Origin of the sequence: Streptococcus sp. HN38, assembly GCF_028335765.1 — a bacterium.
Taxonomy (GTDB): domain Bacteria; phylum Bacillota; class Bacilli; order Lactobacillales; family Streptococcaceae; genus Streptococcus; species Streptococcus suis_P.
Genome location: NZ_CP116604.1, coordinates 1,440,088 through 1,497,758, shown reverse-complemented (window position 1 = coordinate 1,497,758; position 57,671 = coordinate 1,440,088). Strand labels below are relative to the sequence as shown.

The following is a 57,671-nucleotide window of genomic DNA, read 5'->3' as shown; positions in this document are numbered from 1 at the left end:
TAATGCCCAAGGTGTCAATCTCGTACAGGTAAAAAAAGAAGCCTTGGAATTTTTAAAAACGCACAGAGATTATTCCCACATTCCTTTCAAGGTATTGGATAAGAATTGATTTTCATTTCTTTTCATTAAATATTGAAATCGTTTTCGGATTTGTGGTATAATAAAGTATGATTTACCAAAGGAGGAAGTCCTATGTCAGTTAAAGATTTTATGACCCGTAAAGTTATTTATATTTCACCAGATACAACCATTGCACACGCTGCAGATATTATGCGTGAACAGGATTTGCACCGTCTACCTGTTATTGAAAATGATAAGTTGGTTGGTTTGGTCACTGAGGGAACGATCGCAGAAGCTAGTCCATCGAAGGCAACTAGCCTATCTATTTACGAGATGAACTACCTTTTGAATAAGACTAAGGTCAAGGATGTGATGATTAAGAACGTCATTACCGTTTCTGGCTATGCCAGTCTAGAAGATGCAGTCTATCTCATGTACAAAAACAAGGTCGGTATCTTACCAGTCGTGGATAATGGTCAACTCTATGGAGTTATTACTGATCGTGATATTTTTGCAGCTTTTCTTCATGTCTCAGGTTATGGAGAAGAAGGAGTACGCGCTCGGTTCCTTGTTGAAAATAAGGCAGGGGAGTTAGAAAAAATTATTCGATTGGTGGCAGATAAGGATTATAATATTGTATCTACTGTGCAACTTGCTACCAAGTCTGGAAAAGTTGTCATCGAAGTGCAGATTGACGGAAAAGTTGATGTTGAAGAAGTTCGAACTCTTTTCGAGGGTGCAGGTATCCAAGTGGATAGCTTGGTTCCGACTGTTGCTAAAAACATTTAAAAACCGAGATTTCTCGGTTGTTTTCTTTAGCTATCATTCTAGTATTTTAGGGGAATGGGAGTGGGAAAGAACTCAACCATTCATAGAAGAGTTCGTCAACAAGTCTTTATTTCTAGTTGTTGAGCTGAAACAGTCTATTCCCAGACTGTTTCACTCCCACCCCCGCATAGTTCCAACTGTCTGGGGGACAGTTGGAAGTTGGAAATAGAGCGAACAAAGTTCGCTACAAAACTGTCTGGGGGACAGTTGGAAGTTGGAAATAGAGCGAACAAAGTTCGCTACAAAACTGTCTGGGGGACAGTTGGAAGTTGGAAATAGAGCGAACAAAGTTCGCTACAAAACTGTCTGGGAGACAGTTTGAGGTTGGAGATAAGGCGAACTCTGTTCGCATCAGTCGTAGTGGTTAGATTTGGAGTGTAAAACACGAATTGCTGAGATTTGCTTCGCAAATCCTATCTCCAACCTTTAACAGTCCACTGGACTGTTAAACCCAATCAACCACTGCGCTGAGATGTTGACACTAACTTTGAGAAGCGGTGCTGGGCTTTTTGCCCAGCCTCGTATGAGGAGGCTCTATGGGGCACAAATATAAAAAGTATAAGAAATATGGTAAAAATAATTCAGGACTTGTGGCCCTTCTTGTTTTATTAGCAATTGGTTTTGTCATGAGTTTCTGGTATATCTTATTGCCCATTGGGCTCTTAATTGGCTATTTTTACAAGAGAGAGGCTATCCAGCGTTTTTTGAATAGAGATTCTATAAAACGCTTGCAGGTATTAGCGCTATCTATTCGTTCGGGCTATGAAAAGCATCAAGAGCTCTTGGTGGAAAAGGGTGAGGATAAGGTTGTGTTACAGTTGCGAAACAGACTGTTAGGACAATTATTTGAATTAGATCAGCTCTATCAAAAAGTTGGAAAATATCTGAATGGATATGAAAGTAAAGAAGTTGTAGATACCTTGCAACTAAAATATCATTTAAATCTGCCAGAAGCTAAAACAGAAAAAAATACTGACACACAGTTTTCTACTGGTGGTAATGCTGTGATGGATGAACAAGGCATGATAGCGGATTTAGCTCCTGAAATTCTAGAAACCTATTGTAATATTCAAAGAGACAATCTTGTTATTCTTGAAAAGCTGGAAAAGGCGACAGATAAGCGGGAAGAATTGGCAGCTATACATGAGGCCAATATGAATCGGTTTAACGATATTTTACAGGGGTATTTGAAAATCAAAAAATCACCGAAAGATTATTTTAACGCAGAAGAACGATTGGTGCAGGCAAAATCAGCCATGGAAATGTTTGATAAGGATTTGGATGATACCATCAAACAATTTAACGAAGCGGATATGAAAGATTTTGAAGTCAGTCTGCGTATGATGAAAAGAGAAGAGGAATAGAGAAGATGTCAGGATTTAATTTCGATATTGATCAGATTGCTAATAATAGTTTATCAACCAAAGATAAGACAACAGAGCTTATTCAAGCGACTCCGACTGGAGATAATTCAAAAGTGTCTTTCTTGGCACAGTTGACACCGGAACAACAAACAGGTATTCGTGCCAAGGCTCCCCAATTGGTGGATAATTTCTTAGCTAATCAAAATGCCCTCTTGGATTTTGGTAAGGAAGCGGTAGAAGAAGTCAATGCCACGGTCAATCATATTTTGTCAGAACAGAAGAAGATTGAAATTCCACAGGTGGATGAGCTTTTGGCCAATACCAACCGTGAATTGAATGGTTTTGTGGCTAAGTATAAGGACATTTCTACAACTGCTGAATTAGAAAAGAAACCAGGTTTCTTCCAGCGCTTGTTTAAGCAGACCAAAAATGATTTGCAGGAATTTTATTTCGATTCGCAGACCATTGAAAAGAAAATGGATAGTATGGCAGCCAGCGTGGTCAAGCAAGAGGAAGTCTTGTCCCGCAATATTGTATCAGCGGAGCTCTTGATTGAGAACAATACCAAGTCTATTGAAAATCTAGTTGGCGTGATTGCCTTTATCGAGGCGACTGGTCAAGAGGCTGCCCAGCGAGCAAAAGCAGAGCAAGAACGCTTGGCAGGTCTGCAACCAACTACGGTAGATTATCAAGTAGCTTCTGAGAAGTTGGCACGTGTAACAGAGGTTGCTAATATCCTCGAACAACAACATTCTGAGTATATGAGTCGCTTGTATGTCGCGTGGACAACGACACCGCAGATGCGTAATCTGGTCAAGGTTTCTTCGGATATGAAACAGCGCCTTGGGATGTTACGTCGCAATACTATTCCAACAATGAAATTGTCCATTGCACAGTTGGGCATCTTACAACAATCTATCAAGTCTAGCCAGACGGCAGATGCGATTGTCAATGCTAATAATGCTGCCCTTCAAATGCTTGCGGATACATCAAAAGAAGCCATCCCGATGATGGAACGTACAGCTCAGAATCCGACCCTTTCAGTAGCATCTGTTACCAAATTGGCAGAAAGTTTGGTTGCCCAAAATAATGGCATTATTGCAGCTATAGATGAAGGGCGTCAGAAACGTCGGGAGTTGGAAGCAGCTATTGTACGGTCAGCAGAGACTATCAACGATTCTGTTAAGCTACGTGACCAAAAAATCATTGCTGCTTTGCTGGAGCAAGGCAAAGAAGCACAGTCTGAGGCAGAGCAACCACTTGAAACCAATCAATAATATAAAACCTGCAGTTCAGCGAAACTGCAGGTTTTATTTAATGGCGTTCTAGTGGTTTTTTATCTCGATCTAAAGTAAATCCCTCACCGAGTACTTCATGTGCGTCTGTAATGGTGATAAATGCGTGGGGGTCAATGCGGTGAATAAGCTCCTTCATCTCTTGGAGTTGGCTCTTATATATGACCGAGTAAATCATGTTGACATCGGCTTTGCTGTAGAAACCTTGTGCTTTGATAAAGGTGACACCACGCTCGATTTCACAATCAATAGCCTGAGCCAATTGGTCAGATTTTTGAGAAACAATCATAACACCCTTGCTACCATATCCGCCCTCTGTAACAAAATCAATCATTCTAGAAGCAATTGTCAGCATCATTAAGGTATAGAGTACGGTACGAAGGTCTTTAAAAACAATAACAATCAGAGTTAGGATGAGGATGTCAACTGCAAGAATGATTTGTCCAATGGAGTAAGGTAGGAATTTATGACCTATACGAGCAATAATATCGCTTCCCCCAGTCGTTCCGCCAGCACGGAAGATGGTTCCTAAACCTAGTCCCATAAGAATCCCACCAAGGATACTAACGAGTATCAAATCTTGTTGTAGATTGATTGAAAAATGGATTTTTTCAAAAATGGCCAACCAAAAGGTAACGCTAAAGGTTCCTAAGATACTGAGATAGAGAGTCTTCTTACCGAGTATTTTCCACCCGAGGATGAACAATGGAATATTAATCACAATGTTCATTATCCAAGGTTGAATATGAAAAAGGTAGTAAATAATCAGCGTCAATCCAGTTGCGCCACCCTCGAATAGACGATTGGGCATGATTAAATAATTTAGCCCAAAGGCAAATAGCCCTGCACCAAGCAAAATAAGTAAAATATTTTTCAAACGAACCATAAGCACCTCCGAATATGTGTATATATCAATTTTAAAAGATTTTCTCCTTAAAAACAAGTCAATTTTCAAGTGATTTTTTGGCTAATTTTTGGTAAAATGGAATGAATATCTAAGAACCAGTCTTCATAAGTGAAGTGCTGAACTGTGCATACTGGTACTAAGAGCGAGGGAAAGATGAGAAACGGTTTTTTTATTACATTTGAAGGTCCAGATGGGGCAGGGAAAACAACGGTATTGCAACAGTTATTGCCAGCCTTGCAGGAATTGGGGCCAGAAGTAGTCACAACTAGAGAGCCAGGTGGGGTGGCGATTGCAGAAGAAATTCGCAATATTATTCTGAATCCTGAAAATACAGCGATGGATGATAAGACGGAGCTGTTATTGTTCATTGCAGCACGACGTCAGCATTTGAAAGAAAAGATTCTTCCACCCTTGGCACAGGGGAAATTGCTCTTGATTGATCGTTTTATCGATTCCTCTATTGCCTATCAAGGATTTGGACGGGGTTTGGATATAGATGACATTCATTGGCTCAACCAGTTTGCAACAGATGGTTTAAAGCCAGATTTAACCCTCTATTTTGATATTGATACAGAAGAGGGGCTGGCTCGAATTGCCCGCAATGCTGACCGTGATGTGGATCGCTTGGATATGGAAAAAGCAGATATGCATAGACGGGTGCGTCAAGGCTATCTTAGTATTTTAGAGCAGGAACCAGAGCGGTTTGTAAAGATTGATGCCAGCCAGCCACTAGAGGCTGTTGTTGTAGATGCTCTGGCGGTCATTAAGAAACGGTTTGCAGAAAGAACATGAAGATTGAAGAACTTAGAAACTTACAACCCAATGTATTTCAACGCTTTGTGACAATTTTAGAGCAGAGACGTTTGGCGCATGCCTATCTATTTTCAGGTGACTTTGCTAGTTTTGATATGGCAATTTTTCTCAGTCAATCGTTATTTTGTCAGGAGAAAGAAGGCGTCCTTCCTTGTCAGAAGTGTCGGTCTTGTCGTCTAATTGAAGCAAATGAGTTTTCAGATCTTACTGTTATTGCACCGCAGGGAAATGTTATCAAAACAGATACGATACGTGAATTAGTTAAGAATTTTTCACAATCTGGATTTGAATCCAATAAGCAGGTTTTCATTATTCGTGATGCTGAGAAAATGCATGCTAACGCAGCCAACTCTTTGCTAAAAGTAATTGAAGAACCTCAGTCAGCCATTCACATCTTCTTATTGACCAATCAGGAAGAAGCTGTCCTTCCTACTATCAAGAGTCGGACACAGATTATAGGTTTTCCTAAAAATATTCCGGCCATGGAGCGAATGTTAGAAGAGGAGGGCTTGTTAAAAACACAAGCGAATCTCTTAGCTCAACTGGTTTCAAGTCAAGAAGAAGCGAAAAAGTTAGCAGAAAATAAAAACTTTTTAGATTTAATGGGACAGGCAAAGAAATTTACGGACTTGCTCTTGGTGGAGCCTACACGTGCATATTTGCAAGTTGGAATCCTAGTGTCTTTAGCTGTGGAAAAAGCTGAGCAGGGGCGTTTGTTTGACCTTCTGAGTCTGATATTATCTGAGAAAATGATGGAATCGGCAAATGTACGTGAAAAAATGGATGCTGTTCTTAAGGCTAAGAAGATGTGGCAGGCAAACGTAAGTCTACAAAATAGTCTAGAGTATATAACTCTGTAAAATAAAAGAAAGGGAGATAATGGATAAAAAAGAAATTTTTGATGCCCTAGATGATTTTTCGCAGAATCTTCTAACCACGTTGGCAGAAGTGGATGCTATCAAAAAGCATTTACAGGGAGTTATTGATGAAAATACGACCCTCCGTTTGGAAAATTCCAAGTTGCGCGAACGTTTGGAAAAAGATGATAAGACAGGCCATAAATCTTCCAACTTTGGTAAGGAGAATTTGGAGAATATTTACGAAGATGGTTTCCATATTTGTACCTTCTCTTATGGTCAACGTAGGGATAATGATGAACCTTGTATGTTCTGTGTAGAATTATTGAATCGAGATTAGGATGAAAGTACAAAAATCATTTAAGGGACAGACGAGTTTTGGGACGTTATATCTGGTGCCAACGCCTATTGGAAACTTACAGGATATGACATTTCGAGCTGTTCAGATTTTGAAAGAAGTGGATATAATTGCAGCGGAAGATACGAGAAACACAGGACTCCTACTCAAACATTTTGAAGTAGAAACCAAGCAAATATCCTTTCATGAACACAATGCCCATGAAAAAATTCCAGTTTTGATTGATTGGCTCAAATCTGGTCAGTCCATTGCGCAAGTTTCTGATGCAGGCCTGCCTTCCATTTCGGATCCTGGTCATGATCTGGTAGGGGCAGCGATTGCGGAAGATATTCCTGTTGTAGCACTTCCAGGAGCATCGGCGGGAATTACAGCCTTGATTGCATCTGGTTTGGCACCCCAGCCACATATTTTTTATGGATTTTTACCGAGAAAAGCGGGGCAGCAAAAAGAATTTTTCCAAGAAAAAAAGACCTATCCTGAGACGCAAATTTTCTATGAATCTCCATATCGTGTGGCAGATACCTTAGAAAATATGTTGACAGTTTATGGTGATCGTCAGGTAACGGTTGTTCGAGAATTGACCAAGTTATACGAAGAATACCAGAGAGGAAGCATTTCAGAAATAGTAGCCTATTTAGAAGATCATGCTCTCAAGGGGGAATGTCTGATTATTGTGGCAGGTGCTTCTGAAGAAGACTTGGTTGAGTCAGTGAAAGAAGTGGACCTGATTGCCCAAGTAGAAGAGCGAATTGCAGCAGGCCTCAAGCCTAATCAGGCTATCAAAGAAGTGGCCAAACGCTACCAACTCAAAAAACAAGAAGTATACGATATATATCATGGACTAGGCTAATGCTTGGTCTTTTTGGTTTTTAGGTATTTTCCGTACCTTTTCTGAGAACTCAGCATATTTTATGGAATTGTCTGAATATTTGTGATATAATGAACAGACTAACTTAATGGAGGGATTTTATGACAATCTACAACTTCTCTGCAGGTCCTGCAGTATTGCCAAAACCAGTGCTTGAACGTGCTCAAGCTGAATTCTTGGACTACAATGGTTCGGGAATGAGTGTTTTGGAGATGTCCCATCGCTCCAAGGACTTCGATGATATTATTAAAGGTGCTGAAGCGACGCTTCGTGAATTGATGGCTATTCCTGATAACTACAAGGTGTTGTTCTTACAAGGTGGAGCATCTTTGGAATTTACCATGATTCCTCTCAACTTTGCCCAAGGTAAAAAAGCCTACTATCTTGTCGGTGGCTCATGGGGTAAAAAAGCCTATACTGAGGCTGTGAAGCTGTCTAAAACAATTGACTTTGAACCAATCTTGCTTGGCTCTACAGAAGATATCACCTATGCAGAATTGCCAACCTTCGATAAAAATGATATCGATCCAAACGCTGCCTATGTACATTTGACAACCAACAATACCATTGAAGGTACAGCTGTTTACGATATTCCAGATACCAACGGTGTTCCAGTTATTGGTGATATGTCTTCAAACATCTTGGCGGCTCGCTACAATGTGGAAGACTTTGCCATGATTTATGCAGGTGCTCAGAAGAACATTGGTCCAGCTGGAGTAACAGTTGTCATTGTGCGTGAGGATTTCCTCAACGACCAACCAATGCTTTCAAGCATGTTGGATTACCGCATTCAAGCAGAAAATGACTCTCTTTATAATACACCGCCAGCTTACTCTATCTACATTTCTAAACTTGTCTTTGAATGGGTCAAGGAAATCGGTGGTGTGGACGAAATGGAAAAAATCAACCGTGAAAAATCTGGTTTGCTTTACGATTACATTGACGCGTCAGCTTTTTACAGCAACCCTGTTCGTAAAAAAGAAGAGCGTTCAGTAGCGAACATTCCTTTTGTCTCACCAAGTGAAGAATTAGATGCTAAATTTGTCAAAGAAGCAACAGCAGCAGGTTTTAAAAACATCAAAGGTCACCGTTCAGTAGGCGGTATGCGGGCATCCCTCTACAATGCCTTCCCACGTCAAGGTGTGGTTGAATTGATTGAATTCATGAAAAAATTTGCAGCGGAGAATGTTTAATGGAAATTAGATTAGCACATCCAAATGAGATGGAGGCTATTGTCGATATTCTTGAAGATGCTCGTGCATTTCTAGCAACCTCCGGTATCAATCAATGGCAGGGAGAGTATCCAAATAAAGAGGATATCTTTGATGACATTCTTTCTGGCAGAGGTTACGTTGGTCTAGTTGACGGTAAGGTGGCAGCTTATGCCGCCGTTCATCGTGGTCAAGAAGCAGAATATGAGGCCATATATGAAGGAAAATGGCAGCACAATCATCCTGTATATACAACATTTCATAGAATTGCAGCAGCTGACGAATTTCGTGGTCAAGGAATCATACAAACTTTTTTGCAAGGTTTAATTGAAGGTCAAAAAGGACCGGATTTCCGCTGTGATACCCACGAGCAGAATAAGACAATGCAGCACATTCTAAAAAAATTAGGCTATGTCTATTGTGGTAAGGTCCCAATAGATGGAGAACGTCTAGCCTATCAAAAAATCAAGCACAAGAGCGAGCGAAGTCTTTACCAGGAAATCAGTGAAGACGACCGTTGGCTACTCGGAAATAATTAATGAAATAAAGAAAGTCAGGCGGCAGCTATTCCGCCTTTTTAGGTAAAAATAAATGGTATATAGCGTACGTACTTTTAACAATATTAACCAAGTTGGTCTTAAGGAATTAGGCAATAAATTCCAGATTGACGGAGATCATGCAGCAAATCCAGATGCCTTTATCATCCGTTCTGAAAACTTGCATGGCTTTGATTTTCCCGAAAATCTGAAAGCCATTGCCCGTGCAGGAGCAGGGACTAATAACATTCCTATTGAGGAAGCTACTGAGAAAGGGATCGTGGTCTTCAATACTCCAGGAGCCAATGCCAATGCCGTAAAAGAAGCGGTTATTGCCTCTATCCTTTTGTCTGCCCGTGACTATATCGGAGCGACTGCATGGGCAAATACATTGTCAGGAGATGATGTACCTAAGCAGGTTGAAGCAGGTAAGAAGCAGTTTGCTGGGACAGAAATTTCAGGTAAGACTCTTGGTGTTATCGGACTTGGTGCTATCGGTGCCCGCATTGCTAACGATGCCCGCCGTCTGGGAATGAATGTTCTCGGTTACGATCCTTATGTATCGATTGAAACGGCTTGGAGCATTTCCAGCCATGTCAAACGTGTGGATGATTTGAAAGAAATCTTTAGCAACGCGGATTACATTACTGTCCATGTTCCTTTGACAGATAAGACACGAGGACTCTTCAATGCAGATAGCTTTGGTCAAATGAAGAAAGGAACGACTTTGATTAACTTCGCCCGCGGTGAGTTGGTCAATAACGCTGACCTGTTTGAAGCTATCGAAGCAGGAGTTATCAAGAACTACATCACTGACTTTGGAACAGAAGAAGTGCTCAACAAGGACAACATTATCGTCTTCCCGCACGTTGGTGGGTCAACAGAAGAAGCGGAGCTCAACTGTGCCATTGCGGCTGGTCAGACCATTCGCCGTTTTATGGAGACTGGTGAAATCATCAACTCAGTCAATTTCCCAAATGTCAAACAGTTCTTGGATGCTCCCTATCGGATTACTCTCATCAACAAAAACATTCCAAACATGGTGGCAAAAATCACCACAGCCGTGTCTGAATTGGGCATCAACATTGACAATATTATCAACAAGTCAAAAGGTGACTATGCTTACACCTTGTTAGACTTGGATGAAGCAGATAAGGCAAAGATTGATCAGTTAGTTGCTAACTTTGAAGCGACCGATGCAATTGTCAAAGTGCGTGTCATTCAGAATAAAAACTAATCATGCTGTATAAACAAATCTATCACAGTCCACTTGGGCCTATGTCCCTTGTTGCTAGTGATAGGGGCATGCGCGGAGCCTGGTTTGAGGACCAGAAGTTTTTTGAACGAGGCTTGAATGAGAAAGCTATTTTAGCCCCCCATCCCATTTTAGACCAGACCAGTCTCTTGCTGGATGCTTATTTTTCAGGTGAGGAGGTGGATTTTACTAGCCTGCCTCTTGAAGCTATTGGGACTGAATTTCAGGAAAAAGTCTGGGCTTTATTGAAAGAAATCCCTTATGGTCAGACGACTAGCTATGGGCAACTTGCCCAGCAACTGGGCCTTCGTTCTGGTCAGGCAGTTGGTGGAGCGGTTGGGCGCAATCCTTATTCTATTATTGTTCCTTGTCACCGAGTTCTCAATCAGAAAGGACAGTTGACAGGTTATGCAGGTGGACTGGATAAGAAAATCTGGCTCTTGCAACATGAAAATCCGAGATTTGAGGTGAAGAAATGATCTTATTTTATGAATATCCTAAATGTTCGACTTGTCGGGCAGCAAAAGCAGAGCTGAATAGTTTGGGCTTGGAATTTGAAGCTATTGACATTAAGTCAACACCGCCTAGTGCTGAAGAGCTAAAAGCTTGGATGGAAGCAACAGGTCTTGAATTGAAAAAGTATTTTAATACTTCAGGAAATAGTTACCGCGAACTTGGTCTGAAGGATAAATTTGACAGTTTGACGGTGGATCAAGCATTAGACTTATTAGCTAATGATGGTATGCTGATTAAACGTCCTCTCTTGATTCAAGATGGAAAAATCTTACAGATTGGCTATCGCACAAAATATGAAAATCTCGGCTTATAAGGTCGGGATTTTTTTATTGACTATAAAAGTCTAAATAAAAGGCAATAGTTACCAATCATGAAATGAGTATAAATAGACATAATAAATATATATGAAAACTATATATATTTGTATGATTGGAACCAAGAAAATTTCAAAGACTTTTTCAGAAATCTCTGCAAAACTGCTGAAAAAATTGTATTTGCATATATATATATATATATATATCAGTGGAATTTGTTTGTTTTTTTGCTGTAAACTACTTTTATTTTTTGAAAAATTTGGTATAATTTAGCTGAAATGACAATGTGATAAATAATAATTATGCATATAAGTAAATGAAATGGAGAAAAGTTATGAAAAAGGTAAGATACTTTTTTAGTTCTTTCTTATTACTTGTTCTATGTCTGGATATTATTCGGCTACCGATAACAATTTTTTCGGAATCAGTTAGTGCTACAACGCCACTAACCATTCGGACTAAGTATCTAGAACATCTGAAGGAAGATGGTCAAAAGCTGGCCATTAAGCTAGATACCAGTCAAAAGCAGCTCGATAGGCTAGATGTGATTGTCCAGATTGAAGAGGGAGTAGACATCAGCAAGGGGCTTTCCTTGGTGCTCCAGAATGAGTTGGAGCTGGAAAGTCAGCTGGATGAGCAAGGGTTTCCAAAGGAAAAACTTCCATCAGGTTTTGTCAAGGACGAAGATTATCGTGAAGAAGATGTGCCCAAGGAATTTCCTGAACAGGAAGTTGCCCCAACTGTTGCAACACAGGATTCTCTAGAATCTTCCTTGCCTGTATATGGTCTAGGCTATTACTCCATCAAAATCAAGCCAGAGCCTGAACGCCATATAGAGTGGAAGGTAGATGAAGAGAAGCCTGAGCGGAGATACGAGGAAATTCTGCTACGCTTTAAGATAAAAAAGCCGCTACAAACTGGTCAATTTATGGCTGTTCTGTCATCAGATTATAAGACTATCTTAACAGAAGACTGGAAAACATTTGAAGAATTGGTCAAAAGGAATAGTATAGAGATGGTGACTGATTCTGTAGCCTTAGATACCTCACAACCAGTTTCGGAAAAATCGGTTGCTGAGACCGATCAGCCAATTTCAGAAACTTCTGAATTGATTTCTGACAACACGCAGTCTAATCCAGTACCTGAAGGCGAAGAGGTGATACAAGAAGAACAAGCTTTAGCCATTCAAACAGCTAATCTACGCTTGGTATTACGAGAGTATGAAGAAGGTGTCTTGCAGCCTAGCAAGCCAATTGCAGGTGCAGAGTTTACTATTACGTCTATAGAAAATCCAGAAATAAGTTATAACGGCCGCACTGATGAGCAGGGGATTTTAGACTGGAAAGACTTACCTTTGGGTGAGTACCAAATCAGTCAATTGTCAACAGCTCAAGGTTACGAAGTAGAGAAACAGCTGACAGCCATTCAGTTGCAAGAAAGTGGAGCCGAAAAAATAATCCATGTCACCAATGCTAAAAAGAATGGGTTGGAAGGACGGATTGGTAGTATGTTGCGCTCTGCTCGGACTAGGAGGGCTGTTACAGAAACGACCACGGATAGAGCAACGACCATTATCAATAATCCGAATGGAACAACCACTACTGTTACACGAGAAGAGGAAATCACCAAGGATATTTTTGACCCGATTCGGTTGGTTATACCAGGAATTTCTACGAATTATAACCAAAATGGGCAACTTAGAAAAAAAGAAATAAGAACAGACAGTACAGGACAAGCAACTTCGATTATATGGGAATATGTTACTACTATCAGTGGAGCTGATTCACAATTTATTAGAAGTATGCAACATCATTTTTCTACAACGACAGATTCTGGATTAGGGGAGCCTAGAATATTATCATTATCAAAAGATAATCAAAATATTTCTCAAAATTTTTTTAATATAGCAGATGAGAGATTTAAATCTACCTATTCAAATTTACCGATAGAAAATGGTGTATATACATATACGATAGAAACACCTATTATAGCACCTAGAGATTACTATACTTTAGATTATCACTCTACAACAAAAGTTCAACCTTCACAAACGAGTAGATTAACTCAAAATGGAGTTACAACAGAAATAGCAGGAGGAGAAACAAAAAATATTACTACTACCGGCACGTTGAGTATACCGGCAGAAGATTGGGGTGGACCACTTAGTAAGGTAAGTGCAGATACTGTTAATGTATCTAATGCAGCAAATGTAGCAGGTGATTATAAGTCAGAAAGTGTTATAAAATGGACACAATCTAATGTTAATAAAGGAACTACGCCAGAAAACTTTGATTTTAGTATATCGCATGACAACTCTCAGAGCTTACATAATGTAAAAGTGTACATTTATGTTCCGAGGGAAAATGGATATGAAAAAATTAGTGAGCAAACATATACTAGTGTAGCAAATGGAAAAGTTACAGCTACTAATGTTCCTCCAGGTGGAATAGCTGTAGTAGAGACTCTGACAAACGTTACGAATCATAAAGTAAATCATACCTTTGTTGGAGCAGAATTAGCTGCTCTGAGAAAAGATTTGGTCATTCGTAAAGAGTGGTTAAATAACGCAACACCGGTAGCAATTGGGTTTACAGTAAAAGGTGGTAATATCAATGAAACATTAACCATTCCGGCTGGGCAAAATGAAGTAAGAAAAGCTAACGTCTTAAAATACGCTTGGGATTCTACGACCAATAAAGCAGGACGTAAAATTTTCTATGATATTAACGAAGTAGAACCAACAGGGTATCGTCTTGTGTCTGCAGAACAAGATACGGACGAACTGATTTACGTTTATAAAAACCAAAAAGCACCTGGCGCACCGGCAAAACCGCCAGCGGGTTCATGTGCTAGCTTCGGACTTACCAGAATTCTTGATACAGAAATCGCTTATTTTCGTTTAAATGACGGTTGGGAAGGATTTGGAGCTCCCTTATCTATGGAGTTCAAAGTACCTCCTTATGCTCAAGCGGGGGATTATTTTGAACTTGTCATTCCTAACGAACTTTATTTAAAAAATGTTTCTAACCCCAATAAGGTCTTTAAAGAAATTGTGCATAATGGTCGCACCATTATCAATGTTTACCATGTAGAGCCAAATCGCTTGCGTTTTGTATTGACTGAAAATGCGTATTCAGAAAGAGAATATAATGGATTCTTCAGTATTGGGGATACAATTAAAGGGGTTACACATGTTAATGGTAATCCTATACAACAGGGGATTCATTACTATGATGGTGTAAATCCAAGGATAGATCAGTTTTTTGATCCAAAAAATCCACTTGGAACCAAAATTGTGAGAAAGACGCTTACTTTTGAAACCTCATATAAGGGTAATGATTTGTCTTGTGCTAAAAGGTTGGAAAATACAACAACAGCAAACTATAGCGATCCAAACATTATGAAACTATCCGGCGCCGTAAACAAATGGATAAGCGCACAAGACCCAGAAAAACAAGTTTGGGATATTGTGTATAACGCTGCAGGTGCTGACATCTGGGGTAGTAGTGGTTTTTATGGAGATAGACGTAAATTTCATGATTATTTATCAGAAACAATCCAATTGTTACATGGGAACTCTCCTTCAAGTTTTCGTGAAGATATTGAACTTTATATTGTAGACGGTACGGCAGGGGGCGGTTATCGTTATGATACGATGCGGCAAATGACGCCTGATACTTCTTTGAAAGATGGCAGAACGCTTGTTTATCGTCTGAATGGAACAGATGCGGAAGTGCACGTGACAGGGTTTAATGAAACGAGAGGGTTTGGTGATAAATTCAAAGGGGCTCAAAAGACCTATCAGTCTAATTATAGAATAGAATTTTATTATCAAGGAAATAATTCTACGGGGTTAACGAGAAAAGCGATTTTGGCAAAAATTAAGACCAAGCGAATGATAGATCCTAGAAGTGATTATTTCTTTAATACCGTACATGCCAATCGATATATTTATTTAAATAGTGGCTCTACACTAGAATATTATCGAAGGGAAGCAGATACCTTGGCTCATGGCGGTGCCTATCCTGAGCCTGCAACGAGTTTGACATTGAAAAAAGTTGCTATAGAAAACGGGCGAAAGATAGCTTTGAGCGGAGCAGTTTTCCAACTCATACGTGATGGAAAAGTCATACAAAGTGTTACTTCAAACCAAAATGGTGAGCTTGTTATTGATAAAATTTTCAAAGGTACCTATAAATTAAAAGAAGTGACACCGCCTGCGGGCTACGTACTTGATTCTACGGAAAAAGAAATTGTTGTAAGAGGCCTCAATGATATCCTTGTGAACGGTATAGCCTACAATGCAAGTAGTCCACCTGAAATTGTAAACACGAAAGCAGTTAATTTACAAATTGATAAATTTAATCAAGGTGAAAGTGTACGATTAAGGGGAGCGGTATTTAAGCTAAAAAATAAAGATGATGAGAGCCAATATAGTGTCACCTTGGGTGAGAGCGTGTCATCGCAAAGTTTCCTTTTTTCTAATTTACAAAAAGGTCGTTATATTCTGGAAGAGATTACAGCACCATCAGGATATAAAAAAATAACGCCGATAGAAATCGAAGTGTATGAACAAAATAGCATTTTGAAAGTTAGAAAAGTAACAGATACACAAAATATCCAATCAGGGACTGTGTACGAATCTAACGGTATTTTCAAAATACATGTTGTCAATGAAGACATTAACCAAGAATTTACTAAAATTAATACAGAGCGCCAACCATTAGCTGATGCTGTCTTTGAATTGAGAAAGATGAAACAGGGTGGCTATGACGTCATAAGGCAAGGTATCGCAACCAATACAGCTGGTAAGTTTAGGTTGAACAACCTACAACCAAATAGCCAGTATGAAGTTTGGGAGACCGTGGCACCTGAAGGCTATGAAAAACCGACAAGTGCCGTTGCCAAATTCCGAGTGACAGCAGACGGTCAGATTGAATTTACCGAGAACAGTTCAACCCTCATCAATAGACGACCAGATAATAAAAAGTTCCAGTTTAGAGTGGTGAAGGTTGATGCCGTAACCAATCAGCCCATTACAAGGCAGTCACGCATCGGTATTACTGACGCAAATGGCTCAGTTATTGGTGGGCAAGTAGCTAATTTCACAAGCGGAGGAACCTATACCTTCCATAACCAAAACCAGAATTTTGTTGCTGGAACCTATTATATCAAGGAATTTGCGGCACCAAATGGTTACAATATTCTGCCAGAACCGATTCCATTTACTGTCAACAACGATGGAACTTTCGATACAACAAACCCGAATTTGATTATCAGTAATCAAGGTGGCAATCAGCCGATTACACTGGAAATTCGAGTGAAAAACTATAAGAAAGCTACTCTACGTTTCACCAAGCGTATCAAGGGGATTGAAAATGTTCAGGGTGCTATCTCAGGCGATGTCACCTTCCGCCTGACCAAAGACAATGATAGTAGCTTTACTGCTGTGGAAAAAACGCAGAGCGGTAATAGCGACTTTGTCATTGAAAATCTTGCTCCAGGTACCTATACCTTAGAAGAGGTAACCCCGCCATCTGGCTATGTGAAAGAAAAAGCTACTTATAAGGTGGAAGTGAGCAATGACGGTTCAATCAAATACTATAAGAACATTAGTCAGGTATCCGTCATTAAATCTGAACACTTCAATCGCTATATTAACAACACTACGGATGCCAACATGATTGATGGAAGTGATACGAGCGAGCTTATTTTTGACACCAACGTCAACGGTCGTAGCAATATCCAAGTCGGAAGTTATGTGGGTGTTGATTTAGGCAGTACCCAACGTGTGACACATATTCGTGTCTTGCAAGGTCGGGCGGGTAATCCAAATGACCGTATGGCAAAGGCTATCTTGGAGTATTCAGAAAATGGCGAAAGATATACAAGTATTCCAAATGGCTCTAGCCCTCATTTTACGGATCGATTGATTAATGTAGATGTTTCTATCAATGCACGGTACGTTCGTATTCGAAATGCAGAGCTTGTTTCCAATAAATGGATGGCTGTCCAAGATTTTCAAATCCAATCGGATGCCCAAACTATTTTATACAATCAAGCAGGAGAGAATGGAAAAATTCTAGTCGGGAACATCCAAAATCCATCTATCGCTATTGTCAAAGTAAATCCTCAGGATGAAGTAATGACAGGTGCAAACTTGACTGCTCGTTTCAAGCTCTATAAAGTAGCCAATGATACTACTAATCAAAACGTTTCAGAACGTATTCAAGACAGTGGACTGGTTCAAGAGTTCACATGGAGAAGTGGTTCGAGTTCATCAGAATTATTACGTGCCAAGGAACTTGGTCGCTATGCCTTGGTAGAAAACCAAGCTCCAACAGGCTATAGACGATTAAATAATCCGATTCTCCTAGATTTGTTTGAAACAGGTCAATCGCATGATGGCAATCGAAACAAAGCTGTTACACGATTTAGACTGGTCTATGATACAGATACAGACCTTGTTGTTGACACCAGTAACACAGTCAATGACAACATTATCAAATTAAAGGTGAAGAACTATCCCGAACACTATCAACTCAAACTTTTAAAACGTGCCCTCAATGGTACAACAGGATTGCTTGCTCGTTTTGAGCTATATGATAGTCAGAACCGAAAAGTTGGTGAGGGACAAACTAATCAAGAAAATAACAGTTATCTTTTCACCAATCTCAGCCCTGGTATCTATCGTTTGCGTGAGACTGAAGCACCTAGAGGATATTATTTACATAATGATATTCAAGTAACGATTGGTGAAAGGGGTGAGGCAAGTATTGATGCGGCTAGTGAAGAACTTGTAACAATTGCGGCTGCTAATCAGCAAAATACCATAGAGCTGATGGTGAAAAATAAACCATACACAGCCTTCAGTATTGAGAAAGTAAGCAAACTTACCCCAACATCCACTTTGATGAATGTTAAGTTGGAAATTAAGGCTAAGGATGGTGCTCTTTCGCCAATTTTCAGTGACGAGGATTGGCATCGGAGATATTACAATGCTGAAATTGATAGAGAAAACCGTGCTCTTCGTTGGTGGACAAGTGCAAAAGGAAATGCGGTCTTTAGTCTGCCAGCAGGTACCTATACGGTAACGGAATTGGAAGCTCCGGCAGGCTATGAACGAATGGAACCGTTCGACATTACCATGACGGAAGATGGGCAGGTGGTTATCCCGACAAACAATGCACAAGTTGAAGCAGGGGAAAAAGACAATCGTGTTCATATCAAACTCACCAACGTCTTCAAGCCTAAGATAAAGATTACCAAAGTCGACAGCCGTGATGCCAACCGCAAGCTAGTAGGTGCACGCTTCAAGCTATTTGGACCAGACGAGAACACGCAGATAGGTCAGGAAGTGACGACGGAAAGCAATGGTGAAATCACGCTACCAGGCTTGGAACCAGGTACCTACTATCTACAAGAAAGCCAGCCACCGACAGATTATCAGGCCAATAGTCTGAAATACCGAATTGTCATTGCTGACAATGGTTCGGCTCAGATTACTAATGCTGATGGTAAGATTGAGGTTGGAACTAGCCAAAATCAGGGTGCGGATAAGATTATCCCAATCACCGTTAAAAATGAGAGAGAAACCTATGACCTCAAGATTTTGAAACGGGATGCCCAGAATGCTCAACAAGGATTGATAGCGACATTTGGACTGTATAATGCAGATGGGATAAGTAAGATTACTGAAGGTCAGACCAACGAAAGTGACCATTCACATACCTTTAGCCAGTTGCTCCCTGGCACTTATGTCCTCAAAGAAGTAACACCGCCATCAGGTTATATTCAAGTAGATCCAGTTCGACTTGAAATCACGCAGGCAGGTCAATTACGAATCCTGTCAGGAGATACGGAGCTTCTACAAGTTGGTGCATCAAGTGGCAATACGCTTCAACTGACGGTGAAAAACGACAGTAAGAAAACCCTGCGCATTTCCAAACGCATCAAGGGATTGGAAGACTTGCCGAGTCTTATCACAGGTGAGATGACCTTTACATTGACCAAGGACAATGACGCAACCGCAGTATCAGCCGTTCAGACACATGCTGCTACAGAAGACTTCGTGTTTACTAACCTGACCTACGGTTCTTATACCCTAGTCGAAACAACACCACCAGCAGGCTATATGGTCGAGCCGATTACCTATAAGGTATCCGTGAGTCGCTCAGGAGTTTCTCTCTATAAAGTAGCGAACGCAGCTCCGAGCGAACGTGTCACAGGTGCAACTCTCATCAAGTCCCCTGACTTATCCAATATCCAGTCAGGACAAGATAGAGACGCAATTGATGGAAGTGAAACAACTTCTGTGACCTATCAGAATTTCAATGGTCAAGGAGATAATATTCCTGCTGGAGCCTATCTAGGGGTTGACCTACAAGGCGTCAAACGTGTTCGTCACATTCACTACTTGCAAGGCACTCAGCGCAATGCGTATGATAGATTCAACCGCTTCACACTTGAGTACTCAATAGATGGACGCACCTATTTCCCACTGTCTACTTATACAGAGTCTGGATTGGTCAATCTGAACACGGACATAGTGGCTCGCTACATTCGTGTGAGAAATGAAGACCGAGTAGAGCAGAGATGGTATGGGGTTCGTGAGCTACGTATCTCAGCCCAAGAAGCGGTGTCCGTAAGTCTTCAAGGTGGGCAGACATTCCCAATCGGGAATATTCAACATCCTGAGATTCAAATCGAGAAGCAGGATATGAATAACGCTCGGATTAACCAGTCTGTGACCTTCAAACTCTATAAGGTGGATGATGCGACGACAACTGCGAACGCTGCAGCAGCCATTCAAGAAAGTAATCTCGTCCAAACCTTTACATTGACAAATGGGCAAGTTCGTCAGACCTTAGAAGCCAAGGTACTGGGACGCTATGCCCTTGTCGAAGTCGCACCGCCAACTGGTTATCGTGCTTTAGCTGGTCCAGTCTTACTAGACTTGCAGACACTACAGCAACCCCATAGCGGAAGGCAGATGAAGACAGTGAGCCGCTTCACCCTCGTTGGAACAAATGATAAGGTTAGGATTGATACCAACACAGCCAATGTGCTGAAGTTCATCGTAAAAAATGAACCTCTGACCTATCATCTCAAGATACTCAAACGCGATGTCAATAATGCGGCGACAGGTCTCGACGCTCGCTTCGAACTCTATGATGCAACGGGTACGAATGTTATCGAACGTGGAAATACCAGTCAGGACGGATTTAGCTTGACGTTTCCAAACCTGAGCCCGAATCGCTATGTTCTGAAAGAGACAGAGGCTCCTGCCAATTACAATTCGATAGCGCCGATTCATTTGACTATTGACCAAGCAGGGCAGCTGACTATCCAGTCAGGACCAAGTGACTTAATCGCTATTCAATCAGCAGATGACAGTCATCTTATCCAACTAACCATCAAGAACAGACCGTTTACAGATTTCAGTATCGAAAAGGTTAGCAATCTAGATCCGACGATCAATTTGGCAGGAGTTCAGCTGCAAATCAAGGCAAAAAATAATGGACCAGCTCCGCTATTTAGCGATGATGATTTGCATAGACAACGGTATCGTGCAACGATTGATACCGCAAACAAATCCTTGACCTGGTGGACCCAATCCAATGACGTTGGCAACGCTGTCTTTAAACTTCCTCAGGGAACGTATACGATTAGTGAGTTAGCTGCACCAGCTGGTTACGAATTGCTTCAACCGTTTGATATTATCGTTGGAGAAGATGGTCAAGTTCGCTTGGCAGACGGTGCTCCAACCAATGCGGAGATTAATACCAAAGATAACAGGCTCAACCTCAAATTGACCAACATCTTCAAACCGAAACTGAAGATTATCAAGGTTGATAGCAGGAATGAGACTCGCAGACTTGCAAATGCAACCTTCAAACTCTTTGGTGGGGATGGACGCACGCAGGTTGGAAGTGACTTGGTGACAGGCGCTACTGGAGAGATAGAAACTCCAGCCTTGACACCGGGTACCTACTATCTACAAGAAACCCAGTCCCCAGCAGGCTTCCAGACAAATGGAACCAAGTACAAATTGATCATTGCTGCGGATGGCACAACAACTGTAGAGAATGGCAACGACCTTATTGCTGTCGCGCCACTTTCGGATGACAAAGTCATTCAAATCACGGTGAAAAACAAGGTGAAGACCTATCTCTTGAAGATTAAGAAGCGCGACTATGATAATCCAACTAACGGAGTATCTGGTGCTCGATTTGCTCTCTATCCATCTGAAGGTCCAAACGCAGATGGTAGCAATATGGTGCAAGTGCTCATCAACGGTCGTATGACAGACCTTGTGGGTAATAGCTATTCTCATGTAGATAATAATACGATTAATTTTCCAAATATTCCACCTGGAGAATACGTCCTTAGAGAGATACAAGCTCCGTCAGGCTACACAAAAATCAGAGATACGCGCCTTCAGATTGGGGAGGACGGACGCTTGACGCTCCTTGATGCAGATCAGGCTTTTGTATCCGTTGAGACAGGGCAGGGGGATACGCTTGTCATGGTTGCTAAAAACATTCGTACTTTTAACTTCCAAATCAAAAAAGTGGATAGTACAAATGAGGCGACCCTCCTCGATAATGCTCGCTTCTCTATCTACAAGACAGATGTTAACTGGACAAAAGGAGACACAGCCTTAGCTCAGGGTCTGACAAGTGCGGGTATCTACCAGACTAATCTTGAGCCTGGCTATTATATCCTAAAAGAAGATCAGGCTCCATCCGGTTATCTCCTCAATCGGAATGAATACCGCTTCCAGATTAACCACGATGGTTCTATCTATCTTCATAATCCAGATGCCACCGTCTCGTTGGCTCCTGCAGACACGAATCGTCTTGTCGTCTTTACTATGAAAAATACCCGAACAACCTCTCAGTTCAAGTTGGCAAAACGCTCGTATCGTGATTCAGCTCAGCGTCTAGAAGCGACATTTGAATTGAAAGAAAGAGGGAATGCACAAGCGACAGCAGTTGTTAAGAGAACAACGACAACAGGAGATGAAGTTCTCTTTGACAATTTGCCAGTAGGGAAATCGTACATTTTGAAAGAGACGGTAGCACCAGAGGGCTATCAAAAGATTGAAAAAGAAATCCATATTGATATAGGCGCAGCTGGAGCCATCACTATCCAAGATGGAGGTGACCTCGTTAGTCTAGACAATACGGATCCTCACCTGATTATCGTGAAAAACCTCCGCAAAGGAGAATATCCGAAAACGGGTGGTCTAGGAATTATTCCTTATATTGCATTAGGGGGGGTGATGATGTTACTGGCTCTTGCCGTCGAGCTAGGAAAAGAAAAACGTTGGAAACATATACGTAAATAAGCTACATATCATTTTATCTTTTATTACTTGGTTAACTGGTTTTGACGAGGCTGGGCAAAAAGTCTAGCACCGCTTCTCAAAGTTAGTGTCAACATCTCAGCGCAGTGGTTGATTGGCAGATTTGTTCGTGTTTTACACTCCAAATCTAGCCTAATCAACTGTGCGGGGGTGGGAAGACGAACTCTTTTTATCTTGGTCGAGTTCTTTCCCACTCCCAGTCTGCAGATTTTGACACGAACTGCGTTCGTTCGATTTCCACCCACCAACTATCTCCCAGATAGTTGGTGCTAGTAATAAAAGCAAACTGAAAGATTAAAAAAGAAAAGGAGAAAATAATGAAGAAGTTAACAAAATTATTCTCCCTCTTGACCGTTCTTCTGACGATGTTCGGTCCATTGGGAAATCTTCGACATTTAGTACATGCGAATGATGCGCAGCCGCATCAAACTAAGGTTGTGGTGCATAAGGTCTTGATGAGTAAAAATGATTTTGATACATTTGCATTAAAAACGGATGACGAGAAAACAAGAAACGGAAGTGAATTACCTAAAGATCAGTTTGCTGGTTACTTTGGACAATCTGCGACAGAGATTTCAGGGGTAACATTTAAGGTTTATAAGAAAATAACACAAGAAAATGCTCAGGCTGTTACGGGTGAATCGCTTGGGATTTCAGGTGATAATGACAAGTATGTACCGTTAGAGGGTGAGTACGGAAGTAAAACTACTAGCGAATCTGGAGCAGAGTTCCAGCTTGATAATGGAGTGTATATTTTTGTAGAAGATAAGGTTAATTCTCCTTATTACAATAAAACTAACGGGGCCGATGCAGGTAAAGAGTTGACGGAAGCTCAAGCTGTACCATTCAGAATCGAACTGCCAATCACTCGTCCAGATGGTCAAGGCTACTTTGATACTAGTAGAGATCATAAACTTCATATCTATCCCAAAAATACAGAGAATAAACCTACTGTAACAAAGACATTTAAAGATGGCAGTACGGAAAACAAAAACGTTGCGATTGGCGAAGAGATTGAGTATAAGATTTCTACTACGATTCCAAAAGGTTCTTCTTATAAAACTCTTGTTTGGGAAGATACCATGCTTGAGGGATTGGACTTTGTAGTTAACTCAATAACTATCTCTTCTACTGAACTTGTTTCAATTTCGAAAGATACTCACTTCTCACAAGTTGAACAAGATAAACGCGGCTTTGTATTAAAGGCTAACGAAGAAGGATTGAGAGCTATTGAAGAGGCTGCTAAGCAACGTGATATTACTATCACTGTTACTTATAAAGGTATGCTTAATGATTCTGCTCAAGTCGAAACATTAATCCCTAACCAAGTAACTTTCCATTATGGTAACCGTCCTCGGACATTTACTGATGAAAAACCAAAACCAGTTACACCAGACCCAAATGGAAACAAAATTGTTGTAAATAAAACTTGGGGAAATGCAGTTGGTCCACATCCAGAAGTTAAGTTCGATATCTACGAACAAGAGACAGGAAAGAAAGTCGGGACTGTCACTCTTCCAGCGAATCAAAACAGTGCTGAATATTCTACTGATTTGAAAGCAGGCGTACAATATATTGTTATTGAACAACCAGTTTCAGGTTTCTTACCATCTTATACAGTTAATGGTAATGGAGTTGTAACTGTGACCAATAATCCATCAGATAACCCACCACCGCTAGTGCCGGAAAAACCACAAGTCATCACTCATGGAAAACGCTTCATCAAGACAGACAATGTAGAAGGACTGGACGCTTCTGAAAAACTTACAGGTGCAGAGTTTGTCGTGATGAATGGTCAAAATCAATATTTGGCTTTGAAATCAGCAACAGAACAAACTGAAGCATTGCGTAAATATAACCAAGCAGAACAAGATTACCTTGCGGCAGTGAAAGCAGCTAATGGTCAAGCAGAGGAGAAAAAAGCACTTCGTGATACAGCCTATGAAGCGTTGAATATGCAGTGGAAGTGGGTAGCAGATGAGTCTCAAGCTTTCAAGTTCATTTCATCTACAGAAGGTAAATTCGAAGTTAAAGGTTTGAAAGCTGGAACCTACTACTTGAAAGAAACCAAGGCTCCAGAAGGCTACGCTTTACCAAGTGATAAGATTCAATTTACAGTGAATAGAGGTAGCTGGGGTTCAGGTGAAGAGGTAAATACTACTAACTTCCAACAAGTGAAAAACAAAAAGATTACCATTCCACAAACTGGTGGCATTGGTACCCTTGTCTTCACAGTTGTAGGTTTGAGTACAATGGTATTTGCATTCATCGCTATGAAAAAACGTCAGGCAGAAGAAGCCTAGGATAGAGTAGAAAAGGAGGGTCTGATGAGGATTATTAAACAGCTAGTCTGTTGCATAATTGCACTGGTCTGTTCGTTGTCTCTGCCCTCTCTTTTGGTTCAAGCAGAGGATACCTATTCTATTCAGGTCGGCATTTCCTTGCCAGAGCATGTGGATGCGGGCAAGCTAGATTTGAGTCTTGAAGCCTGGTATCTGCCGGAGGGGAATCGAGAGACTCCCGAGCAACTGGCAGAGAAACTCTATGCCCTGAGTCGAGCGGAGCTAAGTCAGCTGTATGGACAAGCCCAGCTTTCTGACCCCATGACTCCTCAAGGATTTGTAGGTTTTTCTGGTCTGAAAAAGGGCTGGTACTACATTCGACAGCAGGGGTCAGCAACTACCATTGAGGTCATTCCCCTTGTCCTCCAGGTAGACGGACGCCTACAGACCATACAGGCTAAGGTTGGACTACCGGGGGAAAAAGTGGGTTATAGGAATTTTCTCAAGGTTTCTACCAGTACAGCCCCCTTGGCAGGAGCGGTTTTCCAAGTCTTGGAAGAGGTGGACGGTCAACTGAGGCAAGTGATGATTGACGGCAAACCCTATCATCTGACCTCGGAAAATGGAGGTCACCTCAAAGTAGGACCGCTTCCCTATGGTAGTTACTATCTCCAGGAAATCAAGGCTCCCAAGGGCTATCTTCTCAGTCAGGATACCATTCCCTTTGAGATTAGTCTGGATTCGCATGTTTCGGATGTCATCCGCATAAAGAACAAACCCGTCACACCTCCCGGTATTGAAATCCCATATACCGGAAATGCGGTGGTCATAGCGGTTTTATCGCTAGGCATTATTCTCTTCTTGCTAGGCTACCGCTTGGTCACATACAAGAAAGGGGAAAAGACTTAGTCTACCTTTGGTCATATTGTTGACAGAATACACCTGCTGGAATCAAGTATCAGCAGGTGTATTTTTTCTTGAAAACATTAAGTGTTTCTGGAAAAAAATTCTCTCAAGTGCTATAATATTACTAGGAACTTCGAATTAATAGATAGAGATTATTCTTAAATTCTATTTATCGGAGGAACACAATTGACAAAATTTCGACATAGCATCAGCCCTATGGCTGACATCGCAGCTAAGAAAATTTTCAGTGACCATGAAATTACCATTGATTTCATCGATACCTTTCTGGGCTTTCGTCCCAAGTCCGTCCAGATTTTAAATGGCACCCTTGCCGATTTGAAGAAAGAACGGGAGGGTTATTTTAGCACCACGGTGGATGTTTTAGCGAGATTGGACGACGGGACTCAGGTTATCATTGAAATTCAGGTGGTCCATCAACACAGCTTTATCAAACGTCTCTGGACATACTCTTGTCAGCACTTGGTCAAGGATTTGCCCAATGTTCGGGACAAGGTCAAACGAACCCATGACATGTATGATAAGATTTCGCCTGTTTATTCCATAGCCTTGGTCGCCACTCAGTATTTTGATGACAAGCACCCCATTCATTCCTTTGTCTTGACGGCTGAGGAAAATGGACAGGTGTTGGAAATTCCGTTTGGAGAGCAAGGGGAGATGAAGAAACCATTTGAAATGGTTATTATTGAATTGAACAAGCTGAGTGAGGGAAAATTGGCTAAGAACCAACGCTTGTGGATGGAATTTTTTGCCAATCGTGAATTTAGCCAGCAACAAACAGACGCTATCAGCAGGGCCGAACACCTGCTGGATAGAAATACATGGACAGAGGAGGAAAGGAAGATGATTGATCAACTAGCCTATAGTGCCGCCAATCATTTTGGTGAATTGGAGACTTCTTTCATACTAGGTAGAAAGCGTGGTCAGGAAGAAGGCCGGTTAGAAGGACGGGCAGAAGGTCGGTTAGAAGGACGGGCAGAAGGTCGATTAGAAGGACGGGCAGAAGGCCGATTAGAAGGTCAGCTCAAGATTGCTCGGCAAATGTTGGTGAAGAATTTCACGGATGAGCTGATAAAGGAACTGACAGGACTAAGCCAGGAAGATTTGGATGGTTTGAAAGGTGAACATAAATGATTGATCAACTAGCCTACAGTGCGGCCAATCATTTTGGTGAATTGGAAACATCGTTCATACTAGGAAGAAGACGTGGTCAGGAAGAAGGCCGGTTAGAAGGTCAGCTCAAGATTGCTCGGCAGATGTTAGCAAAGCATTTTGCGGATGAGCTGATAAAGGAACTGACAGGACTAAGTCAGGAAGACTTGGATGGTTTGAAAGGTGAACATAAATGATTGATCAACTAGCCTATAGTGCCGCCAATCATTTTGGTGAATTGGAAACATCGTTCATACTAGGAAGAAAGCGTGGTCAGGAAGAAGGCCGGTTAGAAGGTCGGTTAGAAGGCCGGGCAGAAGGCAGATTAGAAGGTCAGCTCAAGGTTGCTCGGCAGATGTTAGTAGAAGGTTTCGCTGATGAAATGATAGCGAGACTGACAGGACTAAGCCAGGAAGACTTGGATGGTTTGAAAGGTGAGCGAAAATGATTGATCAACTAGCCTATAGTGCCGCCAATCATTTTGGTGAATTGGAGACTTCTTTCATACTAGGTAGAAAGCGTGGTCAGGAAGAGGGTCGGTTAGAAGGACGGTTAGAAGGCAGATTAGAAGGTCAACTCAAGATTGCTCGGCAGATGTTAGTAGAAGGTTTCGCTGATGAAATGATAGCGAGACTGACAGGACTAAGCCAGGAAGACTTGGATGGTTTGAAAGGTGAGCGAAAATGATTGATCAACTAGCCTATAGTGCCGCCAATCATTTTGGTGAATTGGAAACATCGTTCATACTAGGAAGAAGACGTGGTCAGGAAGAAGGCCGGTTAGAAGGACGGGCAGAAGGTCAGCTCAAGATTGCTCGTCAGATGTTGGTGAAGAATTTCACGGATGAGCTGATAAAGGAACTGACAGGACTAAGCCAGGAAGACTTGGATGGTTTGAAGACTGGAGGATTGGATGCGACAAAAGCTGATTTCTAGAATTGAATGTTGAGCATCCAAAGAGCAACTGAGTGAGACGGTCATGAGGTTGAAAATTGTTGGCTATCTATTGATGATAGTGGGATTATTGTTGCCCTTATTATTGTTCAGCAATATGACAGTTCATGAGGTGCGGGATTTTTTTGCTTACCAGAGTTATAAAAAGTCGGAGTCAGGCTTTTCAAAGAAAGAGGAAGAGGTCATTGAACACTATCAAGAAGCGGTGCGGAGTGGTCAACTGGCAACAGTTGATCCCTTTGCTGAGACTAGGAAAGATGAGCAGTCCGTATCCGATTTTGGAGATAGGATTATCGGCTATTTGAGCATTCCTAGTCTTGAAATTCGCCAGCCTATTCGGGTGGGAGCCAGTGATTCCCATCTTGATCAGGGGGTAGCGGTGGTGTCAGGAACGGACTTGCCTTTCGGAGGTCTGGATCGTCGTAGTGTGCTGGCTGGTCACAGAAGTTGGTATAGTGATTTGCGCTTTTTCCGATTAAATGAAATGCGTGAGGGCGATGATATTTTTGTTGAAATTGGTGAAAAAGTAGTCACCTATCGGGTCAAAAATACAGAAATCATCAAGGCAACTGATTGGCAAAAATTGCTTCCGATTGAAAAACAAGATGTCCTGACCCTGTTGACCTGTGATCCACTGGTTCCCCCCTTTGATTATCGTCTTTTGGTCAATGCCTATCGCCATCATGATAGTAGCGAGCAGGCAGTATCAGCTTCAGAAGAAAAAAGACAGTCTAGTCAAGCAGTGCTGGAATCCTATCGCAAGAAAGGTGTAAGTTTCATCGCCTATCTGACCCTTTTTGGCTGGTTCTTGTTTGTCTATCTTGCCTACAAGTTGGGCAAGCTTGTGAGAGTATGTCGAGTTACTAAAGTACGATAGGTAGAGTGTAACAGGAATAAAAGGAAAAAGACTTAGATAACCGTTTCTGATGGCTGTTCTAAGTCTTTTTGTTTGGAGAACTGTATTATTTATAGCTCAATTTCCATAACAATCGGTGTATGGTCTTGGCGGGCACCAGAATCAATCATGTCTGACTTGGTTACCTTATCAGCGATGCGGTCGCTGACAAGCCAGTAATCAATTCTCCAGCCTGTGTTGTTGATTTTACTGGTGCGGCTACGTTGTGCCCACCAGGTATAGGCGTTGAGAACATCACCGTGCAAGTGGCGGAAGGTATCTGTAAAACCTTTTGCTAGAAGATTTGTAAAACCTTGACGTTCTTCATCTGTAAATCCTGGAGATTGACGGTTACTTGCGGGATTAGCAAGGTCGATTTCCTTGTGAGCAACGTTGTAGTCACCTGTGGCTAGGACTGGTTTTTGGCTGTCAAGCTGTGATAGGTATTCGGCATACTGAACGTCCCAAATTTGGCGGTCGGCCAATCGCTTCAAGCCATCGCCAGCGTTTGGCGTATAAACCTGGGTAACATAGAAATCGTCAAACTCAAGCGTGATGATGCGTCCCTCAGAATCCATGGTTGTTGGAGCACCAATCTCAGGGAAGGTAATGGTTGGAGTTAGATGGTTTTTGTAGAGGAAGAGTGTACCAGCATAGCCTTTGCGAGCTGGTTCTACAGATGAACGCCAGGTATTGGCATATCCAGGGAAGTAGCTTTCCAAAATTTCTAGATGCTTTTTAGTCGGTCCCTTATCTGACAATTTTGTTTCCTGAATGGCGATAATATCAGCGTCTTCTGTCACAAGTGTATCGATGACTGCGCGTGATAATAGGGCGCGAGGAGACTCTGCAGTCAATGCAGCGTTAAGAGAATCAATGTTCCAAGAAATGAGTTTCATAATTTTCCTTTTCTAGTCTGTTACTGTTTTACATTATACCAAAAATCAAACTTGCAGGCGAACAAGGGACCTTGAAAAAATTTTTTCATTTTTTGTGTTACAGTACTAAAAGTATGGTACAATAGTAGCAAATAAATCTTTGGTTTCGGAGGTTGTTATGAAAAGAAAATTGATTGGCTTTGCTTGGCTGGCTCTCATTCTAGAAATGCTAGTCTACTACTGGTACCAGTTGCCTGCTTTAAATATTTTGAGTGTGGACTTCTGGATATTTTTCCTTCAATCTGTCGGATTGGTTTGGCTCATACTTTCCATGTTCAGCTCCAAAGGTGCTTTTCAAAAGGTGACTAAGATTTCCGGTCGCCAGAGACAAGTAGATACCTATCAGATTAAAACCTCGCAACTATCAGCTTACTTAAAATGGTTGGGACGAATTTGGGTATTGGTTGTCCTGGGTTTGCTGGGGCTGGGGCTTATCAACTCACATGTATTTCGTGCTAAGGATTACGCTGCTGTCATAAGCGTCAAGGATGCGGATTTTAAAGCAGATTTTCCTGAAACAGACATATCCAAATTGGCCCTCCTAGATCGTGCCTCAGCCGAAAAAATCGGTGATACTTATCTAGGTACCATTGACAAGGTCTCCCAGTTTGGCATTTCGGATGATTATCGCCAGATTACTATCGGTCAGCAACCGTTCCGTGTATCGCCTTTGGAATATAAGAATTTTTGGAAATGGCTGAGCAACCATCAAGATGGGATTGGTTACTACGTGAAGGTTAATCAGACAACAGGGAAGGCAGAACTTGCCAAGTTGAGCAAAGCCATGCACTACTCCGATTCCGAGTATTTGCTCAATGATACCATGCGTCATCTCCGTCTGCAATACCCAACAACCATTTTTGGAAAACCGTCCTTTGAAGTGGATGACGAGGGCAATCCTTACTATATTGCAACGATTTACGAGCCAAAATTTGGACTTTCATCAAATGATCCGATTGGTGCTATTGTATTGGATGCAGTAACAGGCGAAAGTAAGAAGTATGGTCTGGAAGATATTCCAGAGTGGGTAGACCGTGTTTATTCGGCAAACAATGTTATCAGCCGTGTAGATGACCACTATACTTATCAAAATGGTTTCTGGAATACTATTTTCAGTCAAACTGGTGTGAAAAATACAACAGACAGCTATAATTATATTTCTATCGGCTCAGATATTTATCTCTACACAGGTATCACCTCAGCAACTGCTGATTCATCCAACCTTGGATTCATTCTTGTCAATATGAGAACTCGTGAAATTACCAACTACAAATTGGCTTCGGCGACTGAAACAGCAGCGCAAGAGTCCGCAGAAGGTGAAGTGCAGGAAAAAGGCTATAAAGCCACTGCTCCAAGCCTGGTTAAGTTGGCAGATACAGCCTACTATTTAGTATCCTTGAAAGATGATGCCGGCTTGGTCAAATCCTATGCATTGGTCGATGCGGAAGATTACCAGCAAGTGACAGTCAACAATGACGTGGCGTCCCTTATTTCTCAAGTCACAGGAACGGATGCTTCTAGCCTTTCAGGATTGACGGTGACTGAAAATGGAGAAGTTGGTGAACAGACTGAGGTTATCAGTGGAAAAGTAGAAGCTTTAGCGAGTCAAATAATTGGCGGTGCGACAATCTACTATATTGAGTCTGAGGGCAAGATTTATAAAGTCAAAGCAACGGAAGATAGTACAGATCGATTACCATTTATCAAAGTAGGAGATCACTTTAGCGGTCAGTTAGATAAGAAAAATTATCTTAAAAACTTTAAGGTTAATCCAGAATAATAAGAAGAAAGAGTGAGGTAGAAAAGCCTTGCTCTTTTGCTTGTCGTCACCCATGCGAGATATTTCAACTTATGGTATAATGGGGCGTTGTGGTTCTTTGACAGGAATCCGTAGATTGTTCTGTCGAGTATCCATATTCTTATTCTGAAGGAGTATTTTGTGAGTTTATTTAGAAAAAAACAAGCAGTGGCTCGCCATAGTCAAATGCGTCGGCATTTAGGCTTAGTTGATTTGATATTTTTAGGTATCGGTTCGATGGTTGGAACAGGTATCTTTACGGTAACTGGTTTGGCAGCAGCCCAGTATGCAGGGCCAGCTCTGATCATCTCAATTGTTATTGCAGCAATTTCAGTTGGACTAACAGCCTTGTTTTACGCAGAATTTGCCTCGCGTATACCGACTAACGGTGGTGCCTATGGTTATCTCTATTCGGTTTTTGGTGAATTTCCTGCCTGGATTGCTGGCTGGCTGACAATCATGGAATTCTTGACTGCTGTATCGAGTGTTGCATCTGGTTGGGGAGCTTATTTGAAAGGACTCCTGGCTAATTTTGGTATCGCTATGCCGACAGCTCTGAATGGAACTTTTAACCCCGCTGCAGGTACCTATGTAGACCTCTTACCAGTTCTCGTCTTGATTTTTGTGGTAGGAGTGGTCTTGCTTAATTCTAAGGCAGCTCTTCGTTTCAATTCAGCCTTGGTAGTTTTGAAATTTTCAGCGTTGGCTTTATTTATTTTAGTAGGGTTATTCTTTATCAAACCAGAAAACTGGTCGAACTTCTCTCCTTTTGGTTTTGGTGCCATTTATGGTGGACAGGCAGGAATTATGGCGGGAGCGTCTCTCATGTTCTTTGCCTTCCTGGGATTTGAGTCTATTTCATTAGCAATTGATGAGGTGAAAAAACCTGAGAAGAATGTACCAAAGGGAATCGTGTTGTCTTTATCCATTGTAACAATTCTTTATATTGTAGTGACATTAGTATTGACTGGTATGGTTCACTATACTAAGTTGAATGTGGCAGATGCGGTAGCCTTTGCACTTCGAGAAGTTGGATTGGATTGGGCAGCGAGTTATATTTCTATTGTAGCAATCCTAACATTGATTACAGTATGTATTTCCATGACCTACGCCTTGTCGAGAATGGTCTATTCCATCAGTCGTGATGGTTTGCTACCGAAATCATTGAGCCGATTGACACAAACAAGCAAGGTTCCTAAAAATGCGACCATTCTTGTGGGGATTTTTGCAGCCATTTGTGCAGGTATTTTCCCACTAGCAAGTATTGCTTCCTTCCTCAATATCTGTACCTTAGCTTATTTGATTATGCTGGCGTTGGGTATTATTCGTCTGCGTCAGGTTGAGGGCTTGCCAAAAGCAGGACAATTTAAAACGCCATTTGTACCGGTTTTGCCAATCCTTTCCATCATTATCTGTCTGTCCTTTATGTTTCAATACAGCTTTGATACTTGGCTAGCCTTTGGAGTGGCACTCATCGTAGGAAGTTTGATTTATCTATTCTATGGCTATCGTCATTCGGAAGCAAAATAATAGATTTCCCTTCTTTATTTGAAGGGATTTTTTGTACAATTTTATATATTTGTGGTGCATTTTTAAATAAAGTAGTATAATATATGTAACAAAAGAGAAAGGAATTTTCTTATGACTAATAGTGATATTCGTGCAAGGGCTACTCTTATTCGGGAGAATACAGAGGGAATGTTAGCCTTATTTATGGCTCCCGTCTTGATTTCATTTCTGTCAGGCATGCTTAACTATGGCTTGAAACAAATCTGGGGACGAACGGGTATCGTCTTTTGGGGAAGTACCATTGTAAAAGATGGGGTAACATGGAGTCACAATTATATATCGCTTGACCCGTCAATCATATTTGATTTTATTGCACAATGTTTGATTGTGACGGCGTGTTTTCAACTCATAAGAGTCGTAAGAAAGCAGCGAGACAAGGTCAGCTTTTCAGAGTGTTTTAGTCTACTGGATGGGAAGAATTTTTTACCTATTCTGGTCACGACCTTTTTGAAAATGCTCGTTATTTATATAGCTGGTTTCCCAGCTGTCATTGGGATGGCTTTACTTAGTATTTCATTTTTCAGTACAGTTTTCATTGTTGGGGCTCCGGTTGGCTATCAGCCTGATTTTTCTGGTTTTTTTGGCTCTTCCTATTTTCAAATAGGTGTAATATTGGTATTGATTGGCGTGATTTGTAGCCTATTCATAGATTATGGTCTCTGTCAGGTTCATTTTCTGCTCTACGATCATCTGGAAAATCACACCTATTCTTCCCCATTCAAATTGTTCAAGCAAAGCTGGCAATTGATGAAGGGTAACAAGTGGCGTCGTTTTATGCTTGACTTGTCATTTATTGGTTGGTTTATTGGTATTTTATTGACCTTTGGCTTGTTGGCCATCTATGTTTCTCCATATTATTGGACCTGTCAAGCCTTGTTTTATGAGGATTTGATTGCCAAAAATCCTTTGTTACTTTCGAGGGTAGATTCCGTTTGGTCTTCGGAACTAGGATAAGCATAGATTTTATACAGCTACATTGAAATAAAAATACAGACAGTTTCTGCTGGATTTAGTAATCAGCAAGATTTTGTCTGTATTTTTTATCATCACTGCGATACATTATTACTAAAGTTCAAGTTCGGTTGATGGTGATGTGAAATAGAGTTCATATACCAACCAAGTGATCATACCAGCTTGGATAAGGAGGCTAATGATCGAGCCCTCTACACCGAAAGCCCCACCGGATAACCAGTCTGGACCAGAGGTTTCTACTGCGATAAAGGCCTGGCCAGCCTGTGTCCCACTCACTGGAAAGGCAAAGACATTTCCTTGGAAACAATTCCAGGCAGCATGTAGACCACCTATTACCCAAAGATTACCGGTTTTTAACATGACTAAGCAGGCTAAAATGGCAAAGAGCGTTAGGTCGAGAAGGGGAATGAGGGAAATCCCGTCGTTACCAAGATGGAGAAAGGAAAAAAAGAGGGAGGAAATAAGGATACCGACAGGGATATTATACTTGGCAGCTAGGGATGAAAACATCCAGCCTCTAGTCAATAATTCCTCTGTTGTGCCTTGAATGGACCAAGCAAGTACGAGGATAAGAAATTCTCCTACTAAATTCGCTGAGAATTGAAAACTAGTCACTTGAATAGCCCCAAATCCCCACATAAGCAAGACACAGGTGGTTAACATAGCAGCACCTATCCCCCAACCAAGTAAGAAGTCTTTCAAAGCTCCTTTTTTTCGTATTCCAAGCCCAAGCCACGGACTTTTTTCTACAAATCTTGCCCAGAGTATGATGGCAAGACTGATAAAGGAAAAGGCCAATAATTCAAGACTGAGTGTCACAAAGGCATTATCTATGAAAATGAAAAATAAGGGCATAAAGGCAAAGTAGCCGACTGTTTCAGCTACTGCCATCAAGACCAGTGCTGTGATAGGCGATAGGATAAAATTGAGATTAAAGCGTGATTTGGCTTTCTCTGAAATGAATGCTGTTTTCATATTTTTCTCCTAGTTTGTGTTTAGTACCAGTCTATCATATTTTCCTATGGAAAGCTAGACATTCTCCTAATCAGTATGGTAAAATGATACAAAAGTATAGAAGGAGATACATCATGCATTTACAGGATTGGCTATCAGATTTTCAATTTGGAGAACACCAATTGGTAGGTCCATTTTTTTATGCGACCCCTCTGGCGCTCCGATTTGAGATTGGTCCTGCGGCTGAGGCTGAGCAGCTACCTAGAAAAGTGTATCTGGATAGGGCTTATGCGCGTGCGGTAGAGCTTTTGGAGCGGGCTAGCTCAGCATATGACTATGTGGTTCTTTCGCTGCTTCGACAGGAAGATAGGGATATAGACACCTACCTCTGGCATTTTACATCGAAATTTAACTTTGACAAGTGTCCTGAGCCTGAGCTGATAGAAGTGGAGGACTGGACGGGAGAAGTGCTGGTCTATGAACGCTATCTTTTTCCGGTCGCTGACCAGGATTTGAAAGCTCTCTTGTGGGAGATTATCCGAGCCGACCAAGGTGGCTTTAACTACCTTTCTGCTTCTCTTATCTTTCTATCTAGTAAGGAAAAGGTTCTGTATCATTGCTATGACGATAGGGGAGTGGATATCGCGGTGGTAGATGATGACAAGCGTCGCCAGCTTTTTACAGATTGCCATGACCTGCTTTTTGACTATGATATGGAGGAGATGGTGAGGAGGGTGAGGAGGTAGGAAGAAAATGTATATCTGATGACCGTCTTCTATAGTAATCAGGATATTATGGCACGCTACTAATTTTTAGGGAGCAAATCAATGCCTTACCGTAAATTAACATCAAAAGTTCGGTCTTTTATCAAAGGGCAGACGGACCGTTTGCTGAATCAGATGAATAGCAATGCGGCCTATTTGGCGACAGTTCAGACCTATGAAGCAGCCAAGGCTAGGGCCAACCAAGCCTATCTGGCAATGGAACTGGAAGATGACCCAGAGAAAAAGGTACGACTGGCAAAATTGGTTGAAACCTATACTGCCCAAGCCCAGTCTATATTGGATGAGTGGGAAGAAGAGAACAAACAGGCAGAGAAAGCGGCAAGAGATTTCAAGTTAATCTTGTGGCTGACCGTACTGTTCACCCTTAGCTTTGTTTTTCCAGTCAATGTCATTCTAGTCATTCTTTTTGCCGTCTGGTTTTATCGAAATTACCTTCGTTCTAGTAAATCCGACCGAGTGACTAAGACCGCCGCTAATAGCCAGTCTTTGACAGAAGAGGAAAGGTATGAAGAATGGCTGACAGAAAAGATTGTCACTCTTAACAAGGACAAGCGGGAGTGGACCGAGGGAATAATCGCAAAATATGACAGCTTAGATGACATAGCAGCAGGTATTGGTAATATTGACGAGATAGATAAAGAAGCTGGTAAGAAAATTCTCCATCGTTATCAAGCAATCTTAGCTGATATTGAAAAATTACCAGATTCTGACCAGAAAACCTATTATTTAGATTTTCATCGAGAAATGATAGCTGATTTGGAAAATGTATTTGAACAGCTCCATATTGTATAAGAACACCGGAAACATAAAAACTGTTTCCGGTTTTTCGCTATTCGTCAATTGACAAGAACAGAACTATAATTTTATAGAGAAGATAGACATTAGCTTTCTACTCGGCTTGTATTTAGAACCGCTTTGTGATTTAGCTGAAAATATGATAAAATAGGATGTTGTCAATAACAGGGTTTCATTTGCTCTGAATTTGAAAGGAAAAAACATGACAAAAACACCGTTTTATATCACCACACCAATTTATTATCCGTCTGGCAAGCTCCACATCGGGTCGGCCTACACAACTATTGCCTGCGATGTCTTGGCTCGCTACAAGCGTCTCATGGGTCACGAGGTCTTCTATCTGACAGGGCTTGATGAGCACGGGCAAAAGATTGAGGAGAAGGCTAAAGAAGCAGGTCTGACACCTCAGGCCTACGTTGACGGCATGGCGGTTGGCGTCAAGGAACTTTGGAATTTACTAGACATCTCGTATGACAAGTTCATCCGCACGACCGATGATTACCACGAGGAAGTAGTGGCGTCTGTTTTTGAAAAATTGCTGGCGCAGGACGACATTTACTTGGGAGAGTATTCTGGATGGTACTCCGTATCAGACGAGGAATTTTTCACCGAGAGCCAATTAGAAGAGGTCTTCCGAGATGAAAATGGTAAGGTAACAGGTGGTATCGCTCCGAGTGGTCACGAGGTTGCCTGGGTTTCAGAAGAATCCTACTTCCTTCGCCTCAGCAAGTATCAAGATAAATTGGTTGAGTTCTTCAATGCTCACCCAGACTTTATCCAGCCGGACGGTCGTCTCAATGAAATCATGAAAAACTTCATCGAGCCAGGCTTGGAAGATTTGGCAGTATCTCGGACATCATTTACTTGGGGCGTGCCTGTACCGTCCAATCCTAAACACGTTGTCTATGTTTGGATTGATGCCCTACTCAACTATGCGACGGCCTTGGGTTATGGTCAGGAAGAAACAGCCAACTACGACAAGTTCTGGAATGGAACAGTTTACCACATGGTTGGTAAGGACATTCTTCGTTTTCACTCTATTTATTGGCCAATCATGCTCATGATGTTGGATATGAAGTTGCCAGACCGCTTGGTTGCTCATGGCTGGTTTGTCATGAAAGATGGCAAGATGTCCAAGTCTAAGGGTAATGTGGTCTATCCAGAAATGCTGGTCGAGCGTTTCGGCCTGGATCCGCTTCGTTACTACCTCATGCGTAGTCTCCCAGTCGGCTCTGACGGAACCTTCACACCAGAAGACTACGTTGGTCGTATCAACTATGAACTGGCCAACGACCTTGGAAACTTGCTCAACCGTACAGTTGCTATGATTAACAAGTATTTCGGCGGTCAGGTACCAAACTTTGTTGCCAATGTGACTGATTTTGATGCGGATTTGGCGGCAGTAGTAGCTGACAACTTGGCAAGCTACCACAAGTATATGGAAGCTGTTGACTATCCACGCGCTCTAGAAGCTGTTTGGAATATCATCTCTCGTACCAACAAGTACATCGATGAAACAGCTCCGTGGGTCTTGGCAAAAGAAGAAGCTGACCGTGACAAGTTGGCAGCGGTTATGGCTCACTTGACAGCAGGTCTTCGTGTGGTGGCGCACCTCATTCAACCATTTATGATGACGACGTCTAATGCCATTATGGAACAGCTTGGTTTGGGAACAGCATTTGACCTTGAAAACCTTGACTTTGCAGGTCTTCCAGCTGGTTTGACAGTGGTCGCAAAAGGTACACCTATCTTCCCACGTCTGGATATGGAAGAGGAAATCGCCTATATCCAAGCTCAAATGGGTGGCAGCTCTGCTATTTCCCAAGAGGAAGAAAAAGAATGGGACCCAGCTGACGTGGAGCTGAAAAACGAGAAAGCCGCGATAAAGTTCGAGGACTTCAACAAGGTGGAAATCCGCGTGGCCGAAGTCAAGGAAGTCGCCAAGGTGGAGGGCTCTGACAAGTTGCTCAAGTTCCGCTTGGACGCAGGTGACGGTCAGGACCGCCAAATCCTGTCTGGTATCGCCAAGTACTATCCAAATGAGCAGGAGTTGGTCGGCAAGAAAGTCCAAATCGTTGCTAACCTTAAGCCACGTAAGATGATGGGCTTGCTCAGCCAGGGCATGATTCTCTCAGCCGAACACGACGGCAACTTGACACTCTTAACAGTAGACCCATCTGTGCCAAACGGCAGTCAGATTGGGTAAAATTGCTTAGAAAAGACACAAAAACCAGCCTAATCAGCTGGTTTTTTGAGTGCTTTCCATTCCTCTTCTAGAATGGACATAATGAGTGTATCGGCGTAGCCATCTGCTGTCTTTTGGCTGTCCCGTTTGATACCTTCCAAACGAAAGCCAGCTTTTTCATAGGCACGTTTGGCGCGTGGATTGAAGGAAAAAACTTCCAGTTCCAAGCGATGTAAGCCAACCTGCTCAAAAGCAAAGTCTCTGGTCTTCTCAACTGCCCAAGAGCCCAATCCTTGTCCCAGATAACCCTCGTCAAAGATAACGATACGGAAGTTAGCAGAGCTGTTTTCCCTATCCAGTTCATTGATAACCGATTCGCCGATGAAGGTCCCGTCAGGTGCCATCAGCATAAAATCAAACCGGTCAGGGTCAGTGACAATCCGGTTGTAGTAGCTGATAACCTCCTCTTTCTTATAAGTTCCTGAACTCCCCGTCAGGCGATCAATTTCAGCGGAAGTCTTGGTAAAACAGTCCTCATAATACTTCTCCGCAAAGCCCGCTTGAAAGGACTGCAAGACAAAGCCGTCCTTTTCCCATTTGGCAATTTTTTTGGTCATTTTTACTCTCCTTTCCAACATTTTACCACAAGTTGCGAACTAATAAAGAAAGGAGGTTCTATGTTAGTTGCACTTGATGAAGATGGGCAAGTTTTTAATGTCTTGGAAAATCCTGCGCCGCAAGGTCGCTATTCCTGTCCAGGTTGTGGAGGACCTGTCCGATACAAATCTGGAAAAGTTCTGCGTTCGCACTTTGCCCATGTAACCCTGCGGGACTGCCACTATTTTTCCGAGAATGAGTCAGCCCAGCACCTGTCACTTAAGTCTTGTCTGTACAGTTGGTTAATCAAAGCCGAACAAGTTGACCTTGAAAAATGCCTGCCACAGATTGGTCAGATAGCGGATTTATTGGTCAATGATCATTTGGTTGTGGAAGTCCAATGTTCCAGTCTGCCCATTTCACGCTTGCAGGCGAGAACAAAAGCCTATCATGAAGCTGGTTTTCAGGTTCTCTGGCTGTTGGGAAAAGGCCTATGGATAAAAGAAAGATTAAGTAAATTACATAAGCAATTTCTCTCTTTTAGTATGAACATGGGTTTCTACATTTGGGAGTTGGATGACGAGAAGAAGGAATTGCGTCTTCGTTACCTTATTCACGAAGACTTACGAGGTAAGGTCCACTGTCTGACAAAGGTTTTTCCATTTGGCGAGGGAAATTTATTGGAAATCTTGCGTCTGCCTTTTGCCAAGCAAGCTTTATCGCATCTTACTTGCCCGTTAGATAGGGATTTGCCTCGCTACATTGCTCAACAGCTTTATTACAAATCCCCCAATTGGTTAGCCCTGCAGGCAGAGTCTTATAGCCGAGGGGAGAATTTGCTGACAAAGACGGCAGAAGAATGGTATCCCCACATCCGTCTACCCCGCTCTGCCATTGGCTTTGCCCAAATCAAGCAAGACCTGACACCGATTTACCAAGCATTTGATCTGTTTTACGACAAAGCAAAAGATAAGAGAAAACAAATCTTGTATCCACCTATCATTTATAGAAAACCAATGTAAATAGAGATAGCTGATGGAGGTATATATATTACTTTTGAAAATATGCTCAATATTTTATGTTAGTCATGCTACTGTTGGTGAAGGTTGTAGACTTTGTTAGCCTAGTGGCGACTTGCGATGGCGAATGGCAAAAATTGTTTTCCAGTTGAATAGTAACCAATAAGCCCTCACTTTCCGTTGGAAAGAGGGGATTTTTTATGTTAGAATAAAGGATACGGAGGATTAATTATGTCTAAACAACGTCATGAAATTGAAGAAAAATACCAGTGGGACTTGACCACTGTTTTCCCAACCGATGATGCCTGGGAGGCAGAACTTGTAGATTTACAAGCTGAAACTGAAAAAACAAAAGAATTTGCAGGTCATTTGCTGGACTCAGCTAAAAGTCTCTTAGAAATTAGCGAAACGCAACTCGGTCTCATGCGTCGCATTGAAAAACTCTATGTCTATGCGTCTATGAAGAACGACCAAGATACTCGTGAAGGCAAATATCAGGAATTTCAAGCTAAGGCCATGGGCTTGTATGCTGCCTTTTCACAGGCTTTTGCCTTCTATGAGCCTGAATTTATGGCCATTACTGAAGAGCAGCTGGAGGCCTTTAAGGCAGAAGAGCCTGCTCTTGTTCAGTACAGCCATCAATTTGAAAAACTCTTAGCAGCTAAGGATCATGTCTTGTCACAGGAAGTAGAAGAAGTCCTTGCGGCGACCAGCGAGATTTTTGAATCACCTGCTGAAACCTTCTCAGTCTTGGACAATGCAAGTATCTTATTCCCTGAAATTGCAGACGAGGATGGTCATTTAGTACCACTCTCTCACGGCAATTATATTAACTTCATGGAGTCTAAAAACCGCGACGTCCGCCAAGAAGCATACGAAGCAATGTACGGTACCTACGAGCAGTTCCAGCATACCTACGCTAAGACTTTGCAGTCTAATGTCAAGGTCAATAACCTAAAAGCTCGTTTGCGTAAGTACGATTCAGCCCGTCACGCATCACTTGCAGCCAATTTTATCCCAGAGTCTGTTTACGATACATTAGTGGCGGCTGTTAACAAGCACCTTCCGCTCCTGCACCGTTATATCAAGTTGCGTAAGAAACTCTTGGGTATTGAGGACTTGAAGATGTACGATATGTACACACCATTGTCAGATTTCAGCACCAAGATTTCTTATGAAGATGCACTCAAGAAATGCCAAGAAACCTTGGAAATCTTCGGTGAGGACTATTCAGCTATTGTGAAGGAGGCCTTCGAAAACCGCTGGATTGATGTCCATGTTAATGAAGGAAAACGCTCAGGAGCATACTCAGGAGGCGCCTACGACACCAACGCCTTCATGCTTCTCAACTGGCAGGATAACTTGGATAATATGTACACCCTTATCCATGAAACAGGGCATTCTCTTCACTCTATGTTGACTCGTAAGACTCAACCCTATGTCTACGGTCATTATTCCCTCTTCTTGGCAGAAATTGCTTCAACAACCAATGAAAATCTTTTGACAGAAAAACTCTTGGCAGAAGTAGAAGATGATAAGGAACGCTTTGCTATTCTTAACCATTACCTAGATGGTTTCCGTGGTACAGTCTTCCGCCAGACCCAATTTGCTGAGTTTGAACAAGCTATCTATAAGGCAGATCAGGAAGGTCAGGTCTTGACGGCTGATTTCCTCAATGAATTGTACGGTCAGACTAACGAGAAATACTACGGACTTTCTGCCGAAGAAAATCCAGAAATCCAGTTTGAGTGGGCTCGTATTCCACATTTCTATTACAATTTCTATGTTTACCAATACGCGACAGGTTTTGCGGCAGCATCAGCTCTAGCAAATAAGATTGTCAATGGTAGCCCAGAAGACAAAGAAAACTATCTCAACTATTTGAAAGCAGGTAGCTCAGATTACTCCCTCAATGTCATCGCTAAGGCTGGCGTAGACATGACCAAGGAAGATTACCTCAACGATGCCTTCAAGGTCTTTGAAGCTCGTTTGGAAGAATTAGAAGCTCTCGTTGAGAAAGGTGTGCACCTCTAATATGATTGCCTACAAACGTTCGATTGTCATTCCCAGTGTGATCAGTCTTGTTTTCATCTTGCTCGGTCTTGGTGGTTTGACCAGACCTGAGCCATCTATGGGAAGTGTCGTCTATTTGATATTTTTACAACCTTTGCTGGTTTATTTATATATATTGAGAAAACAAAAGGCTGTTTTTATCTTGACAAAACAGTACCTAGAATTTCAAGAACACTTTTGGAGTGAACGCCAGCGCCATTCGTTAGAAGAGATTGCGGAGATTCGATATATGGTTTCTCCTGTCTATCGTGGCTATCAGTCGAAACGTTTGCGAATCGTAGGAAATAAGGGAGCGCTACTTGCAGTCGTCAATTTGAATAAGCTTGATGGTGCAGATTTTAATGATATTTACCATTTTGTAGAGCAAGTAGCACCGCATATAAGATGGGATTTTTCAAATTCATAATGGAGGTATTATGTTAACGGAAGAACAACTACAGGACATTTTTGAACTGGCAGACCTCATGTCAAATAGTGACAGGGAGCTATTTCTTCAACTTAGGGATGTGGTTTTTGCTAGTGATCCGAATCAGATTCTAGACTCTATTGAACGCACCTTAGAACCAGATTCATTCGATGATTTCTTAGACCGTGTTGGGGAGTCTGAAAAGGAAAATCTTTGGTTAATCTTGATAAAATTACTAGAGCATTTTAATTATATTTGTGTGCGTGATTATAAGGATAATCTTGAAGATTTTATCTACTTTTTTGACCGTCTTCATCAAGTCCGCAATGCAGGGATTTCTCTCAAATTGGATTCAGATGGATTAAATCCAGCTGCCTCTATTTCAGAATGGGCAAGAGTTGTTGATAGCAAATATCTTGATGAAAACTTTTGTCTAGGGGCAGTAGATATGGACACGGATAGTTACTATCTCTTTTTCAGTAAGCAAGAGACTTTTGTTCGACTTCAAGAACTAGCTGGAAATTTAGGGTATCAAATTGATTACGCCAAAAATATGTAAAGAAAAGGTGGGGAAACCTACCTTTTAGCGTGTTGAGGAAGAAAATCTTGTCGGCTTATGATATAATGGATTCTATGGTCGAATCATATAGTAAAAACGCAAATCACAATATGCGCCGTCCGGTTGTCAAGGAAGAAATTGTGGATTTTATGCGAACACGTCAGGCGCAAAATACAGGTTTTTTGAAAGAACTGGAAGAGTTTGCTCGTCAAGAAAATATTCCAGTTATCCCTCACGAAACGGTAGCTTATTTCCGCTTGCTGATGCAGACACTCCAACCTAAACGGATTTTAGAAATTGGAACTGCTATTGGCTTTTCTGCGTTACTGATGGCTGACAATAGCCCGCATTCGAAGATTACAACGATTGATCGAAATGAAGAAATGATTGGCTTTGCAAAGGAAAACTTTGCCAAATATGATCAGCGCCAGCAGATTGAATTGCTGGAAGGGGAAGCCATGGACATTCTTCCGACTTTACCAGATGACGCATACGATTTTGTTTTCATGGATTCTGCTAAATCAAAATATATTGTATTTTTACCAGAAGTCTTGAAAAAGGTCAAAGTAGGCGGTCTAATCATTTTGGATGACATCTTCCAAGGAGGAGATGTTGCCAAAGACATCAAGGATGTCAGAAGAGGGCAGCGCACTATTTATAAGGGATTGCAACGTTTATTCGATGCGACTTTGGATAATCCAGATGTGACTGCTAGTCTTGTTTCCATGAGTGACGGTCTCCTTATGTTGAGGAAAAACAGGGAAAATGTTGACTTAAAACTTACAGAAATTTAAGAAGTTTTTAAGCTTTTGTGTTATAATGAAAGGGTTAACGAAAAAAAGGAGAGAAACTTTAAATGAAGCAAACTAAAAAAATTCTCGCGGGTGCAGTAACACTCTTTGCTGCAGTAACACTCGCTGCTTGTTCCAATGCAGCTGATAAAGATATCATTACGATGAAAGGGAATACGATTACTGTGTCTGAGTTTTATGAGAAGGTAAAAACAAACTCTCAAGCTCAACAAGTTCTATTGTCAATGATTATTAGTAATGTATTTGAAGACCAGTATGGTGACAAAGTGACTGCAAAAGAAGTCGATGAGGCTTATGACAAAATGGCAGAGCAATATGGTGATTCATTTGCAACAGCTCTTTCTTCAGCTGGCTTGACTCAAGAAACTTACAAAGAACAAATCCGTACTAATAAATTAGTTGAGTATGCTGTAAAACAGGCTGCTGAAAAGGAATTGACCGATGAGAACTACAAGGCAGCTTATGATGCCTATACACCAGAAGTGACTGCACGTGTCATCAAATTGACAGACGAAGCTAAGGCAAATGAAGTTTTAGCGGCAGCACAAGCTGAAGGTGCAGATTTTGCTCAATTGGCGAAAGACAATTCTACGGATACTGCTACAAAAGACAATGGAGGCGAAGTACAATTCGATTCAACTTCAACAACTGTTCCTACAGAAGTTCAAAACGCGGTCTTTGCTTTGGATGCAGGCCAAGTAGGGGCATCCGTTATTTCAGTAGTAGATATGACAACTTATACAACTAGCTACTATGTTGTAAAATTAGAAGCGAAGTCAGAAAAATCTGCCAACTGGGAAGACTATAAAGATAAGTTGAAAGAGATTATTTTGGCGCAAAAGCAAAGTGATTCAACATTTGTTGCTACTGTGCTGAAAGAAGCGCTCCAAAAAGCAAACGTTAAGGTTAAAGACAGTGCTTTCCAAAATCTTCTTTCACAATATGTGACAACAGAAGAAAGCAGTTCTTCATCAACGGAAAGTAGCTCTTCGTCGACTGAAAGTTCTTCTTCTACAACAGAATCTTCTAGTTCTTCAGGTCAATAATTGACGTTTTACCTATTAAGAATAGATACTTGATTACTTAGTTCAGAAAATTGGCGGTTGTTGCGAGCCATCTAGGCCAAGTATCTTGCTACTTAATAGAACAATTGAATATGAGAACCTGTATTCATAGTTTAGTACTTCTATTTAAGTCTAGTTTTTCAGCTACTCATCGTTAGTTTTTTTCAAAATACAGTCGTATTACCTTAAAAACTGCTTTGATTAGTGAAATGCTATCTCTTATATACGAGTGCTTCACTTGTGAACATAGGTTATGAAATGAGAATGACAAGTCATTGAATGAAGGTGGTACCGCGGTTTTTCGCCCTTCGTTTGGTTTCTTGTTATTTTTTTGGAGGTCATCATGAAGCAATTTCAAGTGAAACAGCGCTTTACCTTCGGTGGTGAAAAATTTGATATTCGTGATAGTTTTGGGGATCTTGCTTATCAAGTGGAGGGCTCTTTCCTCGAAATTCCAAAACGATTTATCGTGACCAATTCCAGAGGTGGGGAAGTTTGTCAGATTACTAAGAAGTTTTTGACCTTCCTGCCCCAGTTTACCATTGATATGGCAGATGGTCATTCTTTCTACTTGCAAAAGGAATTTACCTTTTTCAAGGACCGTTATACTGTGGAAAATCTAGGTTTAATCCTAGACGGAAATATCTGGGATTTGGATTTTCGCTTGAAAAGACCAGATGGTATGCTCGTAGCTGAAATCTCCAAAGAACTCTTTCATTTAACTTCACATTACTCCGTTACTGTATTGGAGGACTCCTATGCAGATTTAGTCATTTCCTTGGTAGTCGCAATTGACTACATAGAAATGATGGAAGATGCATCGAATTAATCGTGAAATAATCCTTCAGTTTAACTGGTCCGTTAAATTGAACCCGCCTAACTATCACTTATGAAAGGAAATGTTCAATTTTGATAATTTTCTGAATTGAACCGGCCCGGAAGGCTCGCTTCTTTCTAATAATTTTTCAAAATATCTAAACGAAAGGAAAGGGCATCGAGTTTATTCTGAAATGAACTCGGTCTACGGACTTTGTCAAAAAGAGAAACACTTCCTAGACGCAAGCGTCTTCATCAGGTTTCCTATTTTGACGGTGTCCGCTTAACGCCCTTAGTATCTTAACTTATGAAAAATTTATCTTCTGCTCAAATTCGTCAAATGTGGTTGGATTTCTGGAAATCAAAGGGTCACTCTGTTGAGCCTTCAGCAAATCTAGTCCCTGTTAACGATCCGACTCTTTTGTGGATCAACTCTGGTGTGGCAACCCTCAAGAAATACTTTGATGGCTCTGTCATTCCAGATAACCCACGGATTACAAATGCCCAAAAATCCATCCGTACCAACGACATCGAGAACGTTGGTAAGACAGCTCGCCACCACACCATGTTTGAAATGCTTGGTAACTTCTCTATTGGTGATTATTTCCGTGATGAAGCGATTGAATGGGGCTTTGAGCTCTTGACAAGCCCTGAATGGTTTGCTTTTCCAAAAGACAAGCTCTACATGACCTACTATCCAGATGATGTGGATTCATACAATCGCTGGATTGCTCTTGGTGTTGAGCCAAGTCACTTGATTCCGCTTGAAGATAACTTCTGGGAAATTGGTGCAGGTCCTTCTGGTCCAGATACGGAGATTTTCTTCGACCGTGGTACTGACTTTGACCCTGAAAACATCGGTATCCGTCTCTTGGAAGAAGATATTGAAAATGATCGTTACATCGAGATTTGGAATATCGTATTGTCCCAGTTCAACGCAGACCCAGCTGTTCCGCGTTCTGAGTACAAGGAATTGCCAAACAAAAACATCGATACGGGTGCAGGTTTGGAGCGCTTGGCTGCTATTTTCCAAGGGGCTAAGACCAACTTTGAAACGGATCTCTTCTTGCCAATCATTCGTGAAGTGGAAAAGATTTCTGGTAAGACCTATGACCAAGATGGCGACAACATGAGCTTCAAGGTTATTGCAGACCACATCCGTGCCCTTTCTTTTGCCATTGGTGACGGTGCCCTTCCTGGAAATGAAGGTCGTGGTTATGTCCTTCGTCGTCTTCTACGTCGTGCTTCTATGCATGGTCAACGTTTGGGCATTACAGAGCCATTCTTGTACAAATTGGTGGAGATAGTTGGCAATATTATGGAAAGCTACTATCCAGAAATACTTGAAAAACGTGCCTTCATTGAGAAGATTGTTAAGAGTGAAGAAGAGTCATTTGCTCGTACTATCCATACAGGTTCACAATTTGCTGAGCAATTGATGGATAAATTGGCAGCAGAAGGTAAGTCTGAGATTGATGGTCGTGACATTTTCAAACTCTATGATACCTATGGTTTCCAAGTAGAATTGACAGAAGAATTGGCTGAGCACCGTGGAATGACCCTTGATATTGCTGGTTTTGAAGCGGCTATGAAAGAGCAACAAGACCGTGCCCGTGCCTCAGTTGTCAAAGGTGGTTCAATGGGTATGCAAAATGAAACCCTTGCTGCTATAACAGAAGAGTCGACCTTTGTTTATGGTCAAACAGCTCTTGAAGCAAGCTTATCTGTCATTGTGGCTGATAATGCGCGTACAGAAGCAGTCTCAGAAGGTCAAGCCCTCCTTGTCTTTGACCAAACACCATTCTACGCTGAAATGGGTGGTCAGGTTGCAGACCATGGTTTTGTGAAAAATGCTGCTGGAGACATTGTTGCGACTGTCATCGATGTGCAGAAAGCACCAAATGGTCAACCATTGCACACAGTTGAACTGTCCGCAAGCATTTCAGTTGGTCAAACCTACACACTTGAAATCGAAACAAAACGCCGTAAGGGTGTTGAGAAGAACCACACAGCAACTCACTTGCTCCATGCAGCTCTTCACAATATTATCGGTGAGCATGCAACACAGGCTGGTTCCTTGAACGAGCAAGACTTCCTCCGCTTTGACTTTACGCACTTTGAGGCAGTTACTGCGGAAGAACTTCGTCGTATTGAAGAAGAAGTCAATGAGCAAATTTGGAATGCCATTCCAGTTGTAACGGTTGAAACCGATATTGAAACAGCTAAGGAAATGGGTGCCATGGCCCTCTTTGGTGAAAAATACGGTAAAGAAGTCCGCGTTGTTACTATCGGTGACTATTCTGTCGAGCTCTGTGGTGGTACCCATGTAAGCAACACCGCTGAAATCGGTATCTTCAAGATTTTGAAAGAAGAAGGTATCGGTTCAGGTACTCGCCGTATCATTGCGGTAACAGGCCGTGAAGCCTTCCTTGCCTATCGTGATCAAGAAGATGCCCTCAAAGAAGTAGCGGCAACTATCAAGTCACCGCAGATCAAGGAAGTGCCAAACAAGGTTGAAAGTCTTGCACAACAAGTTCGTGACCTGCAAAAAGAAAATGCAGCTCTGAAAGAAAAAGCAGCGGCAGCAGCTGCTGGAGATGTCTTCAAAGATGTTAAAGAGACAAATGGTGTTCGCTACATTGCTAGCCAGGTCCAAGTTTCAGACGCAGGTGCCCTCCGTACCTTCGCTGACAACTGGAAGCAGAAAGACTACTCGGATGTCTTGGTCTTGGTTGCGGCCATCGGCGACAAGGTCAATGTCCTTGTGGCAAGTAAGTCAAGCGATGTTCATGCAGGTAACCTCATCAAAGTCCTTGCGCCAATCGTAGCAGGTCGTGGTGGTGGTAAGCCAGACATGGCCATGGCAGGTGGTAGCGATGCCTCTGCTATCCAAAACCTCTTGAACAGTGTTGCTGAAAACTTATAATATAGTCAGTGTATATCCCTTTGTTAAAGCAACTAGCAAGGGGATATCTTTCTATTCTAAAATGAGGAGTACGTATGGAACACATCAAAGATATTTGGCAAGAGATGTATGAGAAAGCAAAAGGTCATTATGCGCCACATTATGTTTCGCCTTTTATTTATTCAAACCATGTTGTTGCTGCAATTGAGGCAGAAGATGGACAAATTTACACCGGTTATTGCTTTGAGGCAACAGCAGGTGTATTTCATCTTTGTGCAGAGAGAGCAGCTGCCTTTAATATGTTTCAGGATAGTGGTCAGACAGCGATAAAACGCATTATTGCTTTTCGAGATCAAGCTCCCTTTGGAGAAGGTTCAGGAATGCCTTGCGGAGCTTGCCGTGAATTTTTGATGCAACTGTCGGCTGAGAATGCACAGACAGAAATCATGGTTGATTTTGACAAACGAGAAACCATCACATTAGGCGAACTCATGCCTTACTGGTGGGGTGAAGAAAGAATGCAAGCTGGTACAGATCACTTGGAATAACAAATGAACTCTTTTATCCTTTGGGTAGAAGAGTTTTTTGTATGGCATTCTAGTCAATTTGACAACATTCATAAACTTTTTGACAAAAATTATTATTTTTTTGACAAAGATACTTGTCAAAAAGAAAAAGAAGTGTTACAATGATATCAAGATAAAAATCAAAAGGATTCATCTAATACGATGAACAGATAAGGAGTCACCAAATGAAACAACCCTTTATGATTACAGGAACAACCGTTGCGCGTGCAGTCGAAATAGGGTCCATTCTGTTATTGGCTTACATTCTTCTTTCTGATTTGCTGGGATGGAGCGATATGGATACAGCTCTAATGACTACTATAATTGCTTCAATTGCTTGTATCGAAGCAAGTTTACAAATGGAGAAAAAAGGAAATAAGTAGAAGGAGATAGACCATGAAACGATACATTTCAGCAGATATGGCAGCGATTATGATTGCAGGAGCCTGTGTTGTCGGATTATTGATTGGAGTGGCTCTAGGTTTATTGAGTTTGAGCTAGGTTATACGTAACTACAGTTTTATTAGTGTTTCCGTTCTATTGGCTATTTGGATTCATAGCTTCAAAAGTTGAGTTTCAAAATGTCATGAATGAGTTGCAATTTATAGAAGCACTATTTGTTTTTCTATTGCTTATTATCATGCATGAATGGATTCATGGACTGTTTTTTAAAATTTTTTTTCCCAAAAATCCAGTCAAATATGGAATTAAATGGAAAACAGGGATGGCTTATGCAATCAGTCCCAACTCCCTTTATAATCGTTTCCAAACAGTTGTAATTGCCCTTGCCCCCTTCGTTCTTATTAGTTTGGGGTTGACAGCATCTGCAATGTTTGGTTGGCTTGATAAAGGGGCTTATCAGATTCTAGCAACCATGCATTCAGTGGCTTGTATTGGTGATTTCTATTATACATATTTACTGATGGCAAAATTCAAAGAGGTGGCGGTAGAAGTAGCTGTAACAGAAAAGAGCTTGATTATCTACCAAGCCTAGAAAGGAAACAACATGGAATATGTCTTAAAAAATCGGCTCAAGGAGTTGCGGGCACGAGATAGCCTCAACCAGACTGAGTTGGCAAAATTAGCAGAAGTATCACGGCAGACCATTAGTCTGATAGAGCGGGGAGAATACACGCCCTCGGTGGTCATTGCCATGCGAATTGCTCAAATTTTTAACGAAAATGTGGAGAATGTTTTTCAATTAGTGGAGGTAGAAGAATGAAACAGGGGAAACAAATTTCAACAAAACAAAGATGGATGAGGAATCTTACCTATTTGGTTTTAGGAGCAATTTTCGGTGCATTTTATGGCTTTTTTGGAGTATTGATTTCTAAGTTTGGATTACCGCCTTTTATCAATCTAGATAACTTTCTATTTTGTTTGCGTATCGTTACTTTTGTCATTTTCGCTGGAACCGTATATTTTATTCTTAAGGCTAATCAAACTCATAAACTTTACCATTCTATTTCAGATGAGGATGAAGAACGTGTTGATGAGACATATATGAAAATGTTTCGTAACCTAGAATACGCGAACATATCTTTCAATGTTGCTGCGTCATTGACTCTTTTAAATTTAGGATTAGGTTTTGGAGTTACCTTCTTAGAAAAGGGGGCACTCATGTACGGGTCAATATTTGATGCAGTTTTCTATGTCATTCTTCTCATTTCTCAGATTTTTATCATGAAATTAACTCAGAAAATTCGTGAATATAAGTTGTCTGCATTTGCTACGGTAAAAGAGTTGAAGGACTTTGCTGAGGCAATGGACGAAGGTGAGAAGCAAGCCAACTACGAAATGAGTTTCCAGATTGTTTTTACTCTTAATCAAATTGTGTTACCAGGTTTGTATCTATTCCTATTTGTAGTTAGCATGCTATTGCAGGAACGACAAATTACAGCCTTTCTAGTTGTTGCCTTTCTTCACATTTACATCAATGTCATGCAGGTTCGCATGGTTCGTCGTTATTTTAAATAAGGATTTTTGAAAGAGTTTTAGGTGATAGCTATGAAAAAGGAAAATCTACATATTCGAGCAATTCGATATTTCTATGATATTGTTGGTGAGTTAGACGAGGTGTCTTATGCGGCCTTGACCAATTTCGGCAATAATATGTATATGCTCTTTATGACAGTGACACTGGTCAGCTTCCTAGTTAGCTTTGCGCTGGGAGAAGATGTCATGGGAATCAGCCTCTTCTTGACATTGGTTTATTCTCAATTCAAACAGGACGCCATTATCAAAAAGTTGGGTCTGGATAAATTGTTTGTTGCCAAGGATGATGTAAAAATGGCTCGGAAGAAAATGATGAAACGAACTCTGTATCAAACCCTACAGATTGCTGTCTACAGTCTGCTAGTTAGTATTGGCCTTTGGCAGTTTCATATCCCACAAGAAAGTGGTACCTCTGCAGCGGAGTATTTTCAGTTTGTCACGCCCATGACAGTTGTCCTGCTGACTCTTGTTGGATTCCTTAGTTTCTATATTGTTAACCGTAAGAAAATCAAACTTATTTAGTTTAGATGGAGGTCAACTCATGAAAGTCTTTATGAAAATTTATCTTGTCCTATTAATCGGTCTTGGTCTCTACGCAGTTGGCTATATTTTCGGAGAGTGGCTGGCTACTGGTCAAATTGATGTGTCAACCCTGAATATCCTCTTGCCGATGGTTTTGGGCTTGCCTGCTCTGCTATTGATCGAAAAAGAAAGTAATGAAAACTGACTTAGTGTATGTGAAGGAGATTGCTATGAATAGACTTGGAAGTGTCAAAGATTGGAATGTGGTTAAAAATTGGAAGTTTCTCTTAGTGGGACTGGTTGTCGTTGCACTGAATGTATTGACCCAGATGGCTGTGTTTACCCTACCAAATTTTGATAGGACTAACCTACTGATTGCTGCAGCGCTCATATTGCTTGCTGTATTGCTTGGTCTTATCTTGACTGGTAAATTAGGTCTGTGGAAAGGTGAGCAGAAGTGGGGGATGGGTGCGAATGTTGGTTTTGTAGCCCTCGCCTTTATCGTTATGTTTGGTCTGAAAATAATTGGTGGGCAATTGATTATGCTGGAAGAGGGCTATGGTCAAACAACTGCCAATCAGGAAATCATCAATAACTCTGGTCTGCCAGTCTTGCTCTTGTTTCTCTTTGCTGTACTTTTTGCTCCAGTCCTTGAAGAATTGATTTTCCGTGGTATTCTCATGGGAAGAGTCTTTGGTAAGGATTCGAATGTTGGATTGTTGCTATCGAGTTTTCTGTTTGGACTTATTCACAATCCGACCAATATCGGATCTTGGGTTGTCTACGGAGGTATGGGCCTGGTCCTGGGACTCGCCTATCGTATTTCTGGCAAATATACCAATGCACTTATTCTACACAGTCTCAATAATCTTCTTGGATTTTTGTTGATGCTACTGATGCAAAGTCTGGGCTTGATATAGGAGAAAAATATGGAACTATTCTTATGGATTCTAGTGGGATTTCTATTTTTCAATTCTTTATCAGATAGGAAAAAATTGAAGCAGTTGCAAGCTAGGGTAAAAAAGTTGCAGAAAACTACAAAAGGAGAAAATCAGATGTCCGTTTTATTGAAAGAATTGGTCGGAAGTAAGGCTAAAATCCGCTTTGATGAGGAATTTTCTATCACTTATGAATACACCATTTTGGCAGTTGATGAGGAATGGGTTAAAATTTCTCGTGAATTAGCGAATGGGGAGCTTGAAACCAAGTTGGTACGAGTCGATAATATTGTTGACTTGAGCTTTTAGGGAGGGATTATGTTAAAATTTATCAAACACATCGCATTACTATTTCTATACTTTGTTGCCTATCAAATTGCTTCAGGTTTTCTCATGGTAGGACCAACTTTACAAAGCATACAAGACATACCTACCCAGTTGATTGACAGTACAATTTGGATTTGTGCGATAATTGCTCTTGTTCTCTCCATTGCGCTCATTATTCTGTTATGGAAGTATATCTATCCACGTCATTCTGTTGACTATCGTGTGACGGCTTCATGGTTCCATAAGATTCAATGGCCGATATTACTCTATATTGCATTTTTTATCTTCCAATTTGTTGTACCAGTCCCAGAAAGTGAAAATCAAAAGCTTGTGATCGAATTCGTATCAGCTTATCCCTTGATTGCATTTAGCTCAGTAGTGATTTTTGCTCCAATTTTGGAAGAATTGATTTTCCGTGGATTTTTTGCGACCTATTTCTTCCCTAAAATGGCAGATATGAAGGCTGTTGGAATCTATCTACTTGTAACGGGGTCTTTATTTAGTCTGGTCCATATGCCAGCAACGCTTCCCCAATTTTTGATTTATTTCACGATGGGACTCAATCTAGGTTGGCTCTATCTGATCAAACGTGATATTCGTTATCCGATTGCGCTACATATGCTCAACAACGGTATTTCTTATTTGATGATTGTATTTTTAGTATAAAAAATAAGCAGCTCAGATTGAACTGCTTTTTTTGATTATAAACCGTAAAGATAATCATCGTCCTGCATAGCTTCCACTTCACCAAGAAGATAGCCGTTACCGACTTGAGAGAAGAAGTCGTGGTTAGATGTACCGGTTGAGATACCGTTCATGATGATTGGGTTGACATCATCTGCTGAATCTGGGAAGAGTGGATCCTGACCCAAGTTCATGAGGGCCTTGTTGGCATTGTAACGAAGGAAAGTCAAGACTTCCTCAGTCCAGCCGACTGCGTCATAGAGGGAGCGTGTGTAGCCTTCTTCATTTTCGTAAAGTTGGTAGAGCAGGTCGTACATCCAGTCACGGAGTTTATCTTGTTCTTCCTCGGACAATTCATTGAAACCAAGCTGGAACTTGTAACCGATGTAGGTACCATGCACAGACTCGTCACGGATGATCAGCTTGATGATTTCTGCAACGTTGGCCAGCTTGTTGTTACCAAGGTAGTAGAGTGGCGTGAAGAAACCAGAGTAGAAGAGGAAGGTTTCTAGGAATACGCTGGCAACTTTCTTCTCAAGTGGTGTACCTGTTTCGTAGATTTCATTGATAATCTTTGCCTTGCGTTGCAAGTATTCGTTGCTGTTGGTCCATTCAAAGATGTCTTCAATCTCAGACTTGGTATTCAAGGTTGAGAAGATAGAAGAGTAAGACTTGGCATGGACTGACTCCATGAATTGGATGTTGTTGTAAACAGCTTCTTCGTGCGGTGTACGAATATCGTTGCGGAGGGCTTGGACACCTGTTTCAGATTGTAGAGTATCCAAGAGAGTTAATCCACCAAAGACCTTACCAACTAGGTCTTTTTCTTCAGCAGTAAGTTTACGCCAGTCATCCAAGTCGTTTGATAATGGGATACGTGTATCGAGCCAGAATTGCTCGGTCAACTTTTCCCAAGTTGACTTGTCAATCACATCCTCAATGGCGTTCCAGTTTATGGCTTTGTAGTAGGTTTCCATCATATTCTCTTTCTTTTTCTTATACTTCAAATATTATATCACAAATAGATAGTAGCCTGTAAAAAAATCCCCTAAAAGGGATTTTAATCGATCGCTTATTAGTTGCTTCACATCGTGAACGACAGTGTCGTAAGGTAGCTAGCTAATCCGCTTATAGCGGTTAGCTTAGATTAGCTAGTTGATTTATCAACAGCTAAACTTGTGAAAGTTACGACCTGAGAAAAGTCGTTCGAACTTAACGACTTTTCGAGGTAGTAAGCCACTTAGGTACTGACTATATGGTCAGTACCGTTCATTCATTAGATGCTTTGGTATTGGTGTATTGCGACACGTAGAAACTGAAGACGATATTTCTTCAGTTTCGAAGTTAGTAAGGTAGCTAGCCAATCCGCATATAGCGGTTGGCGTAGCTTAGCTAGTTGGCTTGCCAACAGCTAAGCTTGCTACGTCAAAATCGAGTTCGGGCTAAGGACTTGGCAAAAAAGATAAATCCCTTTGAGATGCAAGACACCTCTGCGGTTTCTCATTTCCAACTTTCAACAGTCCCCCAGACTGTTGAAACGCCCTCACATCTTAGATCACACAACTCTCACATTGGTTTGCGCCGACTTCTTCGCCGTCATCGGTAAAGGTACGAATGTAGTAGATAGACTTGATACCTTTGTTGAAGGCGTAGTTACGAAGGATAGAGAGGTCACGTGTAGTTTGTTTGTTCTCTTTTTTCCATTCATAGAGTTCTTTTGGGAGCTCACTGCGAAGGAAAAGAGTGAGTGACAACCCTTGGTCAACGTGTTCTGTTGCAGCAGCGTAGACATCAATGACCTTGCGCATATCCATGTCATAGGCAGACTTGTAGAATGGAATAGTTTCAGTTGCCAAACCAGCTGCTGGATAGTAGATTTTACCGATTTTCTTCTCTTGGCGTTCTTCAATCCGTTGTGTGATTGGGTGAATTGAAGCAGAAACGTCGTTGATGTAGCTGATAGAACCGTTTGGTGCAACAGCTAGACGGTTTTGATGATAGAGACCATCTGCCATTACTTTTTCACGAAGCTCCGCCCAATCTTGTCCACTTGGAATGAAAATACCTTCAAAGAGTTCTTTGACACGGTCAGATTGTGGTTGGTAGTCACCAGTCACGTATTTATCGAAATAAGTGCCGTCTGCGTATTTTGATTTGTCAAAATTATGGAAGGTTGCCTTGCGTTCGCGGGCAATGTTATTTGATTCTACCAAGGTCCAGTAGTTAAGGAGCATGAAGTAGATGTTGGTAAATTCTACGGCAGTTTTTGAACCGTAATCAATCAAGTTCTGAGCCAAGTAAGAATGAAGTCCCATAGCACCAAGACCGATAGAATGAGCACGTTCATTTCCTGCTTCGATAGACGGTACCGCAGAAATGTGCGAATGGTCCGTTACGTAGGTCAAAGCGCGTGTCATTGTACGAACAGAGCGTCCAAAATCAGGCGATTTCATCAAGTTGACAATGTTGGTTGAGCCAAGGTTACATGACACATCCGTACCCATGGTCAAGTATTCCTGAGAATCATTGATGACGCTTGGAGTTTGTACTTGAAGAATTTCTGAACAGAGGTTAGACATGATAATCTTGCCGTCAACAGGATTGCTACGGTTAGCTGTATCGATGTTGATAACATAAGGATAGCCAGATTCCTGTTGAAGTTTAGAAATTTCAGTTTCTAGGTCACGTGCCTTGATTTTTGTCTTACGAATGCGTGGGTTTGCTACCAATTCATCGTATTTTTCTGTGATGTCAAGGTAGCTGTAAGGGACACCGTATTCCAACTCAACTGAGTATGGGCTGAAGAGGTACATATCTTCGTTTTTACGTGCCAATTCGTAGAATTTATCAGGAACGGTAATACCGAGTGATAAGGTCTTCACACGAACTTTCTCATCGGCATTTTCTTTCTTAGTCGAAAGGAAGGAAATAATATCTGGGTGGAAAACATCAAGATAAACGACACCAGCCCCTTGGCGTTGCCCAAGCTGGTTAGAATAGGAGAAGCTGTCTTCGAAGAGTTTCATAACAGGAACGACACCAGATGCTGCTCCCTCGTAGCCCTTGATTGGTGCACCTGCCTCACGCAGGTTGCTGAGGGAGATACCAACACCACCACCGATACGGGACAATTGCAGAGCAGAGTTGATAGAACGTCCAATCGAGTTCATATCGTCAGTGACTTGAATGAGGAAACACGATACCAACTCACCACGACGGGCACGGCCTGCGTTGAGGAAGGAAGGAGTAGCAGGCTGGTAACGCAAATGAATCATTTCGTTGGCCAGGTTTAGTGCTAATTCTTCGTCGCCCTCAGCAAAATACAAGGCATTGAAGAGAACACGGTCTTCCATGCTCTCCAAGTAGTAGGCACCGTCGTTGGTTTTAAGGGCATACTGGTTGTAAAACTTGTAGGCTGCCATGAAAGACTTGAAACGGAAGTTTTGATCTTTCAAGAATTGATCGATTTTGATGATAAATTCTGGGCTATACTGGTCTAAAAATTCTTTTTCAAGATAGTTTTCTTCTACTAAGTAGGCAATCTTATCTAAAATACTATCGAATTGCTTGGTATTTGGAAGGACGTTTTCCTTAAAGAAAGCCTTGACAGCCTCTTTGTCCTTGTGGAGAGGG

At 41.5% G+C, this 57,671-nt stretch carries 52 protein-coding genes (2 of these 52 only partly in view); 46 read left to right on the top strand and 6 right to left on the bottom strand.

The features are described from left to right. From PHA78_RS07155 to PHA78_RS07140, 4 genes are all read left to right on the top strand, one after another. On the top strand, positions 1-109 hold the 3' end of the coding sequence (locus tag PHA78_RS07155; protein WP_024376798.1) for an epoxyqueuosine reductase QueH. 647 nt of this gene lie to the left of the window's left edge; only the last 109 of its 756 coding nucleotides appear in the window; its start codon lies off the left edge, out of view; it ends in the stop codon at positions 107-109. Between the two features lie 83 nt (positions 110-192). Continuing rightward, positions 193-849, top strand: a complete 657-nt coding sequence (locus PHA78_RS07150) for a CBS domain-containing protein (protein WP_272157900.1) — start codon at positions 193-195, stop codon at positions 847-849. 575 nt (positions 850-1,424) lie between these two features. Beyond that, positions 1,425-2,252, top strand: coding sequence for a hypothetical protein (locus PHA78_RS07145; RefSeq protein ID WP_105096611.1), 828 nt, complete (start codon positions 1,425-1,427; stop codon positions 2,250-2,252). Positions 2,253-2,257: 5 nt separating this feature from the next. Beyond that, positions 2,258-3,529 (top strand): toxic anion resistance protein, encoded by a 1,272-nt coding sequence (locus tag PHA78_RS07140; protein ID WP_024418529.1) that lies wholly within the window; start codon positions 2,258-2,260, stop codon positions 3,527-3,529. Positions 3,530-3,566: 37 nt separating this feature from the next. Here the strand turns inward: PHA78_RS07140 and PHA78_RS07135 are convergent, their stop codons facing one another. Further along, positions 3,567-4,433 (bottom strand): YitT family protein, encoded by an 867-nt coding sequence (locus tag PHA78_RS07135; RefSeq protein ID WP_272157899.1) that lies wholly within the window; start codon positions 4,431-4,433, stop codon positions 3,567-3,569. Positions 4,434-4,607: 174 nt separating this feature from the next. Between PHA78_RS07135 and tmk the strand changes: the two genes are divergently transcribed. From tmk to PHA78_RS07045, 18 genes are all read left to right on the top strand, one after another. Then, positions 4,608-5,246 carry a dTMP kinase gene (tmk, locus tag PHA78_RS07130; RefSeq protein WP_272157898.1) on the top strand — a complete coding sequence of 213 codons (639 nt, stop codon included), beginning with the start codon at positions 4,608-4,610 and terminating at the stop codon, positions 5,244-5,246. Beyond that, a complete protein-coding gene (locus PHA78_RS07125; protein ID WP_004298939.1) occupies positions 5,243-6,127 on the top strand; it encodes a DNA polymerase III subunit delta' in 885 nt (294 codons plus the stop codon). The genes tmk and PHA78_RS07125 overlap by 4 nt, the downstream gene beginning before the upstream one ends. Before the next feature lie 19 nt (positions 6,128-6,146). Then, positions 6,147-6,464: a DNA replication initiation control protein YabA gene (gene yabA / locus PHA78_RS07120; RefSeq protein WP_004298942.1), complete on the top strand. Its 318-nt coding sequence runs from the start codon at positions 6,147-6,149 to the stop codon at positions 6,462-6,464. A gap of 1 nt (position 6,465) precedes the next feature. Beyond that, the gene (gene rsmI / locus PHA78_RS07115) at positions 6,466-7,332 is read left to right on the top strand and encodes a 16S rRNA (cytidine(1402)-2'-O)-methyltransferase (RefSeq protein ID WP_099780001.1); all 867 of its coding nucleotides are present in this window, start codon (positions 6,466-6,468) and stop codon (positions 7,330-7,332) included. 119 nt (positions 7,333-7,451) lie between these two features. Then, positions 7,452-8,543, top strand: a complete 1,092-nt coding sequence (serC, locus tag PHA78_RS07110; RefSeq protein WP_272157897.1) for a 3-phosphoserine/phosphohydroxythreonine transaminase — start codon at positions 7,452-7,454, stop codon at positions 8,541-8,543. Then, entirely contained in the window at positions 8,543-9,100 is a 558-nt protein-coding gene (locus PHA78_RS07105) for a GNAT family N-acetyltransferase (protein ID WP_044774993.1), read from the top strand. The genes serC and PHA78_RS07105 overlap by 1 nt, the downstream gene beginning before the upstream one ends. A gap of 52 nt (positions 9,101-9,152) precedes the next feature. After that, a complete protein-coding gene (locus tag PHA78_RS07100) occupies positions 9,153-10,334 on the top strand; it encodes a 3-phosphoglycerate dehydrogenase family protein (protein WP_272157896.1) in 1,182 nt (393 codons plus the stop codon). Positions 10,335-10,336: 2 nt separating this feature from the next. Next, positions 10,337-10,831: a methylated-DNA--[protein]-cysteine S-methyltransferase gene (locus tag PHA78_RS07095; RefSeq protein WP_272157895.1), complete on the top strand. Its 495-nt coding sequence runs from the start codon at positions 10,337-10,339 to the stop codon at positions 10,829-10,831. Continuing rightward, positions 10,828-11,181, top strand: a complete 354-nt coding sequence (locus PHA78_RS07090) for an arsenate reductase family protein (protein WP_024379686.1) — start codon at positions 10,828-10,830, stop codon at positions 11,179-11,181. The genes PHA78_RS07095 and PHA78_RS07090 overlap by 4 nt, the downstream gene beginning before the upstream one ends. A gap of 335 nt (positions 11,182-11,516) precedes the next feature. After that, a complete protein-coding gene (locus PHA78_RS07085) occupies positions 11,517-22,535 on the top strand; it encodes a SpaA isopeptide-forming pilin-related protein (protein ID WP_272157894.1) in 11,019 nt (3,672 codons plus the stop codon). Between the two features lie 335 nt (positions 22,536-22,870). Beyond that, positions 22,871-24,856, top strand: coding sequence for an isopeptide-forming domain-containing fimbrial protein (locus tag PHA78_RS07080; protein WP_272157893.1), 1,986 nt, complete (start codon positions 22,871-22,873; stop codon positions 24,854-24,856). 24 nt (positions 24,857-24,880) lie between these two features. Further along, positions 24,881-25,744 carry a prealbumin-like fold domain-containing protein gene (locus PHA78_RS07075; protein ID WP_272157892.1) on the top strand — a complete coding sequence of 288 codons (864 nt, stop codon included), beginning with the start codon at positions 24,881-24,883 and terminating at the stop codon, positions 25,742-25,744. Between the two features lie 183 nt (positions 25,745-25,927). Continuing rightward, positions 25,928-26,893 (top strand): Rpn family recombination-promoting nuclease/putative transposase, encoded by a 966-nt coding sequence (locus tag PHA78_RS07070; RefSeq protein ID WP_272157891.1) that lies wholly within the window; start codon positions 25,928-25,930, stop codon positions 26,891-26,893. Next, complete coding sequence (locus PHA78_RS07065) at positions 26,890-27,108, top strand: hypothetical protein (RefSeq protein WP_222375320.1); 219 nt, start codon at positions 26,890-26,892, stop codon at positions 27,106-27,108. The genes PHA78_RS07070 and PHA78_RS07065 overlap by 4 nt, the downstream gene beginning before the upstream one ends. Further along, positions 27,105-27,359, top strand: coding sequence for a hypothetical protein (locus tag PHA78_RS07060; RefSeq protein ID WP_222357352.1), 255 nt, complete (start codon positions 27,105-27,107; stop codon positions 27,357-27,359). Before PHA78_RS07065 ends, PHA78_RS07060 begins: the two co-directional genes overlap by 4 nt. Next, a complete protein-coding gene (locus tag PHA78_RS07055) occupies positions 27,356-27,598 on the top strand; it encodes a hypothetical protein (RefSeq protein ID WP_272157890.1) in 243 nt (80 codons plus the stop codon). Before PHA78_RS07060 ends, PHA78_RS07055 begins: the two co-directional genes overlap by 4 nt. Beyond that, a complete protein-coding gene (locus PHA78_RS07050; RefSeq protein ID WP_104930891.1) occupies positions 27,595-27,846 on the top strand; it encodes a hypothetical protein in 252 nt (83 codons plus the stop codon). Before PHA78_RS07055 ends, PHA78_RS07050 begins: the two co-directional genes overlap by 4 nt. Positions 27,847-27,889: 43 nt before the next feature. After that, positions 27,890-28,741: a class C sortase gene (locus PHA78_RS07045; RefSeq protein WP_272157889.1), complete on the top strand. Its 852-nt coding sequence runs from the start codon at positions 27,890-27,892 to the stop codon at positions 28,739-28,741. A gap of 89 nt (positions 28,742-28,830) precedes the next feature. Here PHA78_RS07045 and PHA78_RS07040 read toward each other — a convergent pair whose 3' ends face one another. Next, entirely contained in the window at positions 28,831-29,658 is an 828-nt protein-coding gene (locus PHA78_RS07040) for an exodeoxyribonuclease III (RefSeq protein ID WP_105129055.1), read from the bottom strand. 157 nt (positions 29,659-29,815) lie between these two features. Here PHA78_RS07040 and PHA78_RS07035 point away from each other — a divergent pair, with 157 nt between their 5' ends. The 3 genes from PHA78_RS07035 to PHA78_RS07025 all read left to right on the top strand — a co-directional run bounded on the left by PHA78_RS07035 (position 29,816) and on the right by PHA78_RS07025 (position 34,018). Beyond that, on the top strand, positions 29,816-31,477 hold the full coding sequence (locus PHA78_RS07035; protein ID WP_272157888.1) for a hypothetical protein: 1,662 nt from the start codon (positions 29,816-29,818) through the stop codon (positions 31,475-31,477). Positions 31,478-31,636: 159 nt separating this feature from the next. Next, positions 31,637-33,025, top strand: coding sequence for an amino acid permease (locus PHA78_RS07030; protein ID WP_272157887.1), 1,389 nt, complete (start codon positions 31,637-31,639; stop codon positions 33,023-33,025). Positions 33,026-33,136: 111 nt separating this feature from the next. Next, positions 33,137-34,018 carry a DUF975 family protein gene (locus PHA78_RS07025; RefSeq protein WP_272157886.1) on the top strand — a complete coding sequence of 294 codons (882 nt, stop codon included), beginning with the start codon at positions 33,137-33,139 and terminating at the stop codon, positions 34,016-34,018. Positions 34,019-34,129: 111 nt separating this feature from the next. Here the strand turns inward: PHA78_RS07025 and PHA78_RS07020 are convergent, their stop codons facing one another. Further along, entirely contained in the window at positions 34,130-35,011 is an 882-nt protein-coding gene (locus tag PHA78_RS07020) for a CPBP family intramembrane glutamic endopeptidase (protein ID WP_105128375.1), read from the bottom strand. A 113-nt stretch (positions 35,012-35,124) separates the two neighbouring features. On the opposite strand from PHA78_RS07020, the gene PHA78_RS07015 reads away from it, so the two are divergent. From PHA78_RS07015 to metG, 3 genes are all read left to right on the top strand, one after another. Beyond that, entirely contained in the window at positions 35,125-35,736 is a 612-nt protein-coding gene (locus PHA78_RS07015; RefSeq protein ID WP_272157885.1) for a DUF3885 domain-containing protein, read from the top strand. 81 nt (positions 35,737-35,817) lie between these two features. Next, the gene (locus PHA78_RS07010; RefSeq protein ID WP_024377234.1) at positions 35,818-36,567 is read left to right on the top strand and encodes a hypothetical protein; all 750 of its coding nucleotides are present in this window, start codon (positions 35,818-35,820) and stop codon (positions 36,565-36,567) included. 205 nt (positions 36,568-36,772) lie between these two features. Next, positions 36,773-38,776 carry a methionine--tRNA ligase gene (gene metG, locus PHA78_RS07005; RefSeq protein ID WP_272157884.1) on the top strand — a complete coding sequence of 668 codons (2,004 nt, stop codon included), beginning with the start codon at positions 36,773-36,775 and terminating at the stop codon, positions 38,774-38,776. Positions 38,777-38,805: 29 nt separating this feature from the next. On the opposite strand, the gene PHA78_RS07000 is transcribed toward metG, so the two are convergent. Continuing rightward, on the bottom strand, positions 38,806-39,372 hold the full coding sequence (locus PHA78_RS07000; protein WP_272157883.1) for a GNAT family N-acetyltransferase: 567 nt from the start codon (positions 39,370-39,372) through the stop codon (positions 38,806-38,808). Positions 39,373-39,432: 60 nt separating this feature from the next. Between PHA78_RS07000 and PHA78_RS06995 the strand changes: the two genes are divergently transcribed. The 18 genes from PHA78_RS06995 to PHA78_RS06910 all read left to right on the top strand — a co-directional run bounded on the left by PHA78_RS06995 (position 39,433) and on the right by PHA78_RS06910 (position 54,020). Next, a complete protein-coding gene (locus PHA78_RS06995; RefSeq protein WP_024419202.1) occupies positions 39,433-40,374 on the top strand; it encodes a competence protein CoiA in 942 nt (313 codons plus the stop codon). A gap of 228 nt (positions 40,375-40,602) precedes the next feature. Continuing rightward, positions 40,603-42,405: an oligoendopeptidase F gene (gene pepF / locus PHA78_RS06990; protein ID WP_272157882.1), complete on the top strand. Its 1,803-nt coding sequence runs from the start codon at positions 40,603-40,605 to the stop codon at positions 42,403-42,405. A 1-nt stretch (position 42,406) separates the two neighbouring features. Then, the gene (locus PHA78_RS06985; RefSeq protein ID WP_104929425.1) at positions 42,407-42,850 is read left to right on the top strand and encodes a hypothetical protein; all 444 of its coding nucleotides are present in this window, start codon (positions 42,407-42,409) and stop codon (positions 42,848-42,850) included. A 10-nt stretch (positions 42,851-42,860) separates the two neighbouring features. Further along, on the top strand, positions 42,861-43,409 hold the full coding sequence (locus tag PHA78_RS06980) for a DUF6630 family protein (RefSeq protein WP_099871888.1): 549 nt from the start codon (positions 42,861-42,863) through the stop codon (positions 43,407-43,409). Between the two features lie 74 nt (positions 43,410-43,483). After that, the gene (locus PHA78_RS06975) at positions 43,484-44,203 is read left to right on the top strand and encodes an O-methyltransferase (RefSeq protein ID WP_099871916.1); all 720 of its coding nucleotides are present in this window, start codon (positions 43,484-43,486) and stop codon (positions 44,201-44,203) included. A 62-nt stretch (positions 44,204-44,265) separates the two neighbouring features. Next, positions 44,266-45,267 (top strand): peptidylprolyl isomerase PrsA, encoded by a 1,002-nt coding sequence (gene prsA / locus PHA78_RS06970; protein ID WP_044689579.1) that lies wholly within the window; start codon positions 44,266-44,268, stop codon positions 45,265-45,267. A gap of 361 nt (positions 45,268-45,628) precedes the next feature. Then, complete coding sequence (locus tag PHA78_RS06965) at positions 45,629-46,114, top strand: LURP-one-related/scramblase family protein (RefSeq protein WP_004299022.1); 486 nt, start codon at positions 45,629-45,631, stop codon at positions 46,112-46,114. Between the two features lie 294 nt (positions 46,115-46,408). Further along, positions 46,409-49,027 (top strand): alanine--tRNA ligase, encoded by a 2,619-nt coding sequence (alaS, locus tag PHA78_RS06960; protein ID WP_029184999.1) that lies wholly within the window; start codon positions 46,409-46,411, stop codon positions 49,025-49,027. A 74-nt stretch (positions 49,028-49,101) separates the two neighbouring features. Next, on the top strand, positions 49,102-49,554 hold the full coding sequence (locus tag PHA78_RS06955) for a cytidine deaminase family protein (protein WP_029876125.1): 453 nt from the start codon (positions 49,102-49,104) through the stop codon (positions 49,552-49,554). A gap of 203 nt (positions 49,555-49,757) precedes the next feature. Next, positions 49,758-49,955: a hypothetical protein gene (locus tag PHA78_RS06950; protein WP_024377246.1), complete on the top strand. Its 198-nt coding sequence runs from the start codon at positions 49,758-49,760 to the stop codon at positions 49,953-49,955. A 203-nt stretch (positions 49,956-50,158) separates the two neighbouring features. Next, the gene (locus PHA78_RS06945) at positions 50,159-50,566 is read left to right on the top strand and encodes a DUF3267 domain-containing protein (protein WP_024377247.1); all 408 of its coding nucleotides are present in this window, start codon (positions 50,159-50,161) and stop codon (positions 50,564-50,566) included. A 12-nt stretch (positions 50,567-50,578) separates the two neighbouring features. Further along, on the top strand, positions 50,579-50,794 hold the full coding sequence (locus PHA78_RS06940) for a helix-turn-helix transcriptional regulator (protein WP_004299042.1): 216 nt from the start codon (positions 50,579-50,581) through the stop codon (positions 50,792-50,794). Next, positions 50,791-51,549, top strand: a complete 759-nt coding sequence (locus tag PHA78_RS06935) for a DUF3169 family protein (RefSeq protein WP_024377248.1) — start codon at positions 50,791-50,793, stop codon at positions 51,547-51,549. The genes PHA78_RS06940 and PHA78_RS06935 overlap by 4 nt, the downstream gene beginning before the upstream one ends. 30 nt (positions 51,550-51,579) lie before the next feature. After that, entirely contained in the window at positions 51,580-52,089 is a 510-nt protein-coding gene (locus PHA78_RS06930; RefSeq protein ID WP_024377249.1) for a DUF3278 domain-containing protein, read from the top strand. Positions 52,090-52,108: 19 nt separating this feature from the next. Next, the gene (locus PHA78_RS06925) at positions 52,109-52,294 is read left to right on the top strand and encodes a hypothetical protein (RefSeq protein ID WP_024409815.1); all 186 of its coding nucleotides are present in this window, start codon (positions 52,109-52,111) and stop codon (positions 52,292-52,294) included. A 25-nt stretch (positions 52,295-52,319) separates the two neighbouring features. Then, on the top strand, positions 52,320-53,009 hold the full coding sequence (locus PHA78_RS06920; protein WP_099806899.1) for a CPBP family intramembrane glutamic endopeptidase: 690 nt from the start codon (positions 52,320-52,322) through the stop codon (positions 53,007-53,009). A 9-nt stretch (positions 53,010-53,018) separates the two neighbouring features. Next, the gene (locus PHA78_RS06915) at positions 53,019-53,336 is read left to right on the top strand and encodes a hypothetical protein (protein WP_044766200.1); all 318 of its coding nucleotides are present in this window, start codon (positions 53,019-53,021) and stop codon (positions 53,334-53,336) included. Positions 53,337-53,345: 9 nt separating this feature from the next. Further along, entirely contained in the window at positions 53,346-54,020 is a 675-nt protein-coding gene (locus tag PHA78_RS06910) for a CPBP family intramembrane glutamic endopeptidase (protein WP_099806898.1), read from the top strand. Positions 54,021-54,055: 35 nt separating this feature from the next. Here the strand turns inward: PHA78_RS06910 and nrdF are convergent, their stop codons facing one another. Continuing rightward, positions 54,056-55,015 (bottom strand): class 1b ribonucleoside-diphosphate reductase subunit beta, encoded by a 960-nt coding sequence (nrdF, locus tag PHA78_RS06905; RefSeq protein ID WP_004299066.1) that lies wholly within the window; start codon positions 55,013-55,015, stop codon positions 54,056-54,058. Positions 55,016-55,588: 573 nt separating this feature from the next. Continuing rightward, positions 55,589-57,671, bottom strand: the 3' portion of a protein-coding gene (nrdE, locus tag PHA78_RS06900) for a class 1b ribonucleoside-diphosphate reductase subunit alpha (protein ID WP_029188106.1). 77 nt of this gene lie beyond the right edge of the window; only the last 2,083 of its 2,160 coding nucleotides appear in the window; its start codon lies off the right edge, out of view; it ends in the stop codon at positions 55,589-55,591.

Bases quoted from the DNA above. Each gene is read 5' to 3' on its own strand.
- prsA (WP_044689579.1), top strand. From the start codon at position 44,266: ATGAAGCAAACTAAAAAAATTCTCGCGGGTGCAGTAACACTCTTTGCT.
- PHA78_RS06935 (WP_024377248.1), top strand. From the start codon at position 50,791: ATGAAACAGGGGAAACAAATTTCAACAAAACAAAGATGGATGAGGAAT.
- PHA78_RS07065 (WP_222375320.1), top strand. From the start codon at position 26,890: ATGATTGATCAACTAGCCTACAGTGCGGCCAATCATTTTGGTGAATTG.
- PHA78_RS07125 (WP_004298939.1), top strand. From the start codon at position 5,243: ATGAAGATTGAAGAACTTAGAAACTTACAACCCAATGTATTTCAACGC.
- PHA78_RS07010 (WP_024377234.1), top strand. From the start codon at position 35,818: ATGCCTTACCGTAAATTAACATCAAAAGTTCGGTCTTTTATCAAAGGG.
- pepF (WP_272157882.1), top strand. From the start codon at position 40,603: ATGTCTAAACAACGTCATGAAATTGAAGAAAAATACCAGTGGGACTTG.
- PHA78_RS06995 (WP_024419202.1), top strand. From the start codon at position 39,433: ATGTTAGTTGCACTTGATGAAGATGGGCAAGTTTTTAATGTCTTGGAA.
- PHA78_RS07100 (WP_272157896.1), top strand. From the start codon at position 9,153: ATGGTATATAGCGTACGTACTTTTAACAATATTAACCAAGTTGGTCTT.
- PHA78_RS07080 (WP_272157893.1), top strand. From the start codon at position 22,871: ATGAAGAAGTTAACAAAATTATTCTCCCTCTTGACCGTTCTTCTGACG.
- PHA78_RS07050 (WP_104930891.1), top strand. From the start codon at position 27,595: ATGATTGATCAACTAGCCTATAGTGCCGCCAATCATTTTGGTGAATTG.
- PHA78_RS06955 (WP_029876125.1), top strand. From the start codon at position 49,102: ATGGAACACATCAAAGATATTTGGCAAGAGATGTATGAGAAAGCAAAA.
- PHA78_RS06950 (WP_024377246.1), top strand. From the start codon at position 49,758: ATGAAACAACCCTTTATGATTACAGGAACAACCGTTGCGCGTGCAGTC.
- PHA78_RS07060 (WP_222357352.1), top strand. From the start codon at position 27,105: ATGATTGATCAACTAGCCTATAGTGCCGCCAATCATTTTGGTGAATTG.
- PHA78_RS07020 (WP_105128375.1), bottom strand. From the start codon at position 35,011: ATGAAAACAGCATTCATTTCAGAGAAAGCCAAATCACGCTTTAATCTC.
- alaS (WP_029184999.1), top strand. From the start codon at position 46,409: ATGAAAAATTTATCTTCTGCTCAAATTCGTCAAATGTGGTTGGATTTC.
- PHA78_RS07000 (WP_272157883.1), bottom strand. From the start codon at position 39,372: ATGACCAAAAAAATTGCCAAATGGGAAAAGGACGGCTTTGTCTTGCAG.
- nrdF (WP_004299066.1), bottom strand. From the start codon at position 55,015: ATGGAAACCTACTACAAAGCCATAAACTGGAACGCCATTGAGGATGTG.
- PHA78_RS06925 (WP_024409815.1), top strand. From the start codon at position 52,109: ATGAAAGTCTTTATGAAAATTTATCTTGTCCTATTAATCGGTCTTGGT.
- PHA78_RS06930 (WP_024377249.1), top strand. From the start codon at position 51,580: ATGAAAAAGGAAAATCTACATATTCGAGCAATTCGATATTTCTATGAT.
- PHA78_RS07025 (WP_272157886.1), top strand. From the start codon at position 33,137: ATGACTAATAGTGATATTCGTGCAAGGGCTACTCTTATTCGGGAGAAT.
- PHA78_RS06945 (WP_024377247.1), top strand. From the start codon at position 50,159: ATGAATGAGTTGCAATTTATAGAAGCACTATTTGTTTTTCTATTGCTT.
- PHA78_RS07105 (WP_044774993.1), top strand. From the start codon at position 8,543: ATGGAAATTAGATTAGCACATCCAAATGAGATGGAGGCTATTGTCGAT.
- rsmI (WP_099780001.1), top strand. From the start codon at position 6,466: ATGAAAGTACAAAAATCATTTAAGGGACAGACGAGTTTTGGGACGTTA.
- PHA78_RS07095 (WP_272157895.1), top strand. From the start codon at position 10,337: ATGCTGTATAAACAAATCTATCACAGTCCACTTGGGCCTATGTCCCTT.
- PHA78_RS07085 (WP_272157894.1), top strand. From the start codon at position 11,517: ATGAAAAAGGTAAGATACTTTTTTAGTTCTTTCTTATTACTTGTTCTA.
- PHA78_RS07090 (WP_024379686.1), top strand. From the start codon at position 10,828: ATGATCTTATTTTATGAATATCCTAAATGTTCGACTTGTCGGGCAGCA.
- PHA78_RS06915 (WP_044766200.1), top strand. From the start codon at position 53,019: ATGGAACTATTCTTATGGATTCTAGTGGGATTTCTATTTTTCAATTCT.
- PHA78_RS07075 (WP_272157892.1), top strand. From the start codon at position 24,881: ATGAGGATTATTAAACAGCTAGTCTGTTGCATAATTGCACTGGTCTGT.
- PHA78_RS06975 (WP_099871916.1), top strand. From the start codon at position 43,484: ATGGTCGAATCATATAGTAAAAACGCAAATCACAATATGCGCCGTCCG.
- PHA78_RS06920 (WP_099806899.1), top strand. From the start codon at position 52,320: ATGAATAGACTTGGAAGTGTCAAAGATTGGAATGTGGTTAAAAATTGG.
- PHA78_RS07040 (WP_105129055.1), bottom strand. From the start codon at position 29,658: ATGAAACTCATTTCTTGGAACATTGATTCTCTTAACGCTGCATTGACT.
- tmk (WP_272157898.1), top strand. From the start codon at position 4,608: ATGAGAAACGGTTTTTTTATTACATTTGAAGGTCCAGATGGGGCAGGG.
- PHA78_RS07135 (WP_272157899.1), bottom strand. From the start codon at position 4,433: ATGGTTCGTTTGAAAAATATTTTACTTATTTTGCTTGGTGCAGGGCTA.
- PHA78_RS06985 (WP_104929425.1), top strand. From the start codon at position 42,407: ATGATTGCCTACAAACGTTCGATTGTCATTCCCAGTGTGATCAGTCTT.
- PHA78_RS07145 (WP_105096611.1), top strand. From the start codon at position 1,425: ATGGGGCACAAATATAAAAAGTATAAGAAATATGGTAAAAATAATTCA.
- PHA78_RS07035 (WP_272157888.1), top strand. From the start codon at position 29,816: ATGAAAAGAAAATTGATTGGCTTTGCTTGGCTGGCTCTCATTCTAGAA.
- metG (WP_272157884.1), top strand. From the start codon at position 36,773: ATGACAAAAACACCGTTTTATATCACCACACCAATTTATTATCCGTCT.
- PHA78_RS07045 (WP_272157889.1), top strand. From the start codon at position 27,890: ATGAGGTTGAAAATTGTTGGCTATCTATTGATGATAGTGGGATTATTG.
- PHA78_RS07150 (WP_272157900.1), top strand. From the start codon at position 193: ATGTCAGTTAAAGATTTTATGACCCGTAAAGTTATTTATATTTCACCA.
- PHA78_RS06940 (WP_004299042.1), top strand. From the start codon at position 50,579: ATGGAATATGTCTTAAAAAATCGGCTCAAGGAGTTGCGGGCACGAGAT.
- PHA78_RS06910 (WP_099806898.1), top strand. From the start codon at position 53,346: ATGTTAAAATTTATCAAACACATCGCATTACTATTTCTATACTTTGTT.
- PHA78_RS07140 (WP_024418529.1), top strand. From the start codon at position 2,258: ATGTCAGGATTTAATTTCGATATTGATCAGATTGCTAATAATAGTTTA.
- serC (WP_272157897.1), top strand. From the start codon at position 7,452: ATGACAATCTACAACTTCTCTGCAGGTCCTGCAGTATTGCCAAAACCA.
- yabA (WP_004298942.1), top strand. From the start codon at position 6,147: ATGGATAAAAAAGAAATTTTTGATGCCCTAGATGATTTTTCGCAGAAT.
- PHA78_RS06965 (WP_004299022.1), top strand. From the start codon at position 45,629: ATGAAGCAATTTCAAGTGAAACAGCGCTTTACCTTCGGTGGTGAAAAA.
- PHA78_RS07015 (WP_272157885.1), top strand. From the start codon at position 35,125: ATGCATTTACAGGATTGGCTATCAGATTTTCAATTTGGAGAACACCAA.
- PHA78_RS06980 (WP_099871888.1), top strand. From the start codon at position 42,861: ATGTTAACGGAAGAACAACTACAGGACATTTTTGAACTGGCAGACCTC.
- PHA78_RS07055 (WP_272157890.1), top strand. From the start codon at position 27,356: ATGATTGATCAACTAGCCTATAGTGCCGCCAATCATTTTGGTGAATTG.